Here is a 56,445-nt window from a genome sequence, read left to right as displayed (position 1 = left end):
ATACGCATAGTTGCCGGCGGGCGTCTGGCTGCCCATCGTGTAGCTGCCGCCGAGGTAATCGGTCGAGAACGAGTATTGACGACCGAAGGTCAGCGAGCCGTATTCGTTCTTCGAGAGGCCCACATACGCCTGACGGCCGAACAACGCGCCGCCCTGGCCGAGCGTGCCGTCTCCGCTGTTGAAGCCGTTCTCCAGCACGAAGATCGCCTTGAGACCGCCGCCCAGGTCTTCCGTGCCGCGCAGGCCCCAGCGGCTGCCTTGCGCGACGCCGTCGGCGTACTTCACGACGCTGTCGTGGCCGGTCGACGTCGCGACCTTGTTCGCATACGTGATACCGGCATCGATGATGCCGTACAACGTGACGCTGCTCTGCGCGTGCGCCGCGTTGCTGAACATGGCGAACGTACCGAATGCGGCCGCCGCTACGATGTGCTTCTTCATTCTTCTATTTCCTTGGAGTAGGCCGCGCAATGCGGTTGCCGTTCGACATGGCAGGCTCGATAGGCGTACTGACGGACGTACCTCGCTTTTCAAAAAGCGAGCGCAACCGTCTCGTCTGCGCCGCGGCGGTGCGAGGGTCGAGTGGTTCGTGATGTGCAGAGCTTCTCGTCAAAGGAAGCGGGAAGACGTCCGGTTCCTGTCAAAACAGACGCGTAGCATTGGCTCGACGTCTCATTCGACGACTTTCGCTGTAGCGGATGGAATATAACGCTTCGTCAGGTTTCGGTAAATGTCCGCAGTGTGATTTGTAGTCTTTCTTCCACAAGCGAAGCGTGACGAGGATTGGTCAGCGTGCGCCCGCGCCGAGCTTCACCGTGCCGTCAGGCTGCGGAACTTCGATGGGCTTGACCTCGACCGGCGCCGTGCCGTCCTTCTTCATGCCGAGCTTGTCGGCCGTTTTGGGCGATACATCGACGATTCGATCGCCGGCGTAAGGACCGCGATCCCTGATCTGGACCACATCGCTGCTGCCGTTCTCCAGATTCGTCACGCGGGCCTTGGTGCCGAGCGGAAGTGTCTTGCTCGCGGCCGCGTTGGACTGCGGATTCATGCGCGTGCCGTCGGCCATCTTCTTCTTGTAGAACTTCCGGCCATAGTACGAGGCCTTGCCCTTGCGCGCCTTCCCGGACAGGTCGAGGCCGCCTTCATGCGCGGACTTCGCTTTCGCGTGGCGGTGGTCGCCCGGCGGGGTCGTCTTGTGCGCCGGATAGGCCGTGCTCACGCAGCACGACAACATCACATAGACGAGTACCCGAAGTGGCCTCATTCGGCTGTGTCGAGAAAGGCTTTTCAACACTTCGACGATCGACGCAAGCAATCCGGTCTCGGTCAGACGATGATCATTCTTCATTCTCCGTCCTCTTCATGCCGATGGCGATGACACATGTCCCCACTGCTTACACGTAGCAGAGACCGGTCCGCTTCCGTCTGCTCAATAGAGACGTCGCGACAGACACACCGGATGACAACTTGTATAGTGCGAGAGCCTATCAACCGTTGATCTGGGAAGCGTATGAGCCAGAAGAACAAAAGGCGTCTCGTGCTGGCCGGCGGCATTGCAATGGCCGCGCTATGCATCGGCGCGTGCACGACCACCGGTCCCTCGTCCGGTGAGACCGCGGCGGGCACAGCGGACCGCGACCGCGCCATCGACGCAGCCGTGGATGCTACGCTGCAGCGGCTCTATGTCTCCGTGAACGGATCGCGCGAGCTCGTCGGCAAGGCAAGAGGCGTTCTCGTCTTTCCGCGCGTGATCGCGGCGGGCTTCTGGCTGGGCGCGCAATACGGCGAGGGCGCGCTGCGTGTCGATGGACGGACCGACGGGTACTACAGCACGGCAGGCGGTTCATTCGGCTTGCAGATCGGCGCTCAGTCCAAAGCACTCGTGTACGTGTTCCTGACCGACGACGCGCTCGCGCAATTCAGGCAACGTGACGGCTGGGCGGTCGGCACGGACGCGACAGTCGCCGTGCTGAAGCTCGGCGCAAACGGTCAACTGGATACGACAACGGCCACCAACCCAGTAGAGGTTTTTGTTTTGACGAACGCCGGTCTCATGGCCGGCGTTTCGCTCGAAGGCACGAAGGTGACGCGGCTGAGTCCGTGATTTTGCGCGGGGTTTCTCGCAGACTGCCCGCATCAGCGAAATGCAACGGAGCCGATCTGCAGCTTCGTTGCTTCGGCCTGCTTGATGTCATCCAGAAAGACCACGCGTGCGCGATCGCGCTGTCGATTCGCGACTTCCCAGCGACATGATGTCTCGCCCACTCCGTGCCCACACCCAGCCGGCTACATTTGTTCTAAACCGCACATTACATCGCGATATGGCTGGATACGCTTGATCGTCGATAACATCGTCCGCCCGGAAACGGACTTCATCGCAAAGAGAGCGCCCCAAGCGCCAGACCTGAAGCAACAAACCAAAAAGTAAAGAGCAAGCCGGCAGAAACCGGCATTGCCGTAACCGCTGAGGGAGACCATTAATGGATCGTTCGGAACCGCCCAACGAGGCGAAGTCGCGCCTGCCTGTTTTCGACCCGTCACCGGCACGCGCGACGCAGTCACAGATGACCGCGTTCACCGCGACACTGCAAGCACGCACGGGTCAGCCATTCGGGCATTACGGCGCGCTGCACGACTTCTCGGTCCGGGAATATCGGACCTTCTGGCAACACTTCATGCAGTGGGCGCAAGGACTGAAATGGTCCGGCAGTGCCGAGCCGGTCTGCGTCGGCGACACATGCGAGCAGGCGAGCTTCTTCCCAGACGTGACGCTGAACTATGCAGAGAACCTGCTCGGGTTCACCGTGGCCGCCGCCGATGCCCCCGCGCTCATCGCCTGTCACGCCGACGGGCGCCGCGTGCGCCTCACGCGCGGCGAGCTGCGTGAGCGCGTGGCGCGCCTCGCCGATGCGCTCACGCACCTGGGCCTGGGCCCGGGCGACCGCGTCGCGGCCGTCATGCGCAACGACGCCGATGCGATCGTCACCGCGCTCGCCGTGACCGCAACCGGCGCCACGCTCTCCACCGCCGCGCCCGAGATGGGCATCGAGACGCTGCTCGATCGCTTCACGCAGATCGCGCCGCGCTTTCTCTTCGCGCATACAGCGGCCAGGCCGTTCGACACCGGCACGCCGCTCGCGGAAAAGATCGCGCTGCTCGCCGAAGCCTTGCCATCGCTTGCGGGCATCGTCAGTCTCGATGGCGATCCCTCGGCCGTGCGCGCCGCGCCGCCCGTCAATTCGCTCGACGCGCTCGTCGCGGCTGGCGATCCGGACCGCGTGGAATGGAAGCGTTTCGGCTTCAATCATCCGCTCTTCGTGATGTTTTCGTCGGGCACGACCGGCAAGCCCAAGTGCATCTTGCATGGCGCGGGCGGCAGCCTGATCGAGCATCTGAAGGAGCATCGGCTGCACTGCGGCCTGCAGCCGGGCGATCGCATGTACTTCCACACCAGTTGCGCGTGGATGATGTGGAACTGGCAGTTGTCGGCGCTCGCGTCGGGCGTCGAGATCGTGACCTACGACGGCCCGATCGCATCGGTCGATACCTTGTGGCGGCTCGTCGCCGAAGAGCGCGTCAACGTGTTCGGCACGAGCCCCGCCTACCTGAAGATGTGCGAGGAAGCGGGTCTCGTGCCCTCGCGCGAGTTCGATCTCGGCGCGCTGCGCTCGATGATGTCGACCGGCGCGATCCTCTTCGATGCGCAGTTCGAGTGGATCCGCGACAATGTGAAGCCGCTGCAAGTGCAATCGATTTCCGGCGGCACCGATATCCTCGGCTGCTTCGTGCTCGGCAATCCGAACCTTCCCGTGTACGCGGGCGAGGCGCAGTGCAAGAGCCTCGGGCTCGACGTTCAGGCGTGGCGCGACGGCGCGCGCACACAAGGCATCGGGGAACTGGTGTGCGTGAATCCGTTTCCATCGCGCCCGCTCGGGTTTCTGAACGACGCCGATGGCACGCGCTTTCACAACGCCTATTTCAGCGCGAATCCCGGCGTATGGACGCATGGCGACCAGATCGAATTTCCGCCGGAAGGCACGGCGCGCCTGCATGGCCGCAGCGACGGCGTGCTCGTCGTGCGCGGCATCAACGTCGGGCCGGGCGAGATCTACCGCGTGCTGAACGATTTCCCCGAGATTCGCGACGGCATCGTCGTGCAGCAGCGCATGCGCGAGAACGCCGGCGCCGACGCGCCTGCTCACATCGTCGGCGAGCGGCTCGTGCTGCTCGTCACGCTGAAGCCGGACGCGCGGCTCGGCGGCGCGTTGATCGCGCGGATACGCCGCGAGCTCGTGCGCCGCACCTCCGCCGCGCATGTGCCGGACGTCATCGCGGCTGTCGACGATCTGCCGGCCACGCATAGCGGCAAGCTCTCGGAAGCCGCGGTGCGCAATGCCGTCAACGGGCTCGACGTGACCAACACCGCAGCGCTGCGCAATCCCGCCTCGCTCGACCCGATCCGCAGTCACCCTGCCCTTCAGCATCGTTCCGGCGATGTGCCGCAGACCTATGCGACGCGTGAGGATCTCGAGCGCCTGCTGCAGATGAAATGGGAGCAGCTTTTCGCATTCAGCCCTATCAGCCGCGACGACAATTTCTTCGAGCTGGGCGGGCATTCGCTGCTGGCCGCGCGCCTTCTCGCGGAACTTCAGCCGATTGCCGGACGCACCATCCCGCTCGCGACGATGCTGCGTGCGCCGACCATCGCGCAACTCGCCGACGTGATCGACAACGGCGCGCTGCCGCAGACATCGGAAGTGCTCGTGCCGATGCGCGAAGGCGAAGGCACGCCGCTCTTTCTCGTGCACAGCGTGACGGGATCGGTGCTGGAGTGCACGCGTCTCATCGGGACCATGCGCAAGGCGCGCCCGGTCTACGGCCTGCAGGCGCTCGGGCTCGATGGCGAAACGCCGCCGCAACGGCGCGTCGAGGAGATGGCGAAGACCTACGTCGAGCAGATCCGCAAAGTCCAGCCGAGCGGGCCGTATGCGCTCGCCGGGTTCTCGTTCGGAGGACTCGTTGCGCTGGAGATCGCGCAGCAGCTCTTCGGCGCGGGCGAGCAGACGGAGTTCGTGTGCCTGCTCGACACTTATGTGCAGGAGCGCTGGCTGCCGTGGTTCGCGTGGCTCGAATTCCGGCGCGATTACGTGGCCCGGCTATGGAAGACGTTCTCGGAGATGTCGCCGCGCGAGCGGGCGGCCTTCGCGGCTGGCAAGGTTCACGCCGCCATGAACAAGCTGGCGATGCGCCTCGGCCGCGTGCCGAAGGTGCAAGCCGCGCCGACGGCCGACCCCATGCCGCCCGTGCTGCGCCGGCTGCGCGACACGTTCCGCACCGCGATGAACAACTATCGGCCGAAGCCGTACGACGGCGGGCGGATCGTCTATGTGCGCGCCGCCTCGCGCGAGGATGACCGGGGCGATCCGCTGCCGCTCTGGCGGAAGATCGCACGGCGCGGGCTGACTGTGGCGGAGGTGCCGGGCAACCACGCGGGTGTGATCGAAGAGCCAGGCGTGTACGCCGCCGCCGCCGCGCTCGATGGCGACTACGGCGTCGCCGATGTGTCCGAAGGGCAGCGTCACGGGCACAGCGTCATCGTCGGGCGGGCATAAAGCTATCGGCAGGAACGTCAGCCGCTCGCGATTCGGGGCGGCTGACGCTAAAGGCTAGCGGACGACTCAGCGGCTGCCCTCACCTTGCTTGCCGGCGCCGGTGTAAGCAGGCGCGAATCGGGCCCAGAAGAGATAGCACGCGAGCACGCTGGCCGCACCCACGCCTGTGCCGAGCGGCACGCCCAGCGGACCGTAAAAGCGAACCAGAACCGCATTGGCCGCCAGCTTGGTCGCGAAGCCGATCACCGATATCACCGTGATGGCCTTGTAGCGCGCCTCGCCCGCGAACAACTGGATGAGCACGCACATCCCGAAGGAAAACGGTATCTGCGAGAGGCCGAAGCGAAACAGGTGCGTGACCGCCATCGTGTCTTCGCTCGTGAAGGCGCCCTTCTGAAACAGCAGCGCGATCGCGTACGGCGCGAGAACATACGCGATGCTCGCGCCGATCGTGCCCACGGTCAGCATCACGAACGACCATTTCAGCGCCGTGCCGCGCGCGCGCTCATGATCGCCGCGATAGAGGATCTCCGAGAGAATCGGCAGGGTCGCGCGGCTGATGGCGATCGCGCCCATGCTGACGAGCAGCGAGAGCAGCCGGTTTGCATAGCCGAGCGTCGCGATGGCGCCTTCGCCCATTTGCGCCATGAAATACTGGTCGACGGGAAGCCATAGATTCGCCACCACCGAGCCGATCATGAGCATGCCGAGCGAACGCATCGTGCCCGGCCACTGCGGCGCGCGCAGCGACAGGCGTGGACGGGCGGGCAGCGTATCCGCCCTTCTCGCGAGTATCCGGAGCCACGCCGCCTGAATCGCGATGCCGATCGTCGTGCCGAGTATGAGCGGCATGATCGACACGCTGTCCCGCGCGCTCAGCACGAACACCAGCAGTCCGATGGCCGGCACGCACTCCAGCAGCGTGTTGATATGCTTTTCCGATGCCTGCAGCCGGGCCGCCGAAATGCAGATCGTGAAGGCCAGCACGCCGACGGGCGCCATGCCGACGATCATCTGCCGGCACATCTCGCGGGTCGACTCGGCGAGACTTCCCGAGAACAAGCGCACCATGTGAGGCCAGAAGAAATAAAGCACGAGCGAGAATACGATGCCGATGGCAAGCCCGGCTCCCTCTAGCTCGCCGAGGAACTGGTTCTGCTGTGCCTTGTCCTTTCTGAGCGCCACGAGCGCGGGCACCAGCAGCACGCTCAACTCGTTCGTGATCGTCGCCGGGAGCCAGGTGATGAGTGTGAGCGCAAGCTGATAGGCGTCGACGGTGCCGCTGATTCCATAGCGATACGCGATCGCCATTTCCTTCGATGCGCCGATGAGCTTTCCGGCAAGAACGAATACCAGCAGGACGAGCGCGCTCCTCGCGATGCGCTTGTGATCCTGATGAACGCCCAGCAGGCGTTTTCTCATCGATTGCATTGTTGCGGTCAGCACGATCTCTCCGGCATGGGTGTCTTGCGTTCCGCGAATACGGCATCGGCGATGAATTGCACCGTCGACGCTCTTTCGCGCCTGGAGCGAGAGTGCATCAAACGGGATAAGGCGAATGTTCGCCACGCCACCCGATATAGCCGATGCCGCAATCGGCGATTTTCTCGAGCGGGAGGTGAGTCAACGCACCGATCATGAAGATGCGGCAAGTAATATGCGACACACGAACCACCGTCGCGCATATTCAAGCGAATCCCTTACTCTTCCTTTTCACGAAACTGCCGTCAGGATCATTCAACGACGGACTCATCCATATCAAAGGCACTCAGCGTTGCCAGGGTCTTGTCAAGCGCCAGGCGCACAGATTCACGGATGCGATTCAGGGTAGTAATTCGGTACGCTCCGAGTCGAAATTCGTTTTCCGGATGAGACGAATCGAATATGCATCCGTGTGGGCTTTTCGTAATTGGCGATCACTGACTGAAACCCGGATGTGCAGGGAATGTAAATGAAAAAATCGATCGTGATTGGCGGCTTGCTGATCGGCGTGTCCGTGCTTATCGTCAATACACCGGGCGTGAAGGAACACTTCGATGCGGCGTATGCCGCGTGGGAAGACGGCCGTCTCCGGGATCATCTCTCTCCGAGCCATTTCGTGCGCTGGTGGCACCAGGTCGGAAACGGAAGCGCGAGCGGTGGCGGCCATCGCGCCGGCCTCGACAGTTCGCCGGTCCCGGCATCGGCCAATTGCCCGGAGACCTCCTTCACGCCGCCCAAGCTGGTCAATCCGCGCAGCCCGAAGGAATTCGGCGCCGCGGGCAATGGCACCGCCGACGACACCAAGGCCTTTCAGGCCGCGGTCGATGCCGGGGACGTACTCGTGCCCGCGGGGACCTATCTGCTCAATCACACGGTCGTGATCACCGCCAGTCACCGCCATATCCAGTGCGAACCCGGTGTGACGCTCAGAAAGACGATCCGCAAGGACGGCAACATGTTCAACTTCGAGGGCCCGCTGACCGGGAACAGTCTGGTCGGCTGCAACTTCGTGGGCGCCAACCCGACGCGCATCCGCGAATGGGAACGTCCCGGCCATTACGATATTCCGGTGCAGACGAATGGCGCCGTGGACGACTTCATCCTCGCGGGCAACAGCTTCCGCGATTTCTTCGGCCAGTCGATGTTCCAGACCGAGGGACAGGGCGGCGGAACCGGCGATGTCCTCGTCTTCAACTCGTTCGCCAACTGTCCGCTCTATGGCATCGCGCTGGTGGGCTCGGTGAACGGGCGCATCGCCTATAACCTCGCGGATAACTGCCGCATGGGCCCCGAGAACAACGACGCCACTCAGGACTCCGGCGGCAATGTCCTCGAATGCAACCGCATGATCAACGGCGGCAACATCACCGGCGGATCGAATGGCGAGGGCGGCGTCGACTATAGCGGCAATATCGTCCGCCATAACATCCTCGACGGCGGTTATATGCAGATCAGCCCGCCGGAGCGCGGGAAAGCGGCGCGGTATATCGGCAATACCTGCAACGACTGCGCGACCGAATAGAAGCGCGGCACACGTTTATACGCCGGCATCGAACGGGGCTAGCCGCAAGCACATGCACAGTTCGTCGTCCGGCGTGTCGTCCGCGAAGATCGAGCTGCATTCGCGCCCGAACTCCTCGAAGCCGAGCGACCGGTACAGCCGAATCGCGATAACGTTGCTTGCCGCCACCATCAGATTCACCTGCGTCACGCCCTGCATGTCCTTCGCGAAGCCAATGGCTTCCGTGATCAGCCTCCTGCTTACGCCTGCTCGCCGCTTGCCCGGCACGACATACACGCCCCAAAGATGAACCTTGTGCCGATGTCCCGGAAAAACGTCACGGCGCATGCCCGCGACGCCAATGAGCCCCTCTTCCTTGAACGCCCCGAAGACCGCCTGCTTTTCCGTGAGCATCAACCATCTGGCCACGTCATCGCGCGGACGATTCTTTTCTTCCTGATAGCTCGACGCGAACAATGCGGGCAACTGCTCCAGCGCCGCTAGTCGAAGCGACTGAAATGATCGGGCGTCGTCAGGGGTCAATGCGCGCACGAGCATGGCAATGGGCGTTCAATGCGCGGCGATGAAAGCGGTGACGTCCGCCAGAACCGGCGACGCAGCGCGCTGCGCCGCTGAAAACGAATTGAGGATCGTATCGTGACCATAACCCCGATACTGTTTTAACTCCACGGCGTCGTGATGCGCGCGCAACGCGTCGGCGAAACGCACGCTGTTACGCGGATCGACATCCGTGTCCGCCGTGCCGGCGGCGAGCAGCATCGGTGGCTCGCCGCCCGAGATCAAATCGATGGGCAGCGCCCGCTGGCGCAACGCCTGCGGAAAGATTTCGTTCATGTGGGGGTCGTTCGTCGGAATGGCTGCGTATGGACCCGCGAGTCCGATCATCCCCGCAAGCGATGCATTCGACATGCCCTGCGCGGCGAGATAGCGCGGATCGGTCGCGAGCATCGCCGCGATGTGCGCGCCGGAGGAATGCCCCATCACGAAGATGTGTCCGGGATCACCGCCGAATTCGCGCGCGTGATCGCGTGTCCAGCGCACGGCGGCTGCTGCGTCTTCGAGAAAGCCCGGAAACACGGCTTCCGGATAGATGCGGTAATCCGGCGCGACAGTCACGATACCTCGCGCGGCGAGCGCTTGCGCGACGCCGCGCGAATCCGTGCGGTGACCGCTTTGCCAGCCACCGCCGTAGAAATACACGACGACAGGGCGATTCGTGCGGGTGCACGGCTCAGCCGCATAGACGTCGAGCAACTGGCGGCGCGACTTGCCGTACGCCACGCCATCGGCTCGTTCATCGCGATGCTCACACGCGGGAGTAGTGAACACGCCCGCCGCTCCCGCCGCCCCGGCCGCGCATGCCGCCAGTGTCAGGGAAATGAATCTTCTTCTCGCCAGAACCTGCATATTGCTATCGACTCGCGATTGTTATCGAAACACCGCCGCGTGCCCGGCTTCGTATCGCCGAACCGAAAACGGCTTCGCGCAAGTTGGGAACCACGTATTGTCGAGGAGATGGCGCACGGTCGCGCGAGAGACCTTCTGCACCTTGCATGTGCGAGACGCCTGTAAGTGAACGAACGCACTTTCGTTCATCGATATCGCGTCACGTACGCAGGGTAGTTATATCGACATGGATTGGCAAGCCGTCGACCGGTGCGATCACGGTGCCGATACCATTAGACGGCGCATGAATCGTCACTGTCCGTGCGGTGCCGATCGTTATCGGGAAATTTGCGTCACGATATTTTCCTCGTCATGCTATGTCGTTGCTATCGGCGAGCTTGCCGGCCAGTTCGCGGATTTCATCATGCATCGCGAGCCAGCCTAGCCAGCGCGACGGAATGCCAGCAACACCGTAATGCGCGCCGGCGACCTGCCCGCATATCGCGGCGGTCGTGTCGGCGTCCTGTCCGAGATTGGCCGCGCGAAGAATGGCTTCCTCGAATGAAGAGGTGTGCGCGAAGCACCAGAGCGCGGCTTCGAGACTGTCGATGACATAGCCCGATCCACGAATATCGTCTTCGTTCTTGCGAAGATACGAACCGGCCGCAATCGCGTTCACGCTTGTGCATGTTCCCGTTGGCAGACCTTCAGCGTCGAGAATCTCGCTCTTCGCCGCGCCTGCGAGCGCGCGGATCAACATGGCGGCGAACAGGCGTGTCGCTTCCACGCACTCTTTTGCGCCGTGCGTCAGGCGGGCGCTGGCAGCGGACCTTTCCATGGCCGCAGCCGCATCTGCATGAAAGAACATTGGAATGGGCGCGAGGCGCATCAGACAGCCATTGCCCGCCGAATACTTGTCTTCCGAACCCGCGTACACGTCGCCGGTGTCCTTGTATTGCCTAAGCGCATTGCTGACCGTGATTCCAATGTCGAAGCACGTGCCATTGCTGCTCATATATCCGACGTCCATCCAGCGGCAGAAGCGTTCCATGATGTCGCGCGCGTCGAACTTTCTCTTTTCGACGAGGCTCGCCGCCATGCAGAGCGCCATCGATGTATCGTCGGTCCATTCGCCGCGCTTCAGCCGGAACGGACCGCCGCCGGTCATGTCAGTGACGGGCGCGAAGGAGCCGCGCGGCCGGAACTCGACTGTGGTACCCACCGCGTCGCCGCAGGCGAGGCCCAGAAGACAACCCTCGAATCTTTCTGTTTTGGTCATTGTTCCCCCGGTTCTTATAGTTGGCGCACGGTTTTTGCGACTTAGTTGCAGTACACTACTTACTATCCTATCACATACATAGTGACTTACTGCAACTAAGATCGCGATGAAGAAGCTCTTTCCCCTCGTCACAACCGACATCGCCCTTTTCACGATCATCGACAATAGCCTGCGCGTGCTGCTGGTGAAGCGGGCCAACACGCCGGAACCGGGCAAGTGGGCGCTGCCGGGCGGCGTGCTGGACCCGGCTTCCGATAGCGATCTCGATGACACCGCGCAGCGCGTGCTGTCGGGCAAGACCGGCGTGGACGTGCCGTTTCTGGATCAGGTCGCCACGTTCAGCGGCGCGACCCGCGATCCGCGCGGATGGTCCGTGAGTGTCCTCTACTACGCGCTGCTTCCGCGCGACCAAGTGCCCGCGATCGCCGGGAAAAAGACCGAGGCGATCGAATGGCGCGATGCCTTCGCGCCGGGCTCCCGGCTCGCGTTCGATCATGCGGACCTGATCCGCGCGGCACTGGCCACCTTGCGGGACAAGGTGGAGCGCGCAGCGCTGCCTTTGCATCTGCTGCCCGAAAGGTTCACGCTGACCGAACTTCAGCAGACTTGCGAGCTGATTCTCGGCCGTCCGCTGGACAAGAGCGTGTTCCGTCGGCGTCTCAAGGATGAGCCACGCATCGTGCAGCTCGAAGGCGAGTTTCTGTATGGTGCGCAGCGGCCGGCGCAGTTGTATGGCGCCGCAGAGGGCTTCCGGTTTTGACCGGCTGAGCGCCCTCTCGTCACCGGTTATGATCGGCACTTGCAATGCTGCCCGGGAGATTCGTCCAATGAAGAACCGCCTTCTCTGCGCGATGTTCGCCCTCTGCGCCGGCACGACCTGGGCGGCCCCTGCCTGCTTCCCGGTCGGAACGAACCTGACGCTTCGTGGCACGCCTGTCCAGGAGACCGTGGAAACGGACAGCGGCTCACAGCAGTCGGTCTGGATGCTGTCGATGGACCCGCCGCTTTGCGTGATCGACCGGCGTTTCTCTCAGGATGCGCAAGGCCGCATCGCAGTCCCTCGCGTGCAGGTCATGGGACCGCCTCTTCCGCCTGGCGTGCTGCTCTCCGTCACCGGCACGTTGCTGAGGCGGAGCACACCGCCGTACTACATCGTGCCGACCGCCGTCTGGGTGACGCCGCCGGCAAAGGTCGTCCCGCCTCAATAGACGAAGCTGCTTCCACGCCGCACTGTCTGCCGGAGCCCGACACGCCTCCGGCTTCTGTTCTTGAATAGCCGACACCTCACGCGTATCCGATCATCGGCAAATCGATGCGATGCTGCATGCGCAGTCTCGATTCGCCTTTATCTTCAAGACCTTGGTTTAACCGAACAGATCTTCTAGCCCCGCTTGGCACGGCCCTCGCATATGTAGCTGCGAGCGCAACGATTGGTGCTCATCCAACCAACCAAGTCTTAGGAGCTACATCATGCTGAAGATCGACAACCTCGCCGTTAGCAAAGAACTCGACCGCGCTGAAATGGGCGCCATCGTCGGCGGCGCGAGCATCTTCCAGAACAACGGCATCAACTCCAACTACAACGCCGGCTTCTCCTTCGCCAGCCCGCAGACCAACGTCGCTCCCGTCACGCAAGTGGATGCCTCGCAGCACCTCGACGTCGACGTGAAGAACATCACCAAGTCGCTCACTTCGGTCGGCAGCCTGCTCGACGGCGTCAAGCTCTAATCCCTTAGTCATCCATTCAAGTCATCCACTCAAGTCATCAGGAGAACCATCATGTTGAAGATCGACAACCTCACCGTCAGCAAAGAACTCGGCCGCGCTGAAATGGGCGCCATCGTCGGCGGCACGAGCATCTTCCAGAACAACGGCATCAACTCCAACTACAACGCCGGCTTCTCCTTCGCCAGCCCGCAGACCAACATCGCACCCGTGACTCAGGTCGATGCCTCCACCCACACCGACGTCGACGTGAAGAACATCACCAAGTCGCTCGATGCGGTCGGCAGCCTGCTCGGCGGTGTGAAGCTGTAATCCCTTAGTCATCCATTCAAGTCATCAGGAGAACCATCATGTTGAAAATCGACAACCTCACCGTCAGCAAAGAACTCGGCCGCGCTGAAATGGGCGCCATCGTCGGCGGCGCGAGCATCTTCCAGAACAACGGCATCAACTCCAACTACAACGGCGGCTTCTCGTTCGCCAGCCCGCAGACCAACATCGCGCCCGTGACTCAGGTCGATGCCTCCACCCACACCGACGTCGACGTGAAGAACATCACCAAGTCGCTCGATGCGGTCGGCAGCCTGCTCGGCGGTGTGAAGCTGTAAGCGTCATCCCCTCGAAGGGAGAAGGAACGCTCGCGCTTCCTTCTCCCTCTATGTAGTTCCGCATCACCGGCCCTCGTGCGCAACGCGCGACTTACCGCGGCCAACGCCTCCCTCACTCGACGCATGAACGAACTAAGGGCAATCGCCTAGTTGACAGCCTCTTTTTTGACTCCCTACACTGCATACAATCCTGCACACATCTAGATACGCAGATTTGTGTGGTGCAGACCCGGAGATTTGATACGGGTTTACTCTTACTCGGGAGTTCATCATGGTTCAGCTGTCTCGTTTCATCGGTCGTGCTCTGGCGTGTCTGGCCTTTGCCGGAGCCGCGATTGCACAAGCGCCCGCTCATGCGGAAGACGCCGGCGCGTGGCAAAGCGTGAAAAAGGCGGGCGTGCTTCGCTGCGGCGCGGCCGTTGCGCCGCCGTACGTGATGCGCGATCCGAAGACGGGCGAATACAGCGGCTTCTTCGCGGATCTATGCCGCAACTTCGGGCAGAACGTGTTGAAGGTGAAAGTCGAATTCGTCGATACGACGTGGGACAACATCGTCGCCGGCTTGCAGTCGGACAAGTGGGACGTGTCGCTGGCGCTGAACCAGACGCCCGAGCGCGAGAAGGCGGTGTCGTTCTCGGCGCCCGCGACGGACTACAACGTGTCGTTCGTCTATAACAAGAACAACCCGAAGATCCCGAAGGGCGCGCACAGCATCGCCGATATCGACAAGCCGGGCGTGACCATCGCCGTGATGTCCGGCACCGCGCAGGACAAGGCCATCTCGGCAGCGCTGAAGCAGGCTCGCATCATGCGCCTGCCAGGCAACGACGAAACCCGCCTCGCCCTCATGTCGAAGCGCGCCGACCTCCTCGCCGACGCCAACATCACCAACATGCTGCTGACCGAAGCGCATCCCGACTGGGCCGCGTCCGTTCAGCCGACGCCGCCGCTCGCGCAACAGGAAGTCGCGTTCGGTCTGCGCAAGGAGACGTCCGCGGCCGATCTCGCGGTGCTCAACGACTACGTCAACGCGCAAGTCAAATCGGGCGCCGTCGACAAGCTCATCAAGACATCCGTGCAGGCCATGCTGGTCGCCAACAAGTGATGTGACGCGCCCATCCGTGCCGCGGTCCCAGCGGATCGCGCGCGATACCCACGCACCTTGTCATCCGCAGATCACGCGCCCGTGCGGCGCGCTTGCTGGAGAGATTTCATGCTGTCATCGCAAACCATGATTGCCCAACACGACGTCCCGCCGGCAGTTCTCGATTTTTCCCCCGCCGCATCCGGCGAGTTCGTGCAGCTCAGGGACGTGTGCAAGTCCTATGGCGAGAACCTCGTCGTCATGGATCACATGAACCTCGACATGCGCGAGGACGACCGCCTCGTCATCATCGGGCCGAGCGGCAGCGGCAAAAGCTCGTTGCTGCGCGTGATGATGGGACTCGAAGGCATTCAGGGCGGCCAGATCGGCTTTCAGGGCAAGCCGTACATCTTCGGTGCCGATTCGGGACGCGGGAAACGTATCGACGCGAAGCTGCAAAAGCAGATCGGCATGGTGTTTCAGCACTACACACTCTTCCCGCATCTCTCCGTGCTCGGCAATCTGATCCTCGCGCCGGTCAAGGTGGGCGGATTGTCCAGGACGGAAGCGACGGAGCGCGCCCGCACGTATCTCGCGCGGCTCGGTCTCGAAAGCAAGCTGCACGCATATCCGAGCCAGCTTTCGGGCGGCCAGAAGCAGCGCGTCGCGATTGCGCGCGCGCTGATGCTCGAGCCGAAGCTGATGCTGTTCGATGAAGTCACATCGGCGCTCGATCCGGAAATGGTGATCGAAGTGCAGAACGTGATGCTCCAGCTCGCCGAACAGAAGATGGCGATGATCATCGTCACGCACGACATGCACTTCGCCCGCGATATCGCCACGCGCGTCGTGTTCTGCGCGGGCGGCAAGATCGTCGAGCAAGGCGCGCCCGCCGACATGTTCAAGTGCCCGAAGCAGGCTCGCACGCGCGAGTTCCTCGAGAAAGTGCTGCATCTCGATTAAGGACGAACATGAACTATCACTTCGATTTCCGCTTTCTCGAAGGCAGCTTCAGCGCCTTGCTGGATGGTCTCAGGGTCACGATCGAGCTGGCCGTCGCGTCGAACCTCATGGGCCTCGTGCTCGGCTTCTTGCTCTGCCTGCTCGCGATGAGCCGCTGGACGTTCGTGCGCTGGCCGGCGCAACTGTTCATCGAGTTCTTCCGCTGCACGCCGGCGCTCCTGCAGATCGTGTGGTTCTTCTACTGCATCCCGATGCTGGTCGATGTCTTCATCGATCCGATCACGATGGGCGTGCTCGCGCTCGGGCTGAATCTCACGGCCTTCAACGCCGAAGCGTATCGCGCGGGCGTTCAGGCCGTGCCGAAGGAGCATCTCGACGCCTGCGTCGCCCTCGGCCTCAAGCCGTGGCAACGCACCGTGTACGTGGTGCTGCCGCAAGCGCTGCGCAGTGCGATGCCCGTGCTCATGACCAACGGCATCGGCAGCTTGCAGCAAAGCGCGCTCGTCGCCATCGTCGCCGTTGCGGACCTGATGTATGTCGGCAAGAGTCTCGCGACCGAAGCGTATCGGCCGCTCGAAACCTACACCGTCGTCGCGCTGATTTACTTCGCGCTGTCCCTGCCGATCGCAAAGCTCGTCCATGTGATCGAGCGCCGGCAAGACCTCGCGGTCCAGCGTTGAGGAGACGAACATGCATCTCGACTTTTCCGCCGTATTGCCCTACTGGCTCGTGCTGCTCAAGGGACTCGCGCTGACGATCGCCTTCACCAGCAGTTGCGCCGTGATCGGCAGCCTCGCGGGCTTCGTGCTGAGCCTCTTGCGCATGTCGCCCTCGCGCTGGATGAAGGCCGCGACTACGCTGTATGTGGAGTTCTTTCGCGGCACGCCGCTCCTGATCCAGCTCTTCTGGGTCTTCTTCTGCTTCCCGGTCGTGTTTCGCATTCCGATTCCGCCGTATGTGTCCGTCGTGATTTCGCTGACGCTCTACATGGCGGCGATCACGAGCGAAACGTTCCGCGGCGCGCTGAAATCGATCTCCGGCGAGCAGCACGACGCTTGCATCGCACTGAGTCTCTCGCCGCGCGCGAAGATCCTCTACGTGATCTTCCCGCAAGCGCTGCTGCGTTCGATTCCACCGCTGCTCTCGAACGTCGTCAGTCTGTTCAAGGAAAGCGCGCTCATCTCGTCGGTGGGTGTCGCGGATCTGATGTTCGTCGGACAGAACATCTCGAACAGCACCGCGAAGCCGATCGAGTTTCTGACGACGGTCGCGATCATTTACTTCCTCGTCGCTTTTCCGCTCACGCGTCTCGTCGGCGTGGTCGAAACGCGTTTGCTCAGGCGCTTTGCCTACTAACCTCAATCAACGACTCATCGTTCAGTGGAGCAACTCATGCAGATGAAAGGCATTCTTCCCGCACTCGTCACGCCGTTCAACGCTTCCGGCGCGGTCGATCACGACACGCTCGCGAACATCCTCGAGTTCCAGCTCAAGGCGGGCGTCAAGGGCTTCGTGCCGCTCGGCTCGACGGGCGAGTACTACGCGCTCACGCACGACGAGCGCCGCGCGATCCTTAAAACCGTGCGCGAAGTGGTCGGCGATCGCGGCACGCTTATCGGCGGCGCGAACGGATCGTGCACGCGCGAAGTCATCGAACAGACGCAACTCGTGCGCGACGCGGGCTACAAGAACGTGCTCATCGCGCCGCCGTACTATGCGCTGCCGTCGCAACAGGAACTGATCGGCCATTACGAGGCGATTCTCAAGGCCGTGCCGGATGTCGACCTCGTGCTGTACAACTACCCGGTGCGCACGAACGTCGAAGTCGGCTTCGAAGTGCTCGAAGCGTTCAAGAACAATCCGCGCGTCGTCGGCATCAAGGAAAGCAGCGGCAATCTGCTGCGCGCGATCGAGATCGGCGAGAAGTACAAGGATCACTATCAGCTTTCCTGCGGTTCCGACGATCAGGCGCTCGACTTCTTCCTGTGGGGCGCGTCGAGCTGGATCTGCGGGCCGGCGAACTGCTTCGTGAAGCAGGTCGTCGATTTCTACGACAAGTTCGAAGCGGGCGATATCCGCGGCGCGCAAAACGTGATGCGTTCGCTCTTCCCCGTCATGGCGACGATGGAAGCAGGCAAGTTCGTGCAGAAGGTGAAGTACGGCTGCGAGCTCGCGGGCTTCAAGGTGGGCACGGCGCGCATGCCCTTGCAGCCGCTCACCGCAGAAGAAAAGGCCGAGTTCCGCGCGGTGTTCGAAGCGGCCCAGCAGTGATGCGATGCCGGCGGCGCTTTTCCGCCGGCGCATTCAATCAAGCGGATCATCCGGATGAGCAAGCACAACTTCAAGAGCATCGAAGGACACACTGAAGGCATGCCGGTGCGCATGGTGATCGATGGCGCGCCGCCGCTTGCGGGCGCGACCATGGAAGCGCGCCGCAAGGCGTTCATCGAAAACCATGACTGGATTCGCCGCGCGCTGATGCTGGAGCCGCGCGGGCATTCGCACATGTCCGGCACGATGCTCTATCCGCCCATGTCCGATGACGCGGACATGAGCCTGCTCTTCATCGAAACATCGGGTTGTTTGCCAATGTGCGGCCATGCGTCTATCGGCTCCGTCTCTTTCGCCATTGAAGCGGGGCTCATCCGGCCGAAGACGCCGGGCACGGTCATCGTCGACGTGCCCGCCGGCAAGCTCGTCGCGAGGTATCAAATGGACGGCGAGCGCGTGTCGTCGGTGCGCTTCACGAACGTGCCGAGCTTCCTGCTTCATCGTGATGTCGAGATCACGCATCCGCATTTCGGCAAGCTAGCCGTCGATATCGCGTATGGCGGCAACTTCTATCCGATCGTCGAAGTGCAGCCGAATTTCCCGGGCTGCGAGCACTTCGCGCCGGACGCGCTGCTCACGTGGGGCCGGCAGATGCAGTCGGCGGTGAACGCGGCCATCGACGTGATTCATCCGGACCATCCCGGCATACGCGGCGTGAATCACACGATGTGGACCGGCGCGCCAATATCGGATGACGCCGACGCGCGCGCGGTCGTCATCGCGGGCGATAGTCTTATCGATCGTTCGCCATGCGGCACGGGCACGTCCGCGCGTGTCGCGCAACGCCACGCACGCGGGCTGCTCGATATCGGTCAGGCCTTTCGTCATCAGAGCCTGATCGGAAGCAGTTTCATCGGACGTGTCGAAGCGGCGACGACGCTGACCAATGGCCTCGACGCCATTCTGCCCAGCGTCGAAGGCCGCGCCTTTCTCACGGGCCGCGCGGAATACTACGTGGACGACGCGCAGCCCTACGCTCATGGTTTCAGCCTGCAGGAGTATGTGAAGTGAACGCCGTTCCTCGCGAAGTCTCCGCGCACGATCCGCTTCCATCCAGCCAGGAAACCGCCGTGGTGATCGGCGGCGGCATTGTCGGCATATGCTGCGCGCTCTATCTGCAACGCGGCGGCTATGCCGTCACGCTGATCGATCCCGAAGCGCCGGGCAACAGCACGGCGAAATGGAGTTGCGGCCAGATGGCGGTGAGCGAAATCATCCCGCTGTCGAAGCCCGGCATCCTGATGAAGATACCCGGCTGGCTGATGGATCAGAAAGGCCCGCTCGCGCTGCGTCCCGGCGCGCTGCCTGGCATTATCCCGTGGTTCCTGCGCTTTCTCATGTGTGCGCGGCACGCGAAGATCGTCGAGATCGCGCAGTCGATGGCCACGCTCACGCACGACGTCTACGCCGACTATGCACCGCTGCTCGACGCATGCGGCGACAAGACGCTGATGGGCGAGCGCCCGATTCTCGAAGTCTTCGACGATCCCGCCGCACTCACGCACGAGCAGCCGCATCTGCAACTGCGCGAATCGCTCGGCTTCAGGGTGCAGCGGCTGAATGCGAAGGATATTGGCGATCTCGAACCGGCGCTCGCGGGCAAGTTCTCGCACGGCCTCATGTTCGACGACTGGCGCGCCGTGAAGGACACCATGGGCTTCATCGCCGCGTTGACCGATAGCTTCATCGCGCAGGGCGGGCGTCGCGTGCAGACGGAAGCGCGCCGCATCGACGAGGCGAACGGTCAGGCCACCGGCGTCACGCTCGCGAACGGCGAGCGCATCGCGGCGCGGCATGTCGTGGTGGCGGCGGGAACGGGCACGCGGCACTTCTTCGAGTCGCTCGGCGTGAACGTGCCGCTCGCGGGCATCGCGGGCTATCAGGCGGTCGTTTCGGACCCGGGCGTCGAGATTCGCCATTCGGTCATCTACGCGGACGGCGGCTTCTGCTTCACGCCGATGACGCGCGGCCTGCAGATCGGCGGCACGATCGAGTTCGCGAGACACGGCGCGAAACCCAACTTCAGACGCGCGGACATCATCCTCGAGAAGGCGAAACGCGTGTTGCCGGAGATGCGGACATCGCAGGTCGAATACGGCGTCGGCTATCGGCCGTTCCTGCCTGATACGAAGCCCATCATCGACCGCTCGCGCAGATTGAAGAACGTCTACATGGCGTTCGGTCATGGCCAGCTCGGCCTCACCCTCGGCGCGACCACCGGACGGCTGATCGCGGACATGGTCGCGGGCCGCGCGACCAAACAGAACCTCGAGCCGTTCAGCGCCTATCGCTTCTCCTGACTGACGAGACGAATTCATGAAATCGTACGACAAGCTTTTCATCGACGGCCGCTTCGTCGCGCCCGTCCACGATGGCCGTTTCGAGACCATCGATCCGAGCAATGAGGAAGTCATCGCGAGCGTCGCGGCGGCAACGTCCGAGGATATCGACATCGCCGTGAAAGCGGCGCGCAAAGCCTTCGACGAAGGTCCGTGGCCGCGCATGCGCGGTGCGGAGCGCGCCGCCGTGTTGCGCCGTATCGGCAAGGGCATTCGCGAGCGTCTTCAGGCACTCGCCGAAATCGAGGTGCGCGACAACGGCAAGCCGCTTCCCGAAGCGCTGTGGGATCTGGGCGACGCCGCGGGCTGCTTCGAGTTCTATGCCGGTCTCGCCGAAAAGCTCGACGACAACGCGGAGACGCCCGTGGCACTCTCCGACGACCGCTTCACCTCGGTCGCGCGCAAGGAGCCGGTCGGCGTCGCGGGCGCGATCATCCCGTGGAATTTCCCGATGCTGATGGCCGCATGGAAGGTCGCGCCGGCGTTGGCCGCGGGCTGCACGATGGTGCTGAAGCCGTCGGAGCTCACGCCGCTCACCGCGCTCGAACTCGCCGACATCGCCGCGAATGCGGACCTGCCGCCGGGCGTGCTCAATATCGTGACGGGACTCGGCAAGGACGCGGGCGCGCCCTTGAGCGAGCATCCCGGCATCGACAAGCTCGCGTTCACGGGCAGCGTGCCAACCGGCAGCCGCATCATGCAGGCCGCCGCGCGCGACATCAAGAACGTGAGTCTCGAGCTGGGCGGCAAGTCGCCGTTCATTGTCTTCGATGACAGCGATATCGATGCGGCCGTCGAATGGATCATGTTCGGCATCTTCTGGAATCAGGGCGAAGTGTGTTCGGCCACGTCGCGCGTGCTCGTGCAGCGCGGCATTCACGATCGTCTGCTCGAACGGCTGACGGAGGAAACGCGCAGGATCAGCATCGGCAATGGATTGAAGGACGGCGTGCTGCTCGGACCCATCGTCAGCAAGGGACAATTCGACAAGGTGCGCGAGGCCGTGGAGCGCGGCGTGAGCGAAGGCGCGCGCCTCGTCACCGGCGGCGAGCGGCCCGCTCATCTGCACAAGGGTTACTTCATGGAGCCCGTCGTTTTCGCCGATGTGCCCGCCGATAGCTGGATCTGGAACGAAGAGATTTTCGGGCCGGTCGTGTGCATTCGTGCCTTCGACGACGAAGCCGAAGCCGTGCGCTCGGCGAACGATTCGCGCTTCGGTCTCGCGGCAGCCGTGATGTCGCGCGATATCGCACGATGCGAGCGCGTTGCACGGGCGTTGCGCGCGGGCATCGTGTGGATCAACTGCAGCCAGCCCACGTTCACCGAAGCGCCGTGGGGCGGCTACAAGCAGAGCGGCATCGGCCGCGAACTGGGCGAGTGGGGCTTGAACAACTATCTCGAGACCAAGCAGATCACGCGCTACGACAGCGACGAGCCGTGGGGCTGGTACATCAAATAAGGCTGGACCATCATGCGCTGGAAGAAAACACTTCAACTCGTCGACGTGCATTGCGAAGGCGAGATCGGCAAGGTCATCACGGCAGGCGTCGTCGGCATTCCGGGCGAGACCATGCTCGACAAGATGAACTACATCAACGAAGTGGACGACAGTCTGCGCCGTCTCGTCACATTGGAGCCGCGCGGCTGTCTGCAGATGTCGGTCAATCTGTTGCTTGCGCCGACGAGACCGGAAGCGCATGCGGGCTTCATCGTGCTTCAGGCGGACAAGGCGCATCCAATGTCGGGCAGCAACGCGATCTGTGTCGTCACGGCCTTGCTCGAACTCGGCATGGTGGAAATGCACGAGCCTGAAACGACCGTCGTGCTCGATACGCCTGCGGGGCTCGTGACCGCCCGCGCGTCCTGCAAGGATGGACGCTGCACAAGCGTCTCGCTCGACATGGTGCCCGCGTTCGTCGAGCAACTGGACGTCGGGATCGAGACTGAGCAGTTCGGCACGATCAAGGTGGATATCGCGTTCGGCGGCGTGTATTACGCGCTCATCGATGTCGATCAGACCGGGCTCACGATCGCGCCCGGCAACGCGCGCGCGCTCGCGGAACTGGGCGTCGCGCTGAAGGACGTCATCAACGGGCAGGTTCGCGTCGCGCATCCGCTTTATCCCGCGATCGATGAAGTCGCTTACGTCATGTTCCGCAACCGGCTCGGCGACGCGCTGTATCAGACCTGCACGACGCTGCCTCCGGGGCGCGTAGACCGCTCGCCGTGCGGCACCGGCAGCTCGGCCAATCTCGCGACCTTGGCGGCGCGCGGACTGGCCGACGTCGGCAGCCGGCTGACATCGCGCTCGACCATCGGCGGCGAATTCGCCATCGAACTGCTGGGCAAGACCGAAGTCGCCGGCAGGCCCGCCGTGCTTCCGCGCGTCACGGGGCGCGCGTGGATATATGGATTCCAGCAGATCGGCGTCGATCCGGACGATCCGCTCGCCGCCGGTTTCATGCTGAGCGATACGTGGGGCTCGGGCTTTTCCGCCGCCTGAGACGGAGCGCGCACGATGATAAACTTGAACGCGCGCCCGTCTTTCCGGGCCTACGACGACGGCGGTGAACACATGAGCAAAGCGACCGCGGAGACCGAAGCCGGTGTCCGCCGGCATGGCGGACGGTATATCTACGAAGAACTGCGCAAGCAGATCCTTACCCTGCAACTCAAGCCGGGCGCTCCGCTCGACGAAGTCTCGCTCGCGGCGCAATTCGGCCTGTCGCGTTCGCCCGTGCGCGATGCGCTCGCGCGACTCATCAGCGAAGGGCTGGTGACGATCCTGCCGAACCGCACGACGCTCGTCACGCCCTTCGAGATCGAGGAGTTCCCCAAGTACATCTCGGCGCTGGACCTCATTCAGCGCGCGGTCACGCGTCTTGCGGCGCTGTACCGGACCGAGGCCGATCTCGCCCGCATCCGCAAGGCCGACGACACCTACATGAAGGCGATCGACAGCGGCGACTTCAACGCGATGTCCGAGACCAACAAGGGCTTGCACATGGCTATCGCCCACGCGGCGAACAACCCCTATTTCATCGGCTATTACGAGCGGCTGCTCGGCGAGGGGCAGCGGCTCCTGCATCTGCATTTCGATTACACAGTGACATCGCCGGCGGCGACGAAGCTCGGCCGCGACCACGCCGACATCATCGACGCGATCGCGCGCCAGGACGCCGATGCCGCCGAGAAGCTCGCCCACGAGCACACGATGCTGTTCCAGAAGCGCTTCCTCGACTACATGCGGCAGAACATGACGGAGTCGATGGCGCTCATGTAGCCGGGTTGTCGGGCTCGCACCGACACGTCTCGCGGCGTTGTCTTGCCGCATCCAACGAATCGATCCGGCCGGCGCCGTGGGCGTATCGCGCGTGAATGGCGACGCCGTCTTTTTTTCCTTTTTCTTCAAGGACTTGGGCTAATCGGGCAGGCCTTTCAGATGCGCCTGGCACGCCGCTCGCATAAGGAGATGCGAGCGCAACGATTGGTGCTCATCCAACCCACACAGTCCCAGGAGATGGAATGGACGCCTCCCTTCCCACGTCGAGAAGGAAGGGCAGCGGAAAAGGCGGAGCCCTCGCTATACCCGACGGCATCGGAGTGCCAAAGTGGAAGTGTCGAAACGACCACTGAGGGTAAGGAGGGCTCGAAATGAAGACTACGACATTTGGCTTGGACTTGGCAAAGCGGGTTTTTCAGGTGCACTGGGTCGACATGGAAACGGGTGAAATCGGACGACGGCAACTCAAGCGCGATCAACTCGTGCGGTTCTTCTCGAACTGCGCACCCGGGCTCATCGCCATGGAAGCTTGCGGCAGCGCGCATTTCTGGGCACGCAAGCTGAGCGCATTGGGACATCAGGTCAGATTGATCGCGCCGTCATTCGTGCGACCGTTTGTCAAGCGCAACAAGACCGATGTGGCTGATGCACACGCGATCTGGGAGGCGGCGCAACGCCCCGAGATGCGCTTTGTTGCCGTCAAGAGCGAAGCTCAGCAAGGCGTGCTCACGCTCCATCGGGTGCGTGAGCAATTGATCAAGATGCGACAAATGCAGATCAATCAAGTGCATGGTCTGTTGTATGAGTTCGGCGGGGTCGTGCACGCAGGCGCGCGCGGTATGAGCGAAGCCGTGCAACTGTTGGGCGAATTGGCCGACACCTTGCCGACCATGGTGATCGATACGTTGCGCGAGCAGTTGCAGCGCATCGAGACGCTGAGTCGGGACATCGTTCAGATCGAGCGCAGACTGGCCGCGTGGCGGCGTGAGGACGAGACCGCCCAACGCATCTCGGCGATTCCGGGAGTGGGCCTGCTCACGGCGACGGCGGCGATTGCCACCATGGGTGAAGCAAAGACGTTTCGTTCGGGACGCGAATTCGCTGCATTTCTTGGTCTGGTGCCGCGCCAGAGCGGCACGGGCGGACGCGTCAAATTGCTTGGCATCAGCAAACGAGGTGACGTGTACTTGCGCACTTTGTTGATCCACGGCGCGCGTTCAGTACTCGCTCGTTGCAAGCGGCTCACTGAGTCACAGCAGCGCTTGCTTGCGCGACGACCGTTCAATGTGGCGGTTGTGGCGCTGGCCAACAAGATGGCGCGCACGATCTGGGCGTTGATTGCCCATGCTCGAGCGTACCAACCGGAATATGCGGCATGTACCGCGTAGAACCTCAACTTACTACGGAGATTGGTCGTCGATAGGTTGCGCAGGACGATGTGCGCGTGATGGCAAAGCGGATCGGACCGCGGGGAAGTAAGCCTGAATGATGTCTTGTCCTTAGAGGACTTGCCGGAGCTGAGGCCTTCCCTGGCGAATTCCATCAGGGCCAGCGGACAGAAGTCCCGTCCGACAAAGGGCCGGATATAAGTCTGCAGCCCGATTGGCCACGCCAAACACGCGAATGTCACCTGGCAAACCGGGAGACGTCCATATAAGACACATCATGCTGAAGATCGACAACCTCGCCGTGAGCAAAGAACTCGACCGCGCCGAAATGGGCGCCATCGTCGGTGGCTCGAGCATCTTCCAGAACAACGGCATCAACTCCAACTTCAACAGCGGCTTCTCGTTCGCCAGCCCGCAGATCAACGTCGCGCCGGTGACGCAAGTGGATGCTTCGACGCACACGAATGTCGATCTGACGAATGTCACGAAGACGCTCTCTTCGGTCGGCAGCCTGCTCGACGGCGTGAAGGTGTAACGCATCATCCTCGAAGGGAGAAGGTACAACGCTGTTGCCTTCTCCCCTTCTTGTCCCGGCTGTCCTCGCTCGTTCTCCCCGCTTTTCCAACTCCGACACCTCGCGCCCAGGTTGCACTCGGCATGAGCGTCAGCATCGAATAGCCGATTGTTCGGATATCGAATCATCGGCTGGTTTTGTCGATTCCTAAAAATTCCCTTTTGCACGGTCAACGCTTGAGTCGCGTTCTCTCGCGACTTCGGCGTGCATTCGGCGCTGCGTTTCTGCCCGATGCGATCCTGTTCGTCCGTCCCCGACAAATCCAAGGATTCTGTATTTCGGCGACCAACAGGTTGTCTGCCATCAATGCTGCGAAAGTCGGTTCCAATTTGCGTCACGGCCCGCCATTCCCATTTCAAATCAAATACTTGGTTTAACCGAACAGATCTTCTAGCCCTGCTTGGCACGGCCCTCGCATATGTAGCTGCGAGCGCAACGATTGGTGCTCATCCAACCAACCAAGTCTTAGGAGCTACATCATGCTGAAGATCGACAACCTCGCCGTTAGCAAAGAACTCGACCGTGCCGAAATGGGCGCCATCGTCGGCGGCGCGAGCATCTTCCAGAACAACGGCATCAACTCCAACTACAACGCCGGCTTCTCCTTCGCCAGCCCGCAGACCAACGTCGCTCCCGTCACGCAAGTGGACGCCTCGCAGCACCTCGACGTCGACGTGAAGAACATCACCAAGTCGCTCACTTCGGTCGGCAGCCTGCTCGACGGCGTCAAGCTCTAATCCCTTAGTCATCCATTCAAGTCATCAGGAGAACCATCATGTTGAAAATCGACAACCTCACCGTCAGCAAAGAACTCGACCGTGCCGAAATGGGCGCCATCGTCGGCGGCTCGAGCATCTTCCAGAACAACGGCATCAACTCCAACTACAACGGCGGCTTCTCCTTCGCCAGCCCGCAGACCAACATCGCGCCCGTGACTCAGGTCGATGCCTCCACCCACACCGACGTCGACGTGAAGAACATCACCAAGTCGCTCGATGCGGTCGGCAGCCTGCTCGGCGGCGTCAAGCTCTAATCCCTTAGTCATCCATTCCAGTCATCAGGAGAACCATCATGTTGAAGATCGACAACCTCGCCGTTAGCAAAGAACTCGACCGTGCCGAAATGGGCGCCATCGTCGGCGGCGCGAGCATCTTCCAGAACAACGGCATCAACTCCAACTACAACGGCGGCTTCTCGTTCGCCAGCCCGCAGACCAACATCGCGCCCGTGACTCAGGTCGATGCCTCCACCCACACCGACGTCGACGTGAAGAACATCACCAAGTCGCTCGATGCGGTCGGCAGCCTGCTCGGCGGCGTGAAGCTGTAAGACCTCGTTCAATCAAACCAGTCATCGGGAAAGACATCATGTTGAAAATCGAAAATCTCGCTGTTAGCAAAGAACTCGGCCGCGCTGAAATGGGCGCCATCGTCGGCGGCGCGAGCATCTTCCAGAATAACGGCATCAACTCCAACTCGGTGACCGGCTTCTCGTTCGCCAGCCCGCAGATCAACGTCGCGCCGGTGACTCAGGTCGACGCTTCGCAGTACACGAAGGTCGATCTGACGAACCTCACGAAGTCGCTCGACGCCGTAGGCAGCCTTCTTCATGGCGTGAAGGTCTGAAGCAACATCGTCGAAAACGGAGAAGGAACAATAGTGCTTCCTTCTCCCCTCTTTCATCCCCTCTTCCACCTCTTCTTCCACCTCTTCTTCCACCTCCTCTTCCACCGGCTTCGCGAAGTGACACGACGTGCCGGACCATTCCGGCAAGCGCTTGTAAGTTCGCGCGAGACGTGATATCGGTTGCGAAACGTTCCCATTCAGCCATTGCTGAATGCGCGCATGAACAGTTTCGCTTCCTGGAGACCGTCGCATGGCCGCATTCATCGCTCACCCGGCGGTGCTCTTTGTCGTGCTGCTCGCATGCTTTGTCGCCGCGGTGACGTTCGGGGCCTTCGTTCTGAGACGCATGCGGGAACTGCCCGACGAGGAACGGGACGATTTCAACGTAGTCCAGACCGCGACATTGACCTTGCTCGCGCTTCTCATCGGCTTCTGTCTTTCCATGGCGGTCAACCGTTACGATCAGCGCAAAGCGCTAGAAGAAGGGGAAGCGAACGCGATAGGCACTGAATACGCACGCGCGGATCTCGCGGATGCGCCCATCGATGCCCGCATGAAAAGCGCTCTGGTTGCCTATGCGAAGCTGAGGCTCACCCATTACCGGACTCGCGATCGCGGCGAGCTGGCTCGGCTCGATAGCGAGACCGCGAATCTGGAGTCTCAGCTTTGGAAGCTGGCCGTGCAGGTCGCGAAAGAAAAGCCGACGCCGATTGGCGCCCTCGTCGTGGCGGGCATGAACGACGTTCTGAATTCCCAGGACTACGCCGAGGCAGCCCGAATCAATCACATTCCGCTGGGCGCATGGGTTCTGATGATCGTGATCGCGCTCTTCGCCTGCACCGTTCAGGGCTATGGCGCACGGGGAAAGCGTCGCAAGGGATGGCTCGTCACGGTGCTTCCTGTGACCGTCTCCTTGTCGCTCGCGCTGATATCCGATATCGACAGTCCGCAGGGCGGGATCATCCACGTTCAACCGCAAAACCTTGACAGGCTCCTGCATTCCTTCGGCACCTAGAGTTCGCTGCGCGCTGACTCGCGGTTGTCGCGACTCCAAGTAAAAAGGGTGATGTCACCCGGCTTTCCGAACCTCGGAGGTGATCGATGCGCGTTGCAACCCTCATCGCGGGACTTTGCCTGCTGGCGTCCTCGGCCGCGCCGTCCGTTGCGCTCGCTCAAGCGCCCAAGGGCGCCACCGCCGCGACGGTACAGGCGAACGACAAGCTTCGCGGTTACCTGAACTTCACCGATCAGCGCGACTTCGACGATGCACGTCGCGGCTTCATTGCCGATCTGCCCAGCCCAGTGATCAAGGGACAAGCCGGCAACGTCGTGATCGATCTGTCGCAATACGACTTTCTGAAATCGACGTCCGGAACGCCCGCGACCGTGAATCCCAGCCTGTGGCGGCAATCGCAGATCCTTGCGATGCACGGCTTGTTCAAGGTCGTCGATGGCATCTATCAGGTTCGCAACATCGACCTCGCGAACATTACCTTCATTCGCGGAAAGACGGGATGGGTCGTCGTCGACGTATTGACCTCCGCCGAGACCGCGAAGGCTGCGTATGACCTCATCAATGAAAAGGTCGAGCGGCTTCCGGTCACGGGTGTCATCTTCACACACAGTCACGTCGATCACTTCGCGGGAATCCGGGGGATCGTGGACGAGAAAGACGTGCGCTCGGGCAAGATTCCCGTGATCGCGCCCGACGGGTTCATGGAGGAAGCCGTCAGTGAGAACGTGTTCGCCGGCAACGTCATGAGCCGGCGCGCATCGTACATGTACGGCAACCTCTTGCCGAAGGACCCGCGCGGCAATGTCGGCGGTGGTCTCGGCCTGACCACGGCGGCAGGCTCGATCACCCTGTTCGAGCCGAGCAAGATCATCAAGACGACCGGCGAGAAGATGACGATCGACGGTATCGAGGTCGTATTCCAGATGGCGCCCGGAACCGAAGCGCCGGCGGAGATGCTGTTCTATTTCCCTCAGTTCAAGGCCATCGATCTGGCGGAGGACGGCAACCACACGCTGCACAACATCCTGACGCTACGCGGTGCGAAAGTGCGGAGCGCGCAGAAGTGGGCGCACTATCTCGACCAGACGATCGATCTCTGGGGCGCTGACGCACAGGTATCGTTCGGAAGTCACCACTGGCCGCAGTGGGGCAACGATCGCGTCGTGGAGCATCTGAAGAAGCAGCGCGATCTGTACAAGTACATCAACGACCAGACCCTGCGCATGGCGAACCAGGGCCTCACGATGCATGAAATCGCGGAGCAGTTCGTGCTGCCCGATTCACTTGCGAAGGAGTTCTATAACCGGGGCTACTACGGCAATCTGAAGCACAACGTCCGCGCGACCTATCAGCTTTATCTTGGATGGTGGGACGGCAACCCGGCCGACTTCGATCCTCTGCCGCCAGTGGACGAGGCGAAGAAATACGTGGAACTGATTGGCGCCGACAAGATACTCGCCAATGCACGCGATGCGTTCGCGAAGGGCGATTACCGTTGGGCCGCCACGATCACGAACAAGCTCGTGTTTGCCCAGCCGAACAATCAGGCCGCGAGACAACTCGAAGCGGATGCGCTCGAGCAGCTCGGATATCAGGCCGAATCCGGCCCAGCCCGTAATTTCTATCTGAGCGGAGCGCAGGAGTTGCGCGGCGGCGTGAAGAAAATGGCGACACCGAACACCTCGTCGCCCGACATCATTCGCGGCATGACGACCGAAATGTTCCTCGACTTTCTCGCGATCCATCTCAACGGTCCGCGCGCCGGCGACAAACGTTATGCCTTCAACGTCATATTCCCCGACATCAAGGAAAACTACTCGCTGACGGTCGAGGACGGCGTGATGAACTACGGCAAGGGCAAGACGTTGCAAAACGCCGACGCGACCATCACGCTCGATCGAACGACCCTGGACGACATCGCACTCGGCAAGCTCAAGCTCGGCAATCTCGCCGATAGCGGTCAGGTCAGGATCGAGGGAGACCGGCAGAAGTTCAGCGACATGCTGGCGCTCTTCGACAAGTTCGATTTCTGGTTCACGATCAGCGAGCCTTGATGGGCATCGCGCGCCGATTTGATTGCACGGTTATGATCGGCTTCACCCTCCATACGAGCGTGAAGCCATGAGCACTCTTCCTTATCGCAATGCCCTCATCATTGGTGCTGGCCCTGGCATCAGCGGCTCCCTCACGCGGCGCCTGCGCGCGGAGAACATTCCGGTCGTGATCGCTGCGCGCAACGTCGACAAGCTGTCGGCACTGGTCGACGAGACGGGCGCCATCGCGCTGCCCGTCGATGCCGCCGATGCCGGTGAAATGGAAGCGCTCTTCGCCACGACCGAGGCGCGCATCGGCGCGCCGGAAATCGTGATCTACAACGCGAGCGGACGCGTGCGCGGCCCGATCGCCGAGCTCGATGCGGCAGAGGTCGAGCGCGCCGTCGCCGTGTCGGCGTTCGGCGCATTCCATGCGGTCCAGCAGGCGGCGCGACGCATGATTCCCGCGGCCAAGGGCGCGATCCTGCTCACGGGCGCGACCGCCGGCGTCAAGGGCTTCGCGCTGTCCGCCCCGTTCGCAATGGGCAAGTTCGCGTTGCGCGGCCTTGCGCAGAGCGCCGCGCGCGAACTCGCGCCAAAGGGCATCCATGTCGCGCATTTCGTCATCGACGGCAGCGTGCGCGCCGCTCACCGCGCCGATCCGCCGGACGCGCCGGACAGCACGCTCGACCCCGATGCGATCGCGCAAACCTATCTGGACGTGCTGCGCCAGCATCGCAGCGCGTGGACGTGGGAGATCGAGCTGCGGCCGTGGGCGGAGAAGTTCTGAGGCATCGCGCGCTCGCGGCGGGCGACATCGACGTCAGGCTTCACCTGCGCCGCCCCGTATCTCCTTGACACCGCGCCCCAGCCGCCGGCGCAGCAACGTGCGCAGCGTCGCGCCGTCGACATAGCCGACCTCGGCCGCGATAGCCTCGATATCGAGCCGGCTCGTGCGCAGCAGATGCACCGCCCGCTCGACACGAAGATCCTGGAAATACGACAGCGGCGACTTGCCGAGCACGGCCTCGATGCGCCGCTGCAACGTGCGCGTGCTCGTCGCGAGCGCATGGGCCGCGGCGTCGAGCGAAAAGCCCTGCGCGAGCCGCGCGCGGGCCCAGCGCTCGAAGCGCTCGACCATCGGATCGGCCCGGGCGAGATGATCCGGAATCATGTAAGGCGCCTGCGAAGGCCGCGCGTCCACCAGCAGATAGCGCGCCACCGTCGCCGCGAGCGCGGGGCTCGTCTGATTCATCAGCCAGAGCGCGAGATCGAGATGCCCCATCGCGGCGCCCGCCGTGGCGAACGTGCCCGACGGCACCAGCATGCGCGCACTGTCGAGGCGCACCGCCGGATAGCGCTGCCGGAACAGCGGCGCGAGCCACCAGCTCGTGGTGGCCTCGTGACCGTCGAGCAAGCCGGACTCCGCCAGCACGAACGTGCCGATGCACGCCGCCGCGATCTTCACGCCGCTCGCGTGACTTTGCGCGAGCAGGTCCATCGCATCGATCACGTCGCGGCGCGCGAGCGCCGGCAGCAGTTGCGCCGGCATCTTGGTGCCGGGCGCGGGCACGATCAGCCAGTCGGGCGTCGTCATCGCGCTCGCGGGCTTGACGGGCACGCGCATGCCGAGGGCCGTCCGCACATCGCGCCGCATTCCGAGCAGCTCGATCTCGAAGCGCGGCCCGCCGCCCGGCTGCTGCATGTCGGCCAGCTCGTTCGCGGTGGTGAAGGCGTCGAGCACGGCGGACAGCGCCGTGTCGAACACGCCGTCGAGGGCGAGAACCGTCAGTCGCATGGCGTAAATGATTCTAAAATTGTCATTTCCGACAATATCGCGGACGCCTCGCCTTGTCTACAGTGAGGCTCATCCGTCCGCGCCCACGCGCGCCGCGCCGCCGATTTCCCCGATGACAGGAGCCCCCATGAGTTCGATGACGACGACAGACCTCGACCGCCCGATCTGGACCGCGCTGGCCACGCGCCAGGCGCATCTGGGCCACGGCGGCGCGCTTGCGCGGCGCTTTCATCCCGACGTGGCGCCGTTCGCGGCGATGGCGTCCGAAACCCCGGACGCCTGGCGCGCGCTCCATGCGCTGCTGCGGCCTCAGGAGCAGGTCGTCATTCAATCGTCGGATGGCGGCGCGGGCATCGATGCATTGCAGGTGAAGCGCGTCGGCACGATCCATCAGATGATCGAGACGCGGCGAATCGACGAACGCACGGACGACCGCGACGTGCTCGCCCTCGGCAGCGCCGATGTCGACGACATGCTCGCGCTCGTGCAGAGCACGAAGCCGGGGCCGTTCGCGAGGCGCACGTATGAGATGGGCCGCTACATCGGGATTCGCGAGCAGGGACAGCTCGTCGCGATGGCGGGCGAGCGCATGGCTATCGACGGATATGTGGAAATCAGCGCGGTGTGCGTCGACGAGCGCTGGCGCGGACGCGGCCTCGCCGCGCGGCTCATGAACATTTTGCGCAGGGAGATCGCGCTACGCGGCGAAACGCCGTTCCTGCACGTATTCAGCCACAACGAGAGCGCGATCGGCCTGTATGAGCGGCTTGGCTTCGAACTGCGCCATGCGTTCGTCCTCGCGCAGGTCAGTCATGCTGACGCGCGAAACGCTTAGCCGCCACGGAAGGCAGCTCGCCGAACATCACGCGATAGTCGTGCGCGAAGCTGCTGAGATGCCAGAAGCCCCACTTCGTTGCCGCCAGCGTGACGGAGTCGCCGAGCCGCAACTCCCGGCGCACATGATTGAGGCGCACCGCGCGCAGATACGCGATCGGATTCAGGTTCAGCGCATCCTGGAACGCGTATTGAAGCGTTCGCCTGCTGATGCCGAGCTGCACGCACAACTCCGCGATCGACAAGGGACACGCCGACGGGTCCTGAAGCCGGTCCTGCACGGCATTGACGAGCGGCCAGTACTTCGTCGGCCGCGCCTGCGCGCTCCCCGCTTCACGCGATGAAGCGGACAGGACCTCCGATATCGCATAGAGGATGGTCCGCTCGAGCAGTTCGATCCGGTCATCGGCATCGGCCTGCTCGCCGGGCGCCGCCTGCGCCGCGGCGGCGAGCGTCTGCTTCAGGAGCTGGCGCAGATTGTCGGCGAGATCGGCGGCCATCGGAATCAGCGGCGATATCGGACGGCCGAGCAGGGACGCGGCGAGCACGCGCATCGGCTCCGAAGCGAGCTTGTCCGGCTCGATCTCCACGTTCACGAGCACATGGCGGTCCGGCGAAAAGAATTCGAACTCCGGGCCGCTCGAAAAAACGTGCAGGCTGTCGCGGCTGCTCTTCTCTCCGCACATTCGCGCGTGGCCTTCCAGCTCCAGCGGAACCGCCACGGCGAGCCTGTCCGAAGGCACCGAGCCTTGCTGAAGAATGATCTTGTCGAGATGCTCGACGAGCAGCCGGATGCCGCCGAGCGACACGATGGACGATGAGCCGCGAAAGAGGCCGCCCGAGATCTGCGTGTAGTTGAGGCTCCATCCATCGAATGCACGCGCCTGTTCGTCGACGTCCGTGAACGAGGAGAAAGCGACCGCGCGCGCAAGCAGCCGCGCATCGGAAGCGATCGTGAGGGGTAAGGCCGTGCTCATCGTGAATTGCCGTATGCAGTCTGGAATGACGAAACCGTCCGGAAGCGTAACGTGCCAAAAAGCATTCAGGTCGCGTGCCCGTGCAAACCCTGACTTGCCGAAATCCGATAGTGCAAAACTTTCCGGCGCAATAACTTTGCTTCCGGCAGGAAGGCATTGCCATGCCGCCTGTCCCGACTGACAACGCTGGAACCGGAGAACACGAACATGGGTGTAAAGATTGACGGCCGGCTCGCGGGCAAAGTCGCTATCGTGAGCGGCGGCGCCGGTGGCTGCGGCGCCGCCGCTTCGGAGCTGTTCGCCGCACAGGGCGCGAAGGTGGCTATCATCGACCGTAACGGCGATGCGGCCGAAACGCTCGCCTCGATCCTGCGCGACCGAGGCCTGCAGGCCATCGGCCTCGGCGCCGACGTCGCGAGCCAGGCCGATGTGCAGCGCGCGGTCGGCGCCGTGCGCGAGCAGTACGGCAACGCGAACATCCTCTTCAATCACGCGGGCACGCTCATCGTAAAGCCGTTTCTCGAGATCGAGGAAGCCGAGTGGGACTGGCTCATGGGCGTGAACGTCAAGAGCATGTTCCTGATGACGAAGGCGGTCCTGCCGCAGATGCTCGAAGAAGGCGGCGGCAGCATCGTCTGCACGTCGTCGATATCGGCTGTGTGCGCGACGCCCGGCGAAGTGCTCTACGACGCGACCAAGGGCGCCTGCCACATGTTCGCCCGCGCGATCGCGGTCGAGTATCGCGACAGGGGCATCCGCTGCAACGCGCTCGCGCCGGGCTTCATCCGCACGCCGCACGGCATGCGCGAGCTGAAGGACCTTCAGGCGATGGGCGTGGATGCCACCGAGGAAGCCATCACGGCGCAGCAGGGGCGCCTGTGCGAGCCTGCGGAAGTCGCGGCGGCCGCGCTCTTCCTGGCGTCCGACGAATCGAGCTTTGTGAACGGCACGCATCTCTTCGTCGACAACTGCTTTTCGGCAGTCTGAACCATCCGGCACGAAATACCACGCATACAAAAAACATTCCGAGGGCGGCATTTGAATCGAAGGCTTCGCAGCGATGCGAACCTTCGATTTTTTTCATCCGGCGCGCGCTGCATTCCAGCGCAATGTCGCAATTCTTCTATCCCGCCGCGCCCGCTTTCGATGGAATACGGGAAAGACAGGCGTTCCGTAGCAATCTGAATCTCTCTCACATGGGTAACCATTATGTTCAATCGCGCAGCCAGCACCGTTGAAAACGTCGATCCGGAACTCTGGGCGGCCATCACCGATGAAAACAAACGTCAGGAAGATCACATCGAGCTGATCGCGTCGGAAAACTACACGAGCCCGGCGGTCATGGCCGCGCAAGGCTCGCAGCTCACCAACAAGTACGCGGAAGGCTATCCGGGCAAGCGTTACTACGGCGGTTGCGAATATGTCGACGTGGTCGAGCAACTCGCGATCGACCGCGTGAAGCAGATTTTCGGCGCCGAAGCCGCGAACGTGCAGCCGAACTCCGGCTCGCAGGCGAACCAGGGCGTGTTCTTCGCGATGCTGCAGCCCGGCGACACCATCATGGGCCTGAGTCTCGCGCACGGCGGCCACCTCACGCACGGCTCGCCCGTGAACATGTCCGGCAAGTGGTTCAAGGTCGTGAGCTATGGCCTCAACGAAGCCGAGGACATCGATTACGAAGCCGCCGAGCAGCTCGCGAACGAGCACAAGCCGAAGCTGATCGTCGCGGGCGCGTCGGCGTTTGCATTGAAGATCGATTTCGAACGCCTCGCGAAGATCGCGAAGTCGGTCGGCGCGTATCTGATGGTCGACATGGCGCACTACGCCGGCCTGATCGCCGCGGGCGTGTATCCGAACCCGGTTCCGCATGCGGACTTCGTCACCACGACGACGCACAAGAGCCTGCGCGGCCCGCGCGGCGGCGTGATCCTGATGAAGGAAGAGTTCGCGAAGCAGATCAACTCCGCGATCTTCCCCGGCATTCAGGGCGGCCCGCTGATGCACGTGATCGCCGCGAAGGCCGTTGCGTTCAAGGAAGCGCTGTCGCCGGAATTCAAGGCGTATCAACAGCAGGTCGTCGATAACGCCCGCGTGCTCGCGGAAACGCTGGTCAAGCGCGGCTTGCGCATCGTGTCGGGCCGCACCGAAAGCCATGTGATGCTCGTCGATCTGCGCGCGAAGAAGATCACCGGCAAGGCCGCCGAAGCCGCGCTCGGCGCCGCGCACATCACGGTCAACAAGAACGCTATTCCGAACGATCCGGAAAAGCCCTTCGTCACGAGCGGCATCCGCCTCGGCTCGCCCGCGATGACGACGCGCGGCTTCGGCGTGAAGGAAGCCGAGATCGTCGGCAACCTGATCGCGGACGTGCTGGAAAGCCCGGAAGACGCGGCCAACCTCGAACGCGTTCGCCAGCAGGTCACGGAACTGACGAAGCGTTTCCCCGTGTACGGCTGACGCAATCCGTAGTAACGCCCTGACGTCGGGCCCGCTGTCTCCGTGCAGCGGGCCCGACGTTTTTCATTGGCGCAGCGGACTCAGCCAGGGATGACCCGTACTTGCCGAAATGCGATAGTGCTCAAAAAAACGGCCTCCTAAAGTGACATCGACTCGCAACGTATCAAGGCGCGATGCCGGCAGCTGACTCTTTTGGAGACTGACCATGGATGTGGAAAAGCGAAGTATCGAATTCATTCCGCTCAACGAGCGGTATGGCACGCCGAAGCGGCTGTTCACGATCTGGTTCAGCGCGAACATGCAGGTAACGGCGCTCGTCATCGGCACGCTCGGGATCGTCGCGGGCCTGAGCCTCTTCTGGACCATCGTCGGCCTGATTCTCGGCAACGTGATCGGCACCATCTTCATGGCCGCGCATTCCGCGCAGGGGCCGCATCTCGGCATCCCGCAGATGATCCAGAGCCGCGCGCAGTTCGGCGTGTTCGGCGCGGCGCTTCCGCTCGCGATCGTGGTCCTCGCGTACATCCTCTTCGTCGCGGCGGGCGGCGTCGTGATGCGCGATTCGGTCAAGGCCATCTATCCGATGAGCGACAACGCAGCCATCATCCTCTTCGGCGTGCTCACGTTCGTCATCAGCTATATCGGCTATGAACTGATCCACAAGATGGGCGCATTCATGACGCTGCTCTCGTGCGTCATTTTCTTCGCATCGGCGGCGCTCGTGTTCTCGAAGCCCGAGATGCTGGCCAACGTTCAACACGCGAAGCACGGCTTCTCTGGCGGCGCGTTCAATCTGGTCGTTGCACAGGCCGCGTCGTGGACGCTCGGCTTCGGCCCCTACGTGGCGGACTATTCGCGCTACCTGCCCGCCAACGTGAAGACAAAGCACACGTTCTGGTACACGTATCTCGGCGGCCTCCTCGGCTCGCTGCTCGTGATGATGCTGGGCGCATTGCTCGCCACGGCCGCGCCTTCCATCGCCACTGATCCGGGCACGGGCATCGCTTCGATGTTCGGCGGCTGGTCGCGTCCGGCGCTTATCATCATCGTGCTGGGCGTGCTGCTGTTCAACGTGCTGAGCCTGTACAGCGCGTATATGTCGAGCGTGACCATCTTCAGCGGCTTTCACAAGATGACGCGCGTTGGCAAGCTCATGAAGTTTTCCGTGCTCGCGGTGACGGCCGCTATCGCGACGGTGATCGCCATCGGCACGCAGTATCACTTCAACGACTATTTCGCGGACATTCTCAACGCGCAGATCTATGTGCTCGTGCCGTGGAGCTCGATCAACCTCGTCGACTATTACCTCGTTCGCAAGGGCGACTACTCGGTGACGGAGATGTACGACGCGCGCGGCCGCTACGGCAAGTTCAATATGTCGACACTGACGATCTACTGCCTCGGCTTCGCGAGCACGCTGCCCTTCATGGATCTCTCGTTCTATCACAGCTACTTCGCGAAGATGATCGGCGCGGACGTGAGCTGGATTCCGAGCCTGCTCGTGCCCGGCATTCTCTACTACGTGATGAACCGCGGACTCTCCATGGAATCGCGCGCCGTGGCCAACTAGGCGCAGTTCGCATCGCCCGATCGCAGCCGCGTTCCCCGACGCGGCTGTTTTCATTTTTGAAGCGCTTGACAGCGTCGTCTAATTTACTGGATAGTGTCTCCATTATGTTAGATAACGCCAATTCATCCGATGAAACCGCCGAGAGCGGCATCAACGAACGCATCGCCGAGCGCGTGCGCGCGCTGCGGGCGGCGCGCGGCTACACGCTCGACGCGCTCGCGACGCGCTGCGGCGTGAGCCGCTCGATGATCTCTATGATCGAACGCGGCGCGGCCAGCCCGACGGCCGTCGTCCTGGACAAACTCGCGGCGGGCCTCGGCATATCGCTCGCGAGCCTGTTCGGCGGCGAACTGGAAGGCGCGCCGGCTGAGCCGCTCGTGCGGCGCGGTGAGCAATTGAAATGGCGCGATCCGGAGTCCGGATACACGCGCAGAAACCTTTCTCCGCCGGGCTGGCCGTCCCCGCTTCATCTGGTCGAAGTGGACTTTCCGGCCGGCGCGCGCGTCGCCTATGAAACGAGCGGGCGCGAATCGACAATGCATCAGCAGGTCTGGGTCATGAGCGGACGCATCGACATCGTGATCGGCGACGCCCTTCATTCGCTCCAGCAAGGCGATTGTCTCGCGATGCGGCTGGACCGGCCGCTCATCTTCAGCAATCCGACATCGAAAGCGGCGCGCTACGTCCTCGCCATCTGCGACGCGCCCGCGACCTGATTCATCCCTGGCCTCAACCGATACACCCATGAAAACCTCCGCACCGCACGACGACGTGCGCCTGATCGACTGCAACGAAGCCGACCACGCGCTCGCGATCCTCGACATCCTCAACGAAGCCATCGTCAACTCGACCGCGCTCTACGACTACGTGCCCCGCCCCGCGTCGGCCATGTCGACATGGTTCGCGGCGAAGCGCGCGGGCGGCTTTCCGGTCGTCGGCGCGGTCGATGCCACCGGCAAGCTGCTGGGCTTCGCGAGCTGGGGCACGTTCCGCGCCTTTCCTGCCTACAAGTACACGGTGGAGCACAGCGTCTACGTGCATCGCGATTGCCGCGGCCGCGGTCTCGGCGAGCGCCTGCTGCGCGAGCTGATCCGGCGCGCGCGCGATGCGCAGGTGCATGTGCTCGTCGGCTGCGTCGATGCGGCCAATGCGGGCAGCATCGGCCTGCACACGCGGCTGGGCTTCCGGCACTCGGGCACCATCACGGAAGCCGGGTTCAAGTTCGGCCGCTGGCTGGACGCGGCGTTCTACCAGCTCAACCTCGAAACACCGACGGCGCCTGTCGACGGCTGACAGCGAGCCTTGAGAGCGCATGGCGAAGGCTGCACACCGGCGCGGAAAAAGCGCCGCGCATCACGCATAACTTCAAGTAATGCAAGCCGGAAAATTAAGCGCATTGACGCTGTTTTCTCGCGCTCCAATACTGCAGCCATCGCAAACGCACTCACAGGCACTCGCAAACGCCATGAACTCGGTTGACAGAATCTTCGCCCCCGCGCTCGATCTCGATGACAGACTCGCCGATGCCGGCACCTGGGAGCATGGCGCCCGGCTTTGGCCGAGCAGCGAGCAGCAGACGCTGACGTGCTGCCGCGTCGTCGATGAAACGCACGACATCAAGAGCTTCGAATTCCGCACGTCGGACGGGCTGCCCGTGCGTTTCGAGCCGGGCCAGTTCATGACGGTGTCGGCGAATGTAGAGGGGCAATCGGTCGAGCGTTGCTACACGATTTCGTCGCCGCCGACGCGTCCCTTTCTCGTCTCCATCACCGTGAAGCGCGTGCCTGGCGGCACCATGTCGAACTGGCTTCACGACAACATGAAGCCCGGCAGCCAGTTGCGCGCTTACGGGCCGTCCGGCACCTTCACGCCGACCGCCGCGCCCGCGACGAAGTCGCTGTATCTCTCCGCTGGCTCCGGCGTCACGCCGTTGATGTCGATGACGCGTGCGAGCATCGATCTGGGTCTGGACCGCGACATCATCTTCATCCATAGCGCCCGCACGCCCGCCGATATCGTGTTCCGCGAGGAACTGACGAGGCTCGCGAAGCTGTCGCCGCGCCTGCGCGTGTTCTTCGTCTGCGAAGGCATCGGCGATGAAGCCAATTGGGATGGCCCGGTTGGCCGCCTGAGTCTCCAGTTGTTGTCGAAGTGGGCGCCGGATTATCTCGAACGCGAAGTCTTCACCTGCGGCCCGGCCGGCTACATGAGCGCGGTGCGCGGCCTGCTTCTCGAAGGCGGCCACGATCCTGCGCGCTACCATCAGGAAAGCTTCGACATCAAGGCCGAGGTCGCGCCGGAACCCGCGCCCGAAGCCGCATCCAAGGAAGCCGATGCCGCCCAGGCCACGTTCACCGTCAAGCTGTCGCGCTCGTCGAAGTCCTTCACCATGAATGCGTCGGACACCGTGCTCGCGGCGGCGAAGAAAGCGGGTGTCGCTGTGGCTTCATCGTGCAGCCAGGGCGTATGCGGCACGTGCAAGACGAAGGTGCTGGAAGGATCGGTAGACATGAAACACAATGGCGGCATTCGCGACAGGGAAGTCCAGAAGGGATTCCGTCTGCTGTGCTGCAGCCGCCCGACATCGGACCTCGTGCTGGAACTTTGACGAGACTGTTCGCGCCCATGTCAGCCACGGAACACGTCATGAACGGTCGTCCGGAGAACGTATCGGCGTACATCGCCATCGCGGAGAAGCTGTTCAGCTCGGAGCAGCTGCCGGACGGCGGGCGCCGCGTCGCCTCCCGGGTTTTCGAGCGGCTGCGCACACCTTCCGACGACGGCGCGCGGCATACCACGCGCTATCCCGCCTGCGATTCGCTCGACGCGGCGCTCGCCCCGTTCATCGGCGACGACACCCTCTTCGGCGCCGCCGCGCGCGCGATCAAGGCGCTCGAGCCCGATCTCGGATGGTCGCGCCGCTCGTCGGGCGTGAACGGCAGCGACAACTATATCGACGCTCACGTGCACGGCATGATCTGCGGGCCCGGTGGCGCCGAGAGCCGCTACGACGTGCAACTGGGCTTCTCGCTGATGCTGCCGCACACGCGATATCCCGACCACAGCCATCCGCCCGAGGAAGCCTACGTGCTGTTCACGCCCGGCGAGTTCCGGCAGAACGGCGGCGACTGGATCGATCCGGGAATCGGCGGCGGCATTCACAACGTGCGCGGCAATCCACATGCGATGCGATCGGGCGCCGTGCCATTTCTTGCGATCTGGTGCCTGCTGACGAGGGACGGCGACTAGCGGCGAGCGAAGGAGCTCACTTCCCCGGCGTCAGCACCACCCTGAACCGCGCCTTGCCGCTCATCATCCGCTCATAGGCTTCTGCCGCGCGCGAAAGCGGGAACGCCTCGATCATCGGCTTCACGCCCGACAGCGCGCTGAACGCGAGCGTGTCCTGCGAATCCGCCGCCGTGCCGGACGGCCAGCCCTGCACCGAGTTGCGGCCCATGATGAACTGCGTGATCGGCACCTCGACCGGTTCCTCGGATATCCCGACCATGATGAGCTTGCCGTTCAGCCCGAGACCGCCGAGCGTCGCGTTCATCGCCTTGCCGCTCGTGGCCGTCGCCAGAATGACGCGCGCGCCACCGAGCGCCTGCAGCGTTTCGGCGACATTCTGCGATTCGCTGTCGATGTAGTGATGCGCGCCGAGTTGCTTCGCGAGCGGCGCTTTGTCCTGACCGCGCGCAATGGCCACCGTCACGAAACCCATCTTCCGCGCGAACTGCACGCCCAGATGGCCGAGCCCGCCGATGCCGAGGATCGCGGCCACGTCGCCCGCGCGCGCGCCGCTGTTGCGCAGCGCGTTGAAGGTGGTGATGCCCGCGCAAAGAAGCGGCGCGGCATCGACGTCGGAAAGGTCGTCGGGCATGCGCGCGAGCGCTTCCTGCGGCGCCACCATGTACTCCGCGTAGCCGCCGTCGTAGCTGATGCCCGGCACGAGCGCGCGCTTGCAAAGCACGAAGTCGCCGCGCCGGCAATGCTCGCAATGGCCGCAATGCCCGCCGTGCCAGCCCACGCCCACGCGCTGCCCGTTCTCCCATCCTTCGACGCCCGCGCCGGTCTTCTCGATCACACCCGCGATTTCGTGACCCGGCACGCGCGGAAACTGCAGGCCCGGCCACAGGCCTTCGACGGTCAGCGAATCGCTATGGCAGATCCCGCACGCCTGCACCTTGATCAACACGTGTCCTTCGGGCGGCTCCGGCACGTCGCGCTCGACGACTTCCAGCGGACCGTTCGCTTTCGCTACCTGCACTGCCTGCATCGTTGGCATCGCCTGCTCCTTTCGATGGGAGAAAAACGCGCGGCGCACTCGTGCACGCCGCATACGGATGACACGGCCCGGCCAATCGCAATCCCGACCGCATCGTCGAGAAACGTCCGAATTGGCGATTGTGACAGGGATCGGCGCGAGGCATTTGCTGGTCGTCCGGATGATTGGAAGCACGAAGAAACAAATTCGAACATCGGACACGGCCGCCGCCGGTTACCATCTTCGTTCAACGCGCTTAAAGAAGCGGAAGCGGGCCGAAACGCGTGACGCCGGATTCGGGCGTCGCGCCGCAAAACCCGCAATTACGAGAGCGACCTTCAAGGGTGTCATGTCAAAGAACGAAGACGCAGTTGCGAACGATCAGGCAATCGATCCCACGAATCAAGCCGCCAGCGAACCCTACGAGACACCGGACGAGACGGGCGCGGAACACGAAGCGCCAGCCGTGGCCCGCACCGGGCCGCTCACCGAAGCGAAGCTCTTCGGCCGGCAGACGCCGCCCGCGGCCGCCGCGCCGCCCGAGGCGCCGCCCCACGTTCCCGGCAGCGTCGCGGGCAGCAGCTATCGGGCGCTGGCCGGGCTTCTCTGCGGATATGCGCTACTCATCGTCGGGAACGGGTTGTTTCAAACGCTGATTCCGCTGCGCATCCTGCAATCCGGCTATTCGACGCTCGTCATCGGCCTGATTCAGTCGTGCTACTACGCCGGGTTCATTCTCGGGGCCGTGTTCAATCGCAGGCTCATCGACCGCATCGGGCAGCATCGGACTTTCGTCGCGTTCTCGGCGGCGGCGTCCATCCTCGCGCTCGCGTTCGGCGCGGCGCAGTCGCCGTGGACGCTCGGCGCCGTGCGTCTTTTGACCGGCTTCGCGTTCATGGGACTCTATACGTCGATCGAAAGCTGGCTCAACGGCACCGTCGAGAACGAAAAGCGCGGACAGGTCTTCGGCTCGTATGCGGCGATCAACTATCTCGCGGTGGGAACGGGACAGTTCCTGCTGAACGTCGGCGCGGGCTCGGGCGGGCAGCAGTTTTCCATCGCCGCCGCGCTCTTCGCCGCCGCCGTGATGCCCGTGACCTTGCTCGAAGGCTGGCCGGTGAAGGTCGCGGATGAAACGCTGCATCGCGTGCCCGCGCGCACGTGGCGGGAAAGCGTGCGCGAGATGAGGGTGTCCGCGCCGCTCGCCGTGCCGGGCTGCATCCTCGCGGGCTTCATCTACAGCAGCTTCTACGCGATGATGCCGGTCTATCTCGAACGCGCGGGCTTCTCGACGAGCGAGCTCGCGACCTTCATGGGCATCGCGCTGATCGGCGCGCTCGTGCCGCAATGGCCGATGGGCCGCCTCTCCGACAAGGTCGACCGGCGGCGTCTCGTCTATATCACGGCATCGATCTCGGCGGCGCTGAGCCTCGTGCTGTTCCTCTTCGACGTGCGCATGATCACCTGGGTCGCGACGCTCGTCTATGTGGCCGTCACGTTCACGCAATACGGGCTGATCGTGTCGCACGTGCAGGATCGCACGGAGGCGCATCATCGCGTCGCGATATCGGCGCTGCTGCTCGTGCTGTTCTCGTTCGGCGGAATGACGGGACCGGCGCTGGCGTCGGCGCTGATGACGATCGTCGGGCCGAGCGGGCTGTTTCTGTTCAATGCGCTGTCGTGCGCGTTGCTCGCGTTGAGCGCGCGGCGTGCGCTCGGCATTCACTTGCGCAATTCGCAGGGAAACGCGGAGGCGTGAGCGTGTTTCATCGGAGAACGCTTGCGGCTGTTCGCATGTCAGCGTGCGCCACAGATCGACCGTTCGCGTTCAGCGCGCCGCGGCGCCGGCGAGGCACTGCTTGCGCCTGCCCTGTCTTTGATTGCGGCGCGCTCGGGTGTGCGTCGACAGCGCTGGGCACGTGCGTCGAATCGTGCGCTTTGGGGGGCGCATCGAGCCCCGGCGTCCCCACGGAAACATAGCCGCCGATCGCAAGCACGGCCAGCACGACCGCCAGCACCACTCGCAAGCGCGTGCGCTGCTCCGGTCTTCGCGATGCGCGCGCACGGGGTTGGTCGGGCACATGCTCGAGCATGCGCGAGCGCGGTGCGACGTTCTCTTGCGGCACGCGATGAAAATCGCAATGCGGACAAATGCGAAAGTTCGCAGCGACCGACCTGCGACAGCGTGGGCATTGCACGAGCCGATCCCTGAAGGAAAAACGTCTGCTCATATGCGCACTTTCCTCGATCCAGTTTGCGACGCGAAGCGCGTCGAGGCTCGGCTCTCATGATCCATCTTAGTGGATGAAGACATCTGAACAGACGTGCCGATTGTCGGAATATCGTTCTGCGCAACGATGACGTTCTCGTGCTTCGACGTCGTTTGACATTCCGACCCGCGTCCGATTCAGGCAAAGGCGCCGCCGCATGGCGACCTACAAGCAGCATTGCGTTACAACGTGACCGATTGTCGGCCACGCGGGGCGATGCATCAATCGAAGCGCATGCTAAACGCGCATAAATGCGCCCTCGTTTGCAACGACGATTTCTCGCGAAATGCATCCCAATGCGCGATTTCGCCCTTCAACACTTCAAACAGACTACCGGGACTCCTTTACGAATTAGCCGCTCAAGACCGCGGCATAGCTACGCGTGAGCTTTATCATGTACGACGCATAGAACACCTTGTCGGTATGCGTTGTCAAAGATGTATGCCGTGCAGCGCGTGATCGTGTTAGCGATTGTCCAATGCATTTTTTTGTGCCCCAATCGCAGAGAAGTTCTTGTGTGGACCGCCGTTCTTGCCTACCGTTGAGGCGTTGTGCAGTATGGCATTCGTGCCGTGGATGGCCGGTCTCGCGATCATTGCAACCGTTTTTCCCGGCAGATCGACAGTACCCAATCGCGAATCGCCAAGGCATTCCGGCCCCGTTGGGAAAGGAGGGTGCAAATGAAGCCGCATTTTCTGGGTTGGAGCGCCGCAGCCGGCGCTGTATGTGTGGCGGCGGTGATCGCCGCGTGCAGTGGTGGCGGCGATTCCGGCGGCAACGCCACGTCGTCGACTGCCGCAGCCGCCAGCGCGGCTTCGGGCACCACGCGCGCCGCAACACCGATGGACGTCGTCACCTGGCACAACGACATCGCACGGACCGGACAGCAACTCGCGGAAACCATCCTCACGCCCGCGAACGTCAACAAGAGCACCTTCGGCAAGCTGGCCGTGTTTCCCGTCGATGGCGCCGTCGACGCGCAGCCGCTCTTTCTCGCGGGTGTATCGATCGCGGGCGGCACGCACAACGTGCTGTACGTCGCGACCGAGAACGCAAGCGTCTATGCATTCGACGCCGACAGCGGCGCCGTGCTCTGGCAAGTCTCGACGCTCGGCACCGGCGAAACGCCGAGCGACGACCACGGCTGCCATCAGATCTCACCGAAGATCGGCATCACGGCGACGCCGGTGATTGACCGGTCGCGTGGGCCGAATGGCGCGATGTATGTCGTCGGGATGTCGAAGGACGGCTCGGGCGCCTATCACCAGCGCATCCACGCGCTCGACATCACGACGGGCGCCGAACTCTTCAACGGCCCCACGGAAATCCGCGCCACGTATCCGGGCACCGGCGCGGGCAGCCAGAACGGCACGCTCACCTTCGATCCCGGCCAGTATGCGGAGCGCGCCTCGCTGCTTCTGCTGCGCGGCGCGGTCTACACGGCGTGGACTTCACACTGCGATTTCATGCCGTACACCGGCTGGGTGATGGGCTACGACGCGAACACACTACAGCAGGCGAGCGTGCTCAACGTGACGCCGAACGGCAAGATGGGCGCGATCTGGATGAGCGGCGCGGGACCCGCGTCGGACGGCGAGGCGATCTATCTTCTCGACGGAAACGGCACCTTCGACCCGACGCAAAACGAGCACGAAATGCCCATCCACGGCAATTACGGCAATGGCTTCCTGAGGCTCAATCTTTCGCCGCTCAGGGCGCAGGACTACTTCCAGCCGTCGAATACGTTGGCGCTATCGATACAGGACGAGGATCTTGGTTCGGGCGGCGCGATGGTGTTGCCCAATCTCACCGATGCCAACGGCAAGGTCTGGCATCTGGCGGTCGGCGCAGGCAAGAATGCGCGGATCTATGTCGTGAACCGCTTTTCGATGGGCAAGTTCGATTCGAACGCCGATCACATCTATCAGGAAGTCGTTGGCCAGCTCGCAGGGTCGGTGTTCGGCGCGCCCGCGTATTTCAACAACACGGTGTATTTCGGCTCGGTCACCGACAGCATCAAGGCGTTCAAGATCACGAACGCCGCGCTGTCGGCAACGCCGACGAGTCAGACACCGAATGCGTTCGATTTTCCGGGCGCAACGCCGAGCATTTCCGCGAACGGCACGGCGAACGCGATTCTGTGGGCGGCGGAGAACGGCACTGTAGGCGCACTGCGCGCGTATGACGCGACCGATCTTAGCCATCAGCTCTACAGCAGCAACGATGCCGGTGGACGCGACCAGTTCGGTCCGGGCAACAAGTTCATCACGCCGATGATCGCAAACGGCAAAGTGTATGTCGGGACGCAGAGCGGCGTCGCGGTGTTCGGATTGTTCGCGAATTAAAGTGGCCAGCCCCCTGAAAAGGGGGACGCGCTCTTTTTTGTCGCGCGAGAATAGCGCTTATCGTGCTCGCGCGACTTATCGACCGTCGTCAGCGTAACGACGGTGCGCAGTATGAGCACGCCGAATCGACGCGTCATCGCGTCGCGGGCCACAGCGACTCGAAACGCTCGTCGAAGCTCGGTTCACAACGGCGCGTATTGTCGCGGAGCGAGTCAACGAATCAATCTCTCGCTTGGGACCGATTTCCTGGAAGTGGGGCCGGTGTTCAACAAACGAGCTTTGAATGGAATCACACGAGACATCCATCGAGCGCGTTCAGAAGCTCGTCGATCAGGCCGAACGCCTGCGCATGCGCGCCGTCGCGGTCCCGCTAAAGGACTTGCGAGCCCTGCTCAAGATATGCCAACCGGAGAATGCTCAGCAGCATTCCGCCAAATCGTCGCGTCGAATCGGGTTTGGTCAGCGCATCAAGCCTGGCATCGACAACGTCCCGAGAACGGACGATGACAGTGGCGCGGCCACGGAAGGCGGAGCGCTTCCCTAACGCATCTCATCGCGATATGAAAGCCCACCAGACGTTGGCTGGATAAGCATTCGATACACCCGCGTCGCGTGATTTTTGTGATGGTGGAAATGGGCCGCCGCTAAGCAGGAGCAAGCAGCGTGATGGCCTCGGCTATAGCCTTGGCGAGACAGAGACAAGACGCGTTGAGGATTACCGGATGCCGGCATCAGACATGGGACAACGCTAGTCCCTCAATCCGGATAGTTGGACGAGCGATCTGAAGAAGTAGAGCGAAGAGACGCAATGCGGCGCCTGGATTTCATGGCCACGTCGACGAAGCCTCGGCGACGCGCCGGCTCGTCGTCACGGTTGCGACGCGACACCGAATCGTCTCGCGAGCCGGATCGAAGCATGTCGGCCACCGCCAACAGTGCAAGCGCGACCGCGACCCAGAAAGCAATCGTAAATAAGGCTAGAACAAGTCTCATCGGATCTCTGAACATTTCTACTTGTCCCATCGAAGGAGACGTCATTGATTCGCTGCCCTCATCCACTCAATTGATTCGAAGCACTGCAGCGGCGCTCGCGCTGGCGGTGATCCAGTTTTCGCCTCAATGCCCTTTTCACGAGGCTTTTTAGAAAGAAGATCGACCGGTCCGTGCGCACCTTCAGATCGAACGGCGCGAGTTCGACGACTCCTTGTCCGCTGCGCTCCGCGACCCTTGCGCGCGCTCGGCGATGATCGATCGCCATCTCCGACAGGGCCTCCAACGCTGCCTTGAAAGACCCACGATCGACTCGCGCGCAGACATGACACGCACGACCAAACAGCTTGTCGAAAATGGTGAACCAGAAGCCGTCCATGTTGCCGCCGTCGCAGCGCGCGAGCGCTTCCTTGCCACTCGCCCGGAGATCATGGATGTCCTTCACCAAGGCCCTCTGCGTGATGCTGCCGAAGCGCCGACGATAGCCGATCAATGGCGTGGCAATACGATAAATGCTGTCCGCACGAAGATAAGTCGAGGGCACGACGGCCGCATCCTCGTAGTGTCGTCCCACCGGAAACGGCGCGGGATCGAACAGATCGGTGCGATAGACGCGCGCCCACACGAAGGTTTGAAACACGTCGGCGAACTGCTGCAGCGCCGCCTGGCTCATCGGCTGGCCGCCATTTGAAGCATTGCCGATCAGATCGAGTTCATCGAGCTCGCGCCCATCGTCGTCGATGATCTTGACGTTGTATTCGACCACATCCCATCTGCGCTCGGCGAGGACCGGCATGACCGCCTCCGTGAAGCCTTCGAGATAGATGTCGTCACCGTCGAGAAAGCCGACATAAGGCGTGCGCACGGCTGTGAGTCCGGTATTGCGCGCGGCGCTCAGCCCGCCGTTCTCCTGACGTATCAATTCGATGTGCACGCCCCGATCGCGCTCGACGATAGCGCGCGCTGCGGCGTAGGTCTCGTCGCGAGAACCGTCATCGACGACGATGATCCTCATCGCGTCTATGTATGGCTGGGACAGGAGGGACTCGAGCGCTTCCTCGATATATCCCTCGATGTTGTAGGCCGCCACCACAATGCTGAGCAGCGGATCCGTGTCTCGCAACAAGTCACTTTCAAACCGCATGTGGGCGCTCCGTCGGGCAATCTTGCAACATGTATTTGTAGTTTTCCTACAGAAACCCGTATGTCGTCAGGCGCATCGCGACGGGCCGTTGCCCATGCTTTCCTACGCCTCGGCGCTTGTTCCACGTCTCGTCACGGATTACAGATAGCCAGCGGAAATCGGTCACGCCGTATGAAAGGAACCTTCTCACCGAGGGATTTCGACATGGGCGTGCGTCGGTTATGGAACGCCTCTCCATGGCCCATAGGATACGCCACGAAAAAAAATTTTCTGGCCAACACCTTGGCCAATCCTGCCACGCGTATTCGTTCCCCGGTCATGACGAACGATCTCGAGAGCATCATTGACCCGAAACGCACTCGCGAAACCTGCTACCCCTTTTTCTGCTTTTCACGGCATGCGATTACCGAACTGCTCTTAAACAACGGGTACGAAAGCCACAACAACGCTTCTACCGCAATAGATGGTGGCCAATTTTGAAGGAAAACTCATCGCCCTCTCGGCCGCAGAACAGGCACCTTAAGTCATTCGGGAAATCCCTAGGAACAAGTGCCAAGGTTTTCACAAAGCGGGAGAGAAGAAAACGTTTGCGAGGCGGTATGCTTGACGATGTGGCGCCGCGGCTTGTATCCCGCCCTCATTGACATCGCTCGGGACCGAGGGCGATCTTCCGTCATAACGATGCAAAACTTACTGACCCGATTATTTCAAGAAGGGTTAGTGTGCGGTTCCCCACAGTTCTTCGAGATTCGGCCATGCAGTATCGAGACCATCGATAGCTTTTGCGATCGCACATTCGCGCTGGTCATGATATTTGAATACTATCGATTCACTTTCATTTAGAACCTTACTTTACAAACGTTCGTTTTCCCAGTGAGTATGGCTGTCCGCAGACCTCTCATTGGCTTCAGTTAGATCGTAGGTTCACCGGACACATCGTCAGAACGCCGCCTTATTCAACAAGCGCGTCGATATGAACTTAATAATGTCGTACCGTTTCAAGATCGCAGAATTGTAATTGATTCCTGCCATCATGAAGGTACAGCAAAAACGTTCAGTTTCCCCGTGACATATTACGCAGTGCCAAGTCTGTGCAAAGGGCATTTAATCAATGATATGAACCTTTGAGGAATCACGGCCATGTCTCGCGCCATCTACGCCTGCAATGCAGAGCCCAGCAGTGACGCTAAACGATCCGCCGGGAACGTTGTTAAGCGCATAGGCATCGTTTTATACGACGGCTTCTCTCTCACCGCAACCGGTACGATGACAGAGGCCCTCCATATGGCAAACGAATTGCAAGAGTCCATCGGCGGAAGGAGCCTGACTTATAACGTTTGTTTGGTATCCGCGCGTGGTGGCATGGTTGCCTGCTCGTCCTCCGTGTGCGTGTTTACAGAACGCCTGGGTGCCCAGCCATTACATGACTTCGATGCGCTCTATGTCGCCGGCGGATCGGGCGCCGCGCGGGCTTCGGCCGACGACCGACTCATCAATCTGTTGAAAGTCGCAGGTTCCCAGGGCACAGTGATCAACGCGTTGGGCAACGGGCACGAGCTGTTGACAGCCGCCGGCTTGTTATTCAACAACTGGACGTCCCTGGAGCGCGACATCTCGGCGCGCAGAGATTCCAGCCGCCCTCAGACTGAGCGCAGCGATGCCCTGGTGCATTCGCTGGCGCTGCTCAAGCGAGATATTGGCTACGATGTAGCGTCGTCGGTGGCCGAGCGTCTCGCGTTCAATAACGACCAGCACGTATCGAGCATCTTGAGCAAGCTGGGCACGCCGACCGTGGCCGAGAAGGCAAGAGAATCCGCGCGTTGGCTGGAGCGCAACTGCGGAAATCCGGTCTCGGTGATCGACGCCGCGCGACTTGCCGCGATGAGTGAGAGAAATTTCTGGCGGCTTTTCAAGCGGGAGATCGGACTCACGCCTACGCAATACTTGTTGCGCGCGCGCCTGCAGCTCAGTTGCCAATTGCTGGAGAACAGCGAACTTCCCATTGACAAGATCGCTCGACGAACCGGCCTGACCAACGGGGAACGCATGTCGAAATTATTCAGAAAGCAGTTCTCCATGTCGCCCAGCGAGTACCGCGCGCGCAACCGGGAAGTAAGCGCAAGCCAGCCTGTCTACGTGGATTTTCGTAGCGCCAACACCTAAGTGCCTTGCCAGTGCGAGTGTATCGGCCGGAAGTTTCTGACTACCCGACCTTGGAGATGGCGACTTTGAACTCACCTTTCGTTGATGCTCGATTTTCCTCCCGCGCCGGCAACGGCGACGGGGGCTCGTCATTGCGCGACACGCTTTTTTTGATGCGCGACCACGTTTGGACGCTGCTGGCATGTGTGGCGGTCGCGGCCGCGCTGGCCACCGCCTACGCGTATCTCGCCACGCCGATCTATTCCGCCGATGCCATAGTTCGGGTCGATCCGACCGACTTGAACGCACTCGGCATCTCGAGTCAGACAAATACAGTACAACAGCAGCAGCAGCAATCGGGACATCAAGCCACCGCGGCGGAAATCGCCGTGATGCAAAGTCGTACCGTGCTCGAACCCGTGATCGGACGCTTCGGGTTTGACATCGAGGTGAAGCCCCACACATTTCCGATATTGGGTCGCGTGGCAGATCTGATGGCAAAGCCAGGCCATCCCTCATCGCCGTGGCTCGGGATGGATTCGTTTGCATGGGGCGGCGAAAAACTACGAGTAAGCTCGCTTTATGTGCCTCCGTCTCTGGAGGAAAAGCCGCTGGAACTGACGGTTTTAGACAAGGGAAGTTATGAACTGCGCGATCCGGATGGAGAGATCTTGCTGCGCGGCGCTGTCGGAACACAAGCCAAGTCCGCGGATGGCGTTTCGATAACGATCAACGAGATCGTCGCCAGACCCGGGACTCAATTCAAGGTGGTCCACCACAACACGTTCGATGCGATCGAAACGATGCGACGCCAAATTCGGGTCGCGGAGGTGACGAAGGATACAGGTATCGTCCAGATCTCCTTCACCTCGTCTCACCCGATACTGACAGCGGAAGTGGCCAATGCCCTGGCAGAGCAGTACATTGCGACGGCAGTGAAGAGACAGCAACTCAACGACACGAACACCCTTGAATTCATCCGCCAGGAGTTACCTCGCCTGACCGCTGACCTGAGGCGTTCAGAGGAGGCTCTAAGCAGCTACCAGTCATCGTCGCAATCGCTGCATCCCACGGCCGAAGCGCAGGCTTATCTTCAAGGCAGCCTGGAACTTCAGCAGCGGCTCGCCAGCTTGCAATTGCAGCGGACGCAGTTGATGCAGCTCTTCACGGCGAATAGCCCGCAAGTGCAAAACGTCGATAAGCAGATTTCGCAGTTGCAGAAAGCAAGTAGCGCATTCGATACACGATTCGGCAGGATGCCCACGTCAGAGCGGCGCAGCGCAGAGCTTACGCGGGACGCAAAAGTCGCCGAAGCGATCTATCTCAGCATGGTCAACAAGGCCGAGGAGCTTTCCGTGCGACGTGCCAGCACGAGCGGCGGCGCCCAGATCGTGGACAAGGCTTTGCGCCAATACAAGCCCATCAAGCCGAATCGCCTTCTTATCATTGGAGCGGGCGGCGGACTCGGCTTTTTAGGCGGCATGTTGCTCATCTTTCTGCGTCGTCACGTAATGACCGGTGTCACCGATCCCTTCTTCGTGGAGCGTCGCTTGAGCGTGCCGGTGATCGGTGAAGTGCTGTTCAGCCATAGACAGGCTCAACTGGATCAGGAGATTGCAACCACAACGATGCGGCATGTGTCATCGCAGGCATCCGCTGGCTCGACGAGTTTGATCAAGCCTGGTGCCCTACCCGACTACCGTCGAGACAGACAGTCTGAAGGATCCGGCGTTACGCCCGAAATGGTACGGGAGCGCGCGCGACTCCTTGCATTGAGATTTCCGAATGAACCCGCAGTCGAGGCACTCCGAGCGGTGCGTACGGAGGTGTGTGAGGAACTGGCGCAAAGACGAATCAATATCGCCATGTTGACCGGTCCAAGCCCTTCGGCGGGAAAGAGTTTTGTCGCGGCCAACCTCGCGGTGCTCCTGGCCGAAATCCGTTTGCGTGTTCTCCTTGTTGACGCGGACATGCGACGCGGCAATCTCGCTTCCTTTTTCAGGCAATCGAATCCGGGGGGCCTTGCCGACGTTCTCGGGGGCACCATGCACCTGTCTGATGCCATCCGATCGGTTGGCGTGCCCGGCTTGTCGTTCATGTCGTGCGGCTCCTATCCGAGTAATCCGTCTGAACTCTTGATGATGCCTGAGTGCAAGAAAACCCTTAACGAGCTCAGCGAGCAGTTCGATGTCGTGTTGGTCGACACGCCGCCGATCCTGGTGTTAACCGATGCGGCGATCATGGCGCGGCAGGCCGGCGCGACGATCCTCGTCCTTCGCTCCGGGATGCAAAGCGAAGACGAGATATCGGACACCGTGAGGAAGCTGCAGCGTGCGGGAGGCAATCTTCTCGGATCGGTGTTTAACGCGATACCCATGCGGTCAAGTAATTGGCGAAGCTATGGATACCCTGCGGAGTACACGCGCACGATACAGTAGACTTCCTTTCGATCATGGTTCGAACGTCTCATACTGCTGTCATTGCTTGACGTTATTCTTATCGAACGCTCCTTCACTCAGCTTCGACAAGTGTTAGCGATATGTCCAGACGAACCTTGATCATTGCGGCCATTCTGATGGGCGCAGGAGTGTGGCTTGGAATAGCGCTATATGCTGATCATTCCCGTTCCAAAGTTCCACACGGCGCCCACGATGCCGCACAAGGGGCACTGGAAAATGCCAACGCTACCTTGCCGTCACCACCCCAGATCGCCTGCGGAACGAGAACGACAGGGATTTTTTATGGAATAAACGGTCACGTGCAGCAAGGCGGCGCCTATTCAGAAAGCAGCTTCGATCTCCAGGTTTCGCAACTGCGCGAACTCGGTGCGACCCTATACAGACAAGACATTAGCGATGCGGAAGGCGCACGAACGGTGTCTGAGCTCGCCAGGGCGGCCCAGCCGCAATGCATTGGTGTACTCGCGGTGTTGGCGCTGATCCCTCAGGACCATAAAGATGAGGCGGCCGCATACGCGGACGGCTACAGTCTTGGTCGTACCGCTGCCACGATACTTAAAGGGCTCGTTACCTATTACCAAGTAGGTAACGAGCTCGAAACCGACGTCATTCACCCCGGCGCCGACGGCAGCGCACCTGGTGACTACGACAACACGAAGTTCAAGAAAGCGCGAGGATCAATCCTCGGCATGATTGCGGGGGTAAAGGAGATCGATCCCTCGGCCAAGATCGTGCTCACTGCACTAGGCTGGATACATTACGGCTTCTCCGACATGCTGCAAGAGGGCTCACAGCCGGACGGCACTCGCGGACACCCTGTCGTCAATTGGGACATCACCGCTTGGCATTGGTATTCGGATATGGGTTCGATAACGGCCGCAGGAGATGCGCGCACCAATGTTTTAGAACACCTTCGCGAAGCTTACCGCAAGCCAATCTGGATCACCGAATTCGGTGTGCGACCGGACTACAGGGATGGAGATGCTGGATCCTACCTGACAGGGAAAGACGCACTCGCCGGCTATGTGGCCAACGCAAAGACCTACGGCATCCAGAGCGTGGTTCTTTACGAACTCTATGACGACCTCCGCTTTGGAGGTGACGGAAACTATGGTTTGATCAAGGACGATGGCAAGACCCGTAAGCCTCTTTTCGAGACCGTTAGAAGTTTCATCGCGAAGAATCAGATGCCTTGACAAGCGAAAGCGTGTTGTCGGCTTGAGTTCCACCTGCTCCGGTCGAGGGGCTACGTCAACTGGGCATCGATCTGCTGATTCTGGTAAGCCCTCTTGAACCGCTGCTGTCGCAACCGCGAATAGGCGATTGCAACGAAGGTCCAAGGCGCGAGATAGGCAAACTCAGGAACGGACACCATTAACATCACCCACGTCGCGACACAACACTGACGTAGCGCCGTCCCCCTCACATCCGATTCCAGCCTGAAGGCCGGGTACAACAAGAGCAGGCTTAGGAAGACCGTTCCAATCAACCCCGTGTTCACAAGCATCGTGGAGAGCAAATCCGTCGATCTTATGTAGCCGAAGCCGATCCCGAACAGCTGATTGGCGAGCGATCCGTCCATCCATAGATCAAGCGACGCGCGGAAAAGATCAGATCGCTCGGCCCCTGATACATTGCTGCCGTCTATTTTGTCGATGATGATCTGCTGGAACAGGTCGGCAATGTAGTTCCTTGTCGCATACGCCGCCACGCACAGTAGCAGAATGCCGAGTATGACCTTTACCGGGTTAAAGCGAAGCTTACTGAGGCGGATAATCGCATAGACGCAGAATCCAATGAAAGCTGTGGATGACGTGCTCATGACGAGCGACGCTCCGATGATCCAGACAGGCCAGCGTGTTTTCGATGTCGCGTTGAAGTAGATCCAGAAGGGAAGCATGGACGCGGCATACATCGACGGTTCGCCCGTAAGACTCTTGAGCCGCGGCATCTCAAAGCCATGAATCGTGACCGACTGGAAGAGACTTCCAATGACATTGCCTTCTTCTGCGGTTCCCCCGCTGTGCTGAAAATCGGCACCAAACGCGCGATTCGTAAGAAAATCGCCTGGCTTGCCCATCACGCAAAAGTATGCGAACTCATACATTCCGTATAGAGCAAGCACGGTGGCCGATGCAAGCAGCCACTGCTCCCACGAGGGCTTGAAGAAGATGTACACATAGGCGCCATAAAGCACAACCGCGAGGAGATAAATGGACTGCGTGAATAAGCTCTTTCTTAAGATAAATGTCCACAGATCCGTCTCGTCGATCATGACTACCTTTGTGAAATTCGGGTAGTAAGGCGCCATCGCGTTCGCCAGCTGCGAACCTAGAAACATCGCCGCCCACGCAAAACCGGCGACGAGCAGGAAACTTACGTAGCGACTACGATCCGTCCCGGCGCACGCAAGCGCCACCGGCAGTGACAAAAAGCACATGAGATAGCCAGCGGTGCTGCCCGGAACCGAAGGCAGGACCACCACTGACGTAATGGGCATGGCAAACGCCCACACGGCAAAGTACCGGTCGATGAGTGATGAAGTACCTGTATTCATTGCCGATCGGACTGTCCATGAAGAACTGCAACTCGCGCAGGGAATTCGCGCGCTGCATCGGATTGGTCGAGGTACCGAGCGATGCACGGCACGAGAATGATGAAGTCCTGCAGGGAGACGTGGCGACCGTGTTCAACCAGTGGATCATTCGGCCGATTCGTTACTTAGTATGTGGGCTTGCACACTTTGACAGGTTTATTGTGTGGCGGGGCCGTGCGTCGTTGGTGTTTGGCGTGATTGCGTCGTTGCCGGCGTGCTAACCCTCCACCCGGATCGCATGATCGCTTGTTCCAGCAGGGCCTGCGATTCCGCGTGTTGACCATCAAGCGCAAGCGCTTTGCTCGCATGGTCCCGAACGCATGCCCACGCACCAACGCTGGCGCACG

General features: G+C 61.9%; 53 protein-coding genes (1 of these 53 only partly in view). 42 read left to right on the top strand and 11 right to left on the bottom strand.

Annotation, left to right across the window (positions count from 1 at the left end; genetic code table 11):
- Positions 1-441, bottom strand: partial view of a porin gene (locus tag AC1Z32_RS35925; RefSeq protein WP_483483618.1) — the 5' end (the start) only. Its footprint begins 723 nt before the window's first position; 441 of the gene's 1,164 nt are visible here — the first part of the coding sequence; its start codon is at positions 439-441; its stop codon lies beyond the left edge, outside the window.
- Between the two features lie 346 nt (positions 442-787).
- Positions 788-1,351: a septal ring lytic transglycosylase RlpA family protein gene (locus AC1Z32_RS35920; protein ID WP_483483617.1), complete on the bottom strand. Its 564-nt coding sequence runs from the start codon at positions 1,349-1,351 to the stop codon at positions 788-790.
- A gap of 162 nt (positions 1,352-1,513) precedes the next feature.
- Between AC1Z32_RS35920 and AC1Z32_RS35915 the strand changes: the two genes are divergently transcribed.
- Complete coding sequence (locus AC1Z32_RS35915; protein ID WP_483483616.1) at positions 1,514-2,107, top strand: BPSL1445 family SYLF domain-containing lipoprotein; 594 nt, start codon at positions 1,514-1,516, stop codon at positions 2,105-2,107.
- 376 nt (positions 2,108-2,483) lie between these two features.
- Positions 2,484-5,615, top strand: coding sequence for an acetoacetate--CoA ligase (locus tag AC1Z32_RS35910; RefSeq protein ID WP_483483615.1), 3,132 nt, complete (start codon positions 2,484-2,486; stop codon positions 5,613-5,615).
- Between the two features lie 66 nt (positions 5,616-5,681).
- Here AC1Z32_RS35910 and murJ read toward each other — a convergent pair whose 3' ends face one another.
- Positions 5,682-7,061, bottom strand: coding sequence for a murein biosynthesis integral membrane protein MurJ (murJ, locus tag AC1Z32_RS35905; protein WP_483483614.1), 1,380 nt, complete (start codon positions 7,059-7,061; stop codon positions 5,682-5,684).
- Between the two features lie 505 nt (positions 7,062-7,566).
- Here murJ and AC1Z32_RS35900 point away from each other — a divergent pair.
- Positions 7,567-8,619, top strand: a complete 1,053-nt coding sequence (locus AC1Z32_RS35900) for a glycosyl hydrolase family 28-related protein (protein ID WP_483483613.1) — start codon at positions 7,567-7,569, stop codon at positions 8,617-8,619.
- 15 nt (positions 8,620-8,634) lie between these two features.
- Here AC1Z32_RS35900 and AC1Z32_RS35895 read toward each other — a convergent pair whose 3' ends face one another.
- The 3 genes from AC1Z32_RS35895 to AC1Z32_RS35885 all read right to left on the bottom strand — a co-directional run bounded on the left by AC1Z32_RS35895 (position 8,635) and on the right by AC1Z32_RS35885 (position 11,284).
- Positions 8,635-9,156: an N-acetyltransferase family protein gene (locus tag AC1Z32_RS35895; protein WP_483483612.1), complete on the bottom strand. Its 522-nt coding sequence runs from the start codon at positions 9,154-9,156 to the stop codon at positions 8,635-8,637.
- A gap of 12 nt (positions 9,157-9,168) precedes the next feature.
- Positions 9,169-9,948, bottom strand: a complete 780-nt coding sequence (locus AC1Z32_RS35890) for an alpha/beta hydrolase (protein ID WP_483483611.1) — start codon at positions 9,946-9,948, stop codon at positions 9,169-9,171.
- Positions 9,949-10,375: 427 nt separating this feature from the next.
- A complete protein-coding gene (locus tag AC1Z32_RS35885; RefSeq protein ID WP_483484137.1) occupies positions 10,376-11,284 on the bottom strand; it encodes an ADP-ribosylglycohydrolase family protein in 909 nt (302 codons plus the stop codon).
- A 106-nt stretch (positions 11,285-11,390) separates the two neighbouring features.
- Here AC1Z32_RS35885 and AC1Z32_RS35880 point away from each other — a divergent pair, with 106 nt between their 5' ends.
- The 24 genes from AC1Z32_RS35880 to AC1Z32_RS35765 all read left to right on the top strand — a co-directional run bounded on the left by AC1Z32_RS35880 (position 11,391) and on the right by AC1Z32_RS35765 (position 31,042).
- Entirely contained in the window at positions 11,391-12,044 is a 654-nt protein-coding gene (locus AC1Z32_RS35880; RefSeq protein ID WP_483483610.1) for an NrtR DNA-binding winged helix domain-containing protein, read from the top strand.
- 67 nt (positions 12,045-12,111) lie between these two features.
- On the top strand, positions 12,112-12,492 hold the full coding sequence (locus AC1Z32_RS35875; RefSeq protein ID WP_483483609.1) for a hypothetical protein: 381 nt from the start codon (positions 12,112-12,114) through the stop codon (positions 12,490-12,492).
- Positions 12,493-12,754: 262 nt separating this feature from the next.
- Positions 12,755-13,012 carry a hypothetical protein gene (locus tag AC1Z32_RS35870; RefSeq protein ID WP_483483596.1) on the top strand — a complete coding sequence of 86 codons (258 nt, stop codon included), beginning with the start codon at positions 12,755-12,757 and terminating at the stop codon, positions 13,010-13,012.
- 51 nt (positions 13,013-13,063) lie between these two features.
- Entirely contained in the window at positions 13,064-13,321 is a 258-nt protein-coding gene (locus AC1Z32_RS35865) for a hypothetical protein (RefSeq protein WP_483483608.1), read from the top strand.
- Positions 13,322-13,359: 38 nt separating this feature from the next.
- Entirely contained in the window at positions 13,360-13,617 is a 258-nt protein-coding gene (locus tag AC1Z32_RS35860; protein WP_483483607.1) for a hypothetical protein, read from the top strand.
- Positions 13,618-13,888: 271 nt separating this feature from the next.
- Positions 13,889-14,722, top strand: a complete 834-nt coding sequence (locus AC1Z32_RS35855; protein WP_483483606.1) for a transporter substrate-binding domain-containing protein — start codon at positions 13,889-13,891, stop codon at positions 14,720-14,722.
- A 108-nt stretch (positions 14,723-14,830) separates the two neighbouring features.
- Complete coding sequence (locus AC1Z32_RS35850; RefSeq protein WP_483483605.1) at positions 14,831-15,664, top strand: amino acid ABC transporter ATP-binding protein; 834 nt, start codon at positions 14,831-14,833, stop codon at positions 15,662-15,664.
- An 8-nt stretch (positions 15,665-15,672) separates the two neighbouring features.
- Positions 15,673-16,344 carry an amino acid ABC transporter permease gene (locus tag AC1Z32_RS35845; RefSeq protein ID WP_483483604.1) on the top strand — a complete coding sequence of 224 codons (672 nt, stop codon included), beginning with the start codon at positions 15,673-15,675 and terminating at the stop codon, positions 16,342-16,344.
- A gap of 10 nt (positions 16,345-16,354) precedes the next feature.
- Positions 16,355-17,020, top strand: coding sequence for an amino acid ABC transporter permease (locus tag AC1Z32_RS35840; RefSeq protein ID WP_483483603.1), 666 nt, complete (start codon positions 16,355-16,357; stop codon positions 17,018-17,020).
- A gap of 36 nt (positions 17,021-17,056) precedes the next feature.
- Positions 17,057-17,935, top strand: coding sequence for a 4-hydroxy-tetrahydrodipicolinate synthase (gene dapA / locus AC1Z32_RS35835; RefSeq protein WP_483483602.1), 879 nt, complete (start codon positions 17,057-17,059; stop codon positions 17,933-17,935).
- 54 nt (positions 17,936-17,989) lie between these two features.
- Positions 17,990-19,006: a 4-hydroxyproline epimerase gene (locus AC1Z32_RS35830; RefSeq protein WP_483483601.1), complete on the top strand. Its 1,017-nt coding sequence runs from the start codon at positions 17,990-17,992 to the stop codon at positions 19,004-19,006.
- Positions 19,003-20,295 (top strand): NAD(P)/FAD-dependent oxidoreductase, encoded by a 1,293-nt coding sequence (locus AC1Z32_RS35825; RefSeq protein WP_483483600.1) that lies wholly within the window; start codon positions 19,003-19,005, stop codon positions 20,293-20,295. The genes AC1Z32_RS35830 and AC1Z32_RS35825 overlap by 4 nt, the downstream gene beginning before the upstream one ends.
- Before the next feature lie 16 nt (positions 20,296-20,311).
- Positions 20,312-21,793, top strand: a complete 1,482-nt coding sequence (locus AC1Z32_RS35820; protein WP_483483599.1) for an aldehyde dehydrogenase family protein — start codon at positions 20,312-20,314, stop codon at positions 21,791-21,793.
- A gap of 12 nt (positions 21,794-21,805) precedes the next feature.
- Positions 21,806-22,837 carry a proline racemase family protein gene (locus AC1Z32_RS35815; protein WP_483483598.1) on the top strand — a complete coding sequence of 344 codons (1,032 nt, stop codon included), beginning with the start codon at positions 21,806-21,808 and terminating at the stop codon, positions 22,835-22,837.
- A gap of 72 nt (positions 22,838-22,909) precedes the next feature.
- Entirely contained in the window at positions 22,910-23,617 is a 708-nt protein-coding gene (locus tag AC1Z32_RS35810; protein ID WP_062612425.1) for a GntR family transcriptional regulator, read from the top strand.
- A gap of 371 nt (positions 23,618-23,988) precedes the next feature.
- Entirely contained in the window at positions 23,989-25,005 is a 1,017-nt protein-coding gene (locus AC1Z32_RS35805; protein ID WP_483483597.1) for an IS110 family RNA-guided transposase, read from the top strand.
- 277 nt (positions 25,006-25,282) lie between these two features.
- Positions 25,283-25,540 (top strand): hypothetical protein, encoded by a 258-nt coding sequence (locus tag AC1Z32_RS35800; protein WP_062612402.1) that lies wholly within the window; start codon positions 25,283-25,285, stop codon positions 25,538-25,540.
- A 518-nt stretch (positions 25,541-26,058) separates the two neighbouring features.
- Complete coding sequence (locus AC1Z32_RS35795; RefSeq protein WP_483483596.1) at positions 26,059-26,316, top strand: hypothetical protein; 258 nt, start codon at positions 26,059-26,061, stop codon at positions 26,314-26,316.
- A 38-nt stretch (positions 26,317-26,354) separates the two neighbouring features.
- Positions 26,355-26,612 (top strand): hypothetical protein, encoded by a 258-nt coding sequence (locus AC1Z32_RS35790; protein ID WP_483483595.1) that lies wholly within the window; start codon positions 26,355-26,357, stop codon positions 26,610-26,612.
- A 38-nt stretch (positions 26,613-26,650) separates the two neighbouring features.
- A complete protein-coding gene (locus tag AC1Z32_RS35785; RefSeq protein ID WP_483483594.1) occupies positions 26,651-26,908 on the top strand; it encodes a hypothetical protein in 258 nt (85 codons plus the stop codon).
- Between the two features lie 38 nt (positions 26,909-26,946).
- Positions 26,947-27,204 (top strand): hypothetical protein, encoded by a 258-nt coding sequence (locus tag AC1Z32_RS35780; protein WP_483483593.1) that lies wholly within the window; start codon positions 26,947-26,949, stop codon positions 27,202-27,204.
- Positions 27,205-27,454: 250 nt separating this feature from the next.
- Positions 27,455-28,219: a bestrophin-like domain gene (locus AC1Z32_RS35775; RefSeq protein WP_483483592.1), complete on the top strand. Its 765-nt coding sequence runs from the start codon at positions 27,455-27,457 to the stop codon at positions 28,217-28,219.
- An 86-nt stretch (positions 28,220-28,305) separates the two neighbouring features.
- Positions 28,306-30,273, top strand: a complete 1,968-nt coding sequence (locus tag AC1Z32_RS35770) for an alkyl/aryl-sulfatase (RefSeq protein WP_483483591.1) — start codon at positions 28,306-28,308, stop codon at positions 30,271-30,273.
- Positions 30,274-30,340: 67 nt separating this feature from the next.
- A complete protein-coding gene (locus tag AC1Z32_RS35765; RefSeq protein WP_483483590.1) occupies positions 30,341-31,042 on the top strand; it encodes an SDR family NAD(P)-dependent oxidoreductase in 702 nt (233 codons plus the stop codon).
- A gap of 33 nt (positions 31,043-31,075) precedes the next feature.
- Here the strand turns inward: AC1Z32_RS35765 and AC1Z32_RS35760 are convergent, their stop codons facing one another.
- On the bottom strand, positions 31,076-32,050 hold the full coding sequence (locus AC1Z32_RS35760; protein WP_483483589.1) for a GlxA family transcriptional regulator: 975 nt from the start codon (positions 32,048-32,050) through the stop codon (positions 31,076-31,078).
- Positions 32,051-32,177: 127 nt separating this feature from the next.
- Between AC1Z32_RS35760 and AC1Z32_RS35755 the strand changes: the two genes are divergently transcribed.
- Positions 32,178-32,885: a GNAT family N-acetyltransferase gene (locus AC1Z32_RS35755; protein WP_483483588.1), complete on the top strand. Its 708-nt coding sequence runs from the start codon at positions 32,178-32,180 to the stop codon at positions 32,883-32,885.
- On the opposite strand, the gene AC1Z32_RS35750 is transcribed toward AC1Z32_RS35755, so the two are convergent.
- Positions 32,857-33,861 (bottom strand): helix-turn-helix domain-containing protein, encoded by a 1,005-nt coding sequence (locus AC1Z32_RS35750; RefSeq protein WP_483483587.1) that lies wholly within the window; start codon positions 33,859-33,861, stop codon positions 32,857-32,859. The two genes, AC1Z32_RS35755 and AC1Z32_RS35750, sit on opposite strands and share 29 nt — an antisense overlap.
- 207 nt (positions 33,862-34,068) lie before the next feature.
- Between AC1Z32_RS35750 and AC1Z32_RS35745 the strand changes: the two genes are divergently transcribed.
- From AC1Z32_RS35745 to AC1Z32_RS35715, 7 genes are all read left to right on the top strand, one after another.
- Positions 34,069-34,848 carry an SDR family NAD(P)-dependent oxidoreductase gene (locus AC1Z32_RS35745; protein WP_483483586.1) on the top strand — a complete coding sequence of 260 codons (780 nt, stop codon included), beginning with the start codon at positions 34,069-34,071 and terminating at the stop codon, positions 34,846-34,848.
- Between the two features lie 222 nt (positions 34,849-35,070).
- Positions 35,071-36,318, top strand: coding sequence for a serine hydroxymethyltransferase (gene glyA / locus AC1Z32_RS35740; protein WP_483483585.1), 1,248 nt, complete (start codon positions 35,071-35,073; stop codon positions 36,316-36,318).
- Between the two features lie 205 nt (positions 36,319-36,523).
- On the top strand, positions 36,524-37,888 hold the full coding sequence (locus tag AC1Z32_RS35735) for a purine-cytosine permease family protein (protein ID WP_483483584.1): 1,365 nt from the start codon (positions 36,524-36,526) through the stop codon (positions 37,886-37,888).
- 104 nt (positions 37,889-37,992) lie between these two features.
- Positions 37,993-38,604 carry a helix-turn-helix domain-containing protein gene (locus AC1Z32_RS35730; protein WP_483483583.1) on the top strand — a complete coding sequence of 204 codons (612 nt, stop codon included), beginning with the start codon at positions 37,993-37,995 and terminating at the stop codon, positions 38,602-38,604.
- A 28-nt stretch (positions 38,605-38,632) separates the two neighbouring features.
- Positions 38,633-39,181: an N-acetyltransferase family protein gene (locus tag AC1Z32_RS35725; protein WP_483483582.1), complete on the top strand. Its 549-nt coding sequence runs from the start codon at positions 38,633-38,635 to the stop codon at positions 39,179-39,181.
- Between the two features lie 172 nt (positions 39,182-39,353).
- Positions 39,354-40,496: an FAD-binding oxidoreductase gene (locus AC1Z32_RS35720; RefSeq protein WP_483483581.1), complete on the top strand. Its 1,143-nt coding sequence runs from the start codon at positions 39,354-39,356 to the stop codon at positions 40,494-40,496.
- 38 nt (positions 40,497-40,534) lie between these two features.
- Positions 40,535-41,137: a dimethylsulfoniopropionate lyase gene (locus tag AC1Z32_RS35715; RefSeq protein WP_483483580.1), complete on the top strand. Its 603-nt coding sequence runs from the start codon at positions 40,535-40,537 to the stop codon at positions 41,135-41,137.
- 16 nt (positions 41,138-41,153) lie between these two features.
- Here AC1Z32_RS35715 and AC1Z32_RS35710 read toward each other — a convergent pair whose 3' ends face one another.
- Positions 41,154-42,173: an alcohol dehydrogenase gene (locus tag AC1Z32_RS35710; protein WP_483483579.1), complete on the bottom strand. Its 1,020-nt coding sequence runs from the start codon at positions 42,171-42,173 to the stop codon at positions 41,154-41,156.
- 328 nt (positions 42,174-42,501) lie between these two features.
- On the opposite strand from AC1Z32_RS35710, the gene AC1Z32_RS35705 reads away from it, so the two are divergent.
- The 3 genes from AC1Z32_RS35705 (at position 42,502) to AC1Z32_RS35695 (ending at position 47,311) form a co-directional block, all read left to right on the top strand.
- On the top strand, positions 42,502-43,911 hold the full coding sequence (locus tag AC1Z32_RS35705; RefSeq protein ID WP_483483578.1) for an MFS transporter: 1,410 nt from the start codon (positions 42,502-42,504) through the stop codon (positions 43,909-43,911).
- A 1,191-nt stretch (positions 43,912-45,102) separates the two neighbouring features.
- Positions 45,103-46,767, top strand: coding sequence for a PQQ-binding-like beta-propeller repeat protein (locus AC1Z32_RS35700; protein ID WP_483483577.1), 1,665 nt, complete (start codon positions 45,103-45,105; stop codon positions 46,765-46,767).
- 283 nt (positions 46,768-47,050) lie between these two features.
- Complete coding sequence (locus AC1Z32_RS35695; protein ID WP_483483576.1) at positions 47,051-47,311, top strand: hypothetical protein; 261 nt, start codon at positions 47,051-47,053, stop codon at positions 47,309-47,311.
- 507 nt (positions 47,312-47,818) lie between these two features.
- Here the strand turns inward: AC1Z32_RS35695 and AC1Z32_RS35690 are convergent.
- Complete coding sequence (locus AC1Z32_RS35690; protein ID WP_483483575.1) at positions 47,819-48,883, bottom strand: glycosyltransferase family 2 protein; 1,065 nt, start codon at positions 48,881-48,883, stop codon at positions 47,819-47,821.
- A gap of 189 nt (positions 48,884-49,072) precedes the next feature.
- On the opposite strand from AC1Z32_RS35690, the gene AC1Z32_RS35685 reads away from it, so the two are divergent.
- The 4 genes from AC1Z32_RS35685 (at position 49,073) to AC1Z32_RS35670 (ending at position 54,698) form a co-directional block, all read left to right on the top strand.
- The gene (locus tag AC1Z32_RS35685) at positions 49,073-49,381 is read left to right on the top strand and encodes a hypothetical protein (RefSeq protein WP_483483574.1); all 309 of its coding nucleotides are present in this window, start codon (positions 49,073-49,075) and stop codon (positions 49,379-49,381) included.
- 660 nt (positions 49,382-50,041) lie between these two features.
- On the top strand, positions 50,042-51,064 hold the full coding sequence (locus AC1Z32_RS35680) for a GlxA family transcriptional regulator (protein WP_483483573.1): 1,023 nt from the start codon (positions 50,042-50,044) through the stop codon (positions 51,062-51,064).
- A 56-nt stretch (positions 51,065-51,120) separates the two neighbouring features.
- Positions 51,121-53,481: a polysaccharide biosynthesis tyrosine autokinase gene (locus AC1Z32_RS35675; protein ID WP_483483572.1), complete on the top strand. Its 2,361-nt coding sequence runs from the start codon at positions 51,121-51,123 to the stop codon at positions 53,479-53,481.
- 101 nt (positions 53,482-53,582) lie between these two features.
- Positions 53,583-54,698 carry a glycosyl hydrolase gene (locus tag AC1Z32_RS35670; protein WP_483483571.1) on the top strand — a complete coding sequence of 372 codons (1,116 nt, stop codon included), beginning with the start codon at positions 53,583-53,585 and terminating at the stop codon, positions 54,696-54,698.
- Positions 54,699-54,748: 50 nt separating this feature from the next.
- Here the strand turns inward: AC1Z32_RS35670 and AC1Z32_RS35665 are convergent, their stop codons facing one another.
- Positions 54,749-56,059, bottom strand: coding sequence for a hypothetical protein (locus AC1Z32_RS35665; RefSeq protein ID WP_483483570.1), 1,311 nt, complete (start codon positions 56,057-56,059; stop codon positions 54,749-54,751).
- Positions 56,060-56,445 lie beyond the last annotated feature (386 nt).

This window comes from Caballeronia sp. 11_S32, assembly GCF_056930355.1.
The sequence above is the reverse complement of the archived record's forward strand: the minus strand, read 5'-3'. Positions and strand labels throughout refer to the sequence as shown.

What these genes read in the sequence shown, in the direction of transcription:
- AC1Z32_RS35705 (WP_483483578.1), top strand. Translation starts at nt 42,502, where the DNA reads ATGTCAAAGAACGAAGACGCAGTTGCGAACGATCAGGCAATCGATCCC.
- AC1Z32_RS35670 (WP_483483571.1), top strand. Translation starts at nt 53,583, where the DNA reads ATGTCCAGACGAACCTTGATCATTGCGGCCATTCTGATGGGCGCAGGA.
- AC1Z32_RS35770 (WP_483483591.1), top strand. Translation starts at nt 28,306, where the DNA reads ATGCGCGTTGCAACCCTCATCGCGGGACTTTGCCTGCTGGCGTCCTCG.
- AC1Z32_RS35860 (WP_483483607.1), top strand. Translation starts at nt 13,360, where the DNA reads ATGTTGAAAATCGACAACCTCACCGTCAGCAAAGAACTCGGCCGCGCT.
- AC1Z32_RS35845 (WP_483483604.1), top strand. Translation starts at nt 15,673, where the DNA reads ATGAACTATCACTTCGATTTCCGCTTTCTCGAAGGCAGCTTCAGCGCC.
- AC1Z32_RS35785 (WP_483483594.1), top strand. Translation starts at nt 26,651, where the DNA reads ATGTTGAAGATCGACAACCTCGCCGTTAGCAAAGAACTCGACCGTGCC.
- AC1Z32_RS35695 (WP_483483576.1), top strand. Translation starts at nt 47,051, where the DNA reads ATGGAATCACACGAGACATCCATCGAGCGCGTTCAGAAGCTCGTCGAT.
- AC1Z32_RS35865 (WP_483483608.1), top strand. Translation starts at nt 13,064, where the DNA reads ATGTTGAAGATCGACAACCTCACCGTCAGCAAAGAACTCGGCCGCGCT.
- AC1Z32_RS35720 (WP_483483581.1), top strand. Translation starts at nt 39,354, where the DNA reads ATGAACTCGGTTGACAGAATCTTCGCCCCCGCGCTCGATCTCGATGAC.
- AC1Z32_RS35750 (WP_483483587.1), bottom strand. Translation starts at nt 33,861, where the DNA reads ATGAGCACGGCCTTACCCCTCACGATCGCTTCCGATGCGCGGCTGCTT.
- glyA (WP_483483585.1), top strand. Translation starts at nt 35,071, where the DNA reads ATGTTCAATCGCGCAGCCAGCACCGTTGAAAACGTCGATCCGGAACTC.
- dapA (WP_483483602.1), top strand. Translation starts at nt 17,057, where the DNA reads ATGCAGATGAAAGGCATTCTTCCCGCACTCGTCACGCCGTTCAACGCT.
- AC1Z32_RS35895 (WP_483483612.1), bottom strand. Translation starts at nt 9,156, where the DNA reads ATGCTCGTGCGCGCATTGACCCCTGACGACGCCCGATCATTTCAGTCG.
- AC1Z32_RS35710 (WP_483483579.1), bottom strand. Translation starts at nt 42,173, where the DNA reads ATGCCAACGATGCAGGCAGTGCAGGTAGCGAAAGCGAACGGTCCGCTG.
- AC1Z32_RS35700 (WP_483483577.1), top strand. Translation starts at nt 45,103, where the DNA reads ATGAAGCCGCATTTTCTGGGTTGGAGCGCCGCAGCCGGCGCTGTATGT.
- AC1Z32_RS35745 (WP_483483586.1), top strand. Translation starts at nt 34,069, where the DNA reads ATGGGTGTAAAGATTGACGGCCGGCTCGCGGGCAAAGTCGCTATCGTG.
- AC1Z32_RS35790 (WP_483483595.1), top strand. Translation starts at nt 26,355, where the DNA reads ATGTTGAAAATCGACAACCTCACCGTCAGCAAAGAACTCGACCGTGCC.
- AC1Z32_RS35760 (WP_483483589.1), bottom strand. Translation starts at nt 32,050, where the DNA reads ATGCGACTGACGGTTCTCGCCCTCGACGGCGTGTTCGACACGGCGCTG.
- AC1Z32_RS35735 (WP_483483584.1), top strand. Translation starts at nt 36,524, where the DNA reads ATGGATGTGGAAAAGCGAAGTATCGAATTCATTCCGCTCAACGAGCGG.
- AC1Z32_RS35675 (WP_483483572.1), top strand. Translation starts at nt 51,121, where the DNA reads ATGGCGACTTTGAACTCACCTTTCGTTGATGCTCGATTTTCCTCCCGC.
- AC1Z32_RS35915 (WP_483483616.1), top strand. Translation starts at nt 1,514, where the DNA reads ATGAGCCAGAAGAACAAAAGGCGTCTCGTGCTGGCCGGCGGCATTGCA.
- AC1Z32_RS35755 (WP_483483588.1), top strand. Translation starts at nt 32,178, where the DNA reads ATGAGTTCGATGACGACGACAGACCTCGACCGCCCGATCTGGACCGCG.
- AC1Z32_RS35820 (WP_483483599.1), top strand. Translation starts at nt 20,312, where the DNA reads ATGAAATCGTACGACAAGCTTTTCATCGACGGCCGCTTCGTCGCGCCC.
- AC1Z32_RS35840 (WP_483483603.1), top strand. Translation starts at nt 16,355, where the DNA reads ATGCATCTCGACTTTTCCGCCGTATTGCCCTACTGGCTCGTGCTGCTC.
- AC1Z32_RS35680 (WP_483483573.1), top strand. Translation starts at nt 50,042, where the DNA reads ATGTCTCGCGCCATCTACGCCTGCAATGCAGAGCCCAGCAGTGACGCT.
- AC1Z32_RS35780 (WP_483483593.1), top strand. Translation starts at nt 26,947, where the DNA reads ATGTTGAAAATCGAAAATCTCGCTGTTAGCAAAGAACTCGGCCGCGCT.
- AC1Z32_RS35765 (WP_483483590.1), top strand. Translation starts at nt 30,341, where the DNA reads ATGAGCACTCTTCCTTATCGCAATGCCCTCATCATTGGTGCTGGCCCT.
- AC1Z32_RS35800 (WP_062612402.1), top strand. Translation starts at nt 25,283, where the DNA reads ATGCTGAAGATCGACAACCTCGCCGTGAGCAAAGAACTCGACCGCGCC.
- AC1Z32_RS35880 (WP_483483610.1), top strand. Translation starts at nt 11,391, where the DNA reads ATGAAGAAGCTCTTTCCCCTCGTCACAACCGACATCGCCCTTTTCACG.
- AC1Z32_RS35795 (WP_483483596.1), top strand. Translation starts at nt 26,059, where the DNA reads ATGCTGAAGATCGACAACCTCGCCGTTAGCAAAGAACTCGACCGTGCC.
- AC1Z32_RS35665 (WP_483483570.1), bottom strand. Translation starts at nt 56,059, where the DNA reads ATGAATACAGGTACTTCATCACTCATCGACCGGTACTTTGCCGTGTGG.
- AC1Z32_RS35810 (WP_062612425.1), top strand. Translation starts at nt 22,910, where the DNA reads ATGAGCAAAGCGACCGCGGAGACCGAAGCCGGTGTCCGCCGGCATGGC.
- AC1Z32_RS35730 (WP_483483583.1), top strand. Translation starts at nt 37,993, where the DNA reads ATGTTAGATAACGCCAATTCATCCGATGAAACCGCCGAGAGCGGCATC.
- AC1Z32_RS35715 (WP_483483580.1), top strand. Translation starts at nt 40,535, where the DNA reads ATGAACGGTCGTCCGGAGAACGTATCGGCGTACATCGCCATCGCGGAG.
- AC1Z32_RS35885 (WP_483484137.1), bottom strand. Translation starts at nt 11,284, where the DNA reads ATGACCAAAACAGAAAGATTCGAGGGTTGTCTTCTGGGCCTCGCCTGC.
- AC1Z32_RS35805 (WP_483483597.1), top strand. Translation starts at nt 23,989, where the DNA reads ATGAAGACTACGACATTTGGCTTGGACTTGGCAAAGCGGGTTTTTCAG.
- AC1Z32_RS35685 (WP_483483574.1), top strand. Translation starts at nt 49,073, where the DNA reads ATGAAAGGAACCTTCTCACCGAGGGATTTCGACATGGGCGTGCGTCGG.
- AC1Z32_RS35870 (WP_483483596.1), top strand. Translation starts at nt 12,755, where the DNA reads ATGCTGAAGATCGACAACCTCGCCGTTAGCAAAGAACTCGACCGCGCT.
- AC1Z32_RS35855 (WP_483483606.1), top strand. Translation starts at nt 13,889, where the DNA reads ATGGTTCAGCTGTCTCGTTTCATCGGTCGTGCTCTGGCGTGTCTGGCC.
- AC1Z32_RS35920 (WP_483483617.1), bottom strand. Translation starts at nt 1,351, where the DNA reads ATGAAGAATGATCATCGTCTGACCGAGACCGGATTGCTTGCGTCGATC.
- AC1Z32_RS35830 (WP_483483601.1), top strand. Translation starts at nt 17,990, where the DNA reads ATGAGCAAGCACAACTTCAAGAGCATCGAAGGACACACTGAAGGCATG.
- AC1Z32_RS35850 (WP_483483605.1), top strand. Translation starts at nt 14,831, where the DNA reads ATGCTGTCATCGCAAACCATGATTGCCCAACACGACGTCCCGCCGGCA.
- AC1Z32_RS35875 (WP_483483609.1), top strand. Translation starts at nt 12,112, where the DNA reads ATGAAGAACCGCCTTCTCTGCGCGATGTTCGCCCTCTGCGCCGGCACG.
- AC1Z32_RS35725 (WP_483483582.1), top strand. Translation starts at nt 38,633, where the DNA reads ATGAAAACCTCCGCACCGCACGACGACGTGCGCCTGATCGACTGCAAC.
- AC1Z32_RS35775 (WP_483483592.1), top strand. Translation starts at nt 27,455, where the DNA reads ATGGCCGCATTCATCGCTCACCCGGCGGTGCTCTTTGTCGTGCTGCTC.
- AC1Z32_RS35900 (WP_483483613.1), top strand. Translation starts at nt 7,567, where the DNA reads ATGAAAAAATCGATCGTGATTGGCGGCTTGCTGATCGGCGTGTCCGTG.
- AC1Z32_RS35815 (WP_483483598.1), top strand. Translation starts at nt 21,806, where the DNA reads ATGCGCTGGAAGAAAACACTTCAACTCGTCGACGTGCATTGCGAAGGC.
- AC1Z32_RS35910 (WP_483483615.1), top strand. Translation starts at nt 2,484, where the DNA reads ATGGATCGTTCGGAACCGCCCAACGAGGCGAAGTCGCGCCTGCCTGTT.